Origin of the sequence: Aeribacillus sp. FSL K6-1305, from assembly GCF_038050115.1 — a bacterium.
Lineage (GTDB): Bacteria > Bacillota > Bacilli > Bacillales > Aeribacillaceae > Aeribacillus > Aeribacillus composti.
The window spans coordinates 1,513,871-1,571,541 of the sequence record NZ_JBBOQV010000002.1; the positions used below are offsets into that span (position 1 = coordinate 1,513,871).

Sequence of the window (57,671 nt, forward strand, 5' to 3'; positions counted from 1 at the left end):
TATAAGCAAAGCGAAGGCGCCACTTATTTTTATCATCGGGGCGAGTACAGACTGCTGCAAACAAATATGAAACAAATTCATGTGCAATCGTTGAAAAATGGAAAATCAATCATTAAAGAAAATAACGGGGCAAGCTTAATCGATATCGGCGATGATATCGCACTGCTCGAGTTTCATTCGAAAAACAATGCGATCGGCTATGATATTGTGCAAATGATCGATTTTGCCATCGACGAAGTTGATAAAAATTATAAAGGGCTAGTCATCGGCAATGAAGGAAAACACTTTTGTGTAGGCGCAAACCTTGCGTTTATGTTAATGGAGGCACAGGATGAAAATTATTTTGAAATTGAGCTGATGATAAGAAAGTTCCAGCAAGCGATGATGAAAATTAAATATAGTCCGAAGCCGGTTGTAGCGGCCCCTTTTCATATGACATTGGGAGGCGGCGCGGAAGTATGTTTGCCTGCCTCAAGCATTCAAGCAGCTATGGAAACTTACATTGGCCTAGTTGAAACAGGTGTTGGACTGATCCCGGGCGGGGGAGGAAACAAAGAACTGTATATAAAAATTCTTGACCAAATCGGCAATGATATTGAAATTGATTTGCAAAAGGTCGCAAATAAAACATTTGAAACGATCGCCATGGCTAAGGTGTCCAAATCCGCACAGGAAGCGCAGCAAAACGGGTTTCTTCAACCGACAGACGCCATAACCATCAATAAAGATCACCTGCTGTATGATGCGAAGCAAAAAGCGCTGTTTTTATATGAAAGCGGATACCGTCCTCCTGTCCGCAAAAAAATTCCGGTAGTTGGCGAGACCGGATATGCTGCCATGATATTAGGGGCACAAAATCTTTATTTATCGGGATACGCTTCGGAGCACGATGTAAAGATTGCTAAAAAATTAGCCTATGTGATTGCGGGAGGCAAGCTTCCATACAGGACAAAGGTAGATGAACAATATTTGCTCGATTTGGAACGGGAAGCATTTTTAAGTTTAATAGGTGAACCGAAAACACAAGCCAGGATGCAGCACATGCTGTTAAAAGGAAAACCGCTGCGCAACTGACAGAAAGGAGTTAGAAAAATGAGGGAAGCTGTCATTGTCGCTGGTGCTAGGACACCGGTTGGAAAAGCAAAAAAAGGGGCATTAGCCAACATACGACCGGATGATTTAGGAGCATTAGTAGTAAAGGAAACATTGAAGCGGGCCGGAAGCTATGACGGACATATTGATGATGTCATTATTGGTTGTGCTATGCCTGAGGCAGAACAAGGCTTAAACATTGCAAGAAATATCGCGGCGCTGGCAGGGCTCCCCTATACAGTGCCGGGAATAACCATTAACAGGTTTTGTTCTTCAGGGCTGCAGGCTATTGCTTATGCAGCTGAACGGATCATGCTTGGGCATGCGGAAGTCATTATCGCAGGAGGAACAGAATCAATGAGTCTTGTTCCAATGACTGGAAATGTATTGCGGCCAAATGCAAAGCTTGCCGAGGAAGCGCCTGAATATTACATGAGCATGGGACATACAGCCGAGCAGGTCGCACAAAAATACAATATCAGTCGAGAGGAACAAGATGAATTTGCTGCGCGGAGCCACCAAAAAGCAGCATTAGCAATTCAAAACGAAGCATTTGCTGAAGAAATCGTTCCTGTAGAAATCACGAACCGAACAGTTGATGCTAATAACAAGCTGCAGGAGAAAAAAACAATATTTCGCAAAGATGAAGGGGTTCGACCAGAAACAACAAAAGAGGTTCTTTCATTTTTAAAACCGGTATTTGCAGTAAACGGATCTGTAACGGCGGGAAATTCTTCGCAAATGAGCGACGGAGCGGCTGCCGTTATGGTAATGGATCGAAAAAAAGCGGAAGAGCTTCAGCTAAAGCCGCTGGCCAAATTCCGTTCTTTTGCTGTAGGAGGAGTGCCGCCTGAAGTGATGGGAATAGGCCCTGTCGTTGCGGTGCCAAAAGCGCTTGAATTAGCGGGTCTTGAACTTTCCGATATTGGACTCATTGAATTAAACGAAGCATTTGCTTCACAAGCGATTCAAGTAATTAGAGAACTCAAATTAGACGAAGAGAAAGTAAACGTAAACGGAGGTGCCATAGCTCTTGGACATCCTCTTGGATGTACAGGTGCAAAATTGACATTAACTCTTATCCACGAAATGAGAAGAAGAAATGAACAATTTGGATTGGTGACGATGTGTATCGGCGGAGGAATGGGTGCAGCGGGAGTTTTCGAGCTTCTATAAAAAACCAAAAGGTTAGGTTTTCTACACATGATGGAAAATGACATGGAGTCTTCGAACTTATTTATGAATCCAAAAGGGGGAATATTGGGTGGCAAACAAAACAGAGGCCTATATAAAGGGCGGAAGCTTCATCATGGAAGAAATTCCTTTTGATCGGATCTTCACGCCGGAAGACTGTACAGAAGAACATAAAATGATTGCGAAAACAGCTGAAGATTTTGTCCTGAACGAGGTTGTTCCTTTTATTGACCGTCTTGAAAACCATGAATTTGATATTTCGGTGAAATTGCTGAAGCAAGCTGGCGAACTTGGTCTGCTCGCAGCAGATATTCCAGAAGAATATTCCGGACTAGGTCTTGATAAAGTAAGCTCTGCTCTTATTGCAGAACAATTTTCCCGCGCAGGGGGCTTCTCAATTACATTTGGAGCCCATGTAGGCATCGGCTCGCTTCCAATTGTATTGTTTGGAAATGAAGAACAGAAGAAAAAATATTTGCCCAGCCTTGCAGTCGGTGAAAAAATCGCTGCATATGCATTAACGGAACCAGGATCAGGATCAGATGCTCTTGGTGCAAAAACTACAGCGAAGCTAAATGAGGCAGGAACACATTATATTTTAAACGGAGAAAAACAATGGATCACAAATTCAGCTTTTGCAGATGTTTTTATCGTGTATGCAAAGGTGGACGGCAAACATTTCACAGCATTTATTGTTGAAAGAGATTTTCCGGGTGTTTCAACAGGTCCTGAGGAAAAGAAAATGGGGATCAAAAGCTCTTCAACAAGGACATTGATCTTAGACAACGTTTTAGTGCCAAAAGAAAATGTTTTAGGGGAAATCGGCAAAGGGCATAAAATTGCCTTCAATATTTTAAATATCGGACGATACAAATTAGCCGTCGGGGCAATCGGAGCCTGCAAGCGCATCATCGAATTGTCGGTCAAATATGCGGTGCAAAGGAAACAATTTGGACGGCCGATAGCCCAATTTCCGTTAATCCAAGAAAAGTTGGCCAATATGGCGCTGAAGCTTTATGCAATGGAAAGCTCAGTCTATCGAACGGTTGGATTGTTTGATGACCGGATGAGTTATTTAACACCTGAAGAGCAAAAGGATGGAAATGCTGTTGCCCAATCGATTGCTGAATATGCGATCGAATGCTCATTAAACAAAGTATTCGGTTCTGAAACGCTTGATTATATAGCGGATGAAGGAGTTCAAATTCATGGCGGATACGGATACATGGCGGAATATGAAGTGGAAAGGGCCTATCGCGACTCCAGAATTAACCGCATTTTTGAAGGAACGAATGAAATCAACCGCTTGCTTGTTCCGGGAATGTTTTTGAAAAAAGCAATGAAAGGGGAGCTACCTCTTCTTCAAAAAGCACAAAGCCTTCAAAAAGAACTGTTGACATGGATGCCGGAAGAAATCGGCGATGGCGTATTGGAGCAAGAAAAATATTTGTTGAAACAAGCGAAAAGAGTGACGCTTTTGCTGGCAGGTGCTGCAGCTCAAAAATTTGGCCAATCCTTGCAGCAGGAACAAGAGATTCTTGCAAATATCGCGGATGCGGTAAATAACGTTTATGCGATGGAATCCGCTATTTTGCGCACAGAAAAGGCCATTGTGAACTCAGGAGAAGAAAAGAATAAACAGAAGCTTCTTTATACACAAGTGTTTGTGCAAGAAGCGTTTCAGGAATTAGAGGCGAATGCAAAAGAAACGATTGTTGCGATCGAGGAAGGAGACGACTTGCGGATTCTTCTCTCTGCTCTAAAAAAATTGATGCGACAAATCCCTGTAAATGTCATTAAGAAAAAACGCCAAATTGCAGCTAGAGTGATTGAAGAGGAAAAATATATAGTATAGCTGCGGGACTTAGGGGTGTCTAATAAGTCGTTTTTACGGCTAATTGACACCCCCTTTAATGTTTTAGAAACGTTGATATATTGGTGTTTATGATCTTTTGTTTTCAATGGGGATTTGACTTTCTGGACAGCTCCAAAAATTTATTGATCAAGTTATTATGTTTGTCCAATTCGGATATGATAAAATATTATTGGTGTTGTATGAAGGAGGTGAGAAGGAATGGCTTTAACAATGTACTGGTATCCGAAGTGCGGAACTTGCAGAAAAGCGAAAAAATGGCTGGAAGATCACGGAATTGATTTTCGTGAAATACATATCGTGGAAAATCCTCCTTCTAAAGAAGAGTTAAAATCCTTTTATGAAAAGAGCGGATTGGAGTTAAAAAAGTTTTTTAACACGAGCGGTCAAAAATATCGTCAATTAGGTTTAAAAAAAAAAGTAAAAACAGCAACAGATGAGGAGCTCTTTGATTTGCTCGCATCAGACGGTATGCTCATTAAGCGGCCGATTGTTACTGATGGGGAAAAGGTGACCGTTGGCTTTAAAGAAGAGGAATTTGAGAAGATTTGGGGAAATTAAATTTAGAAAAGATTCTATTTAAATAGAATTCTTATATAAAAATGATAATTGGAGGGAATGACATTGAATACACCAAAAGAATTGCGTTATTCTGAAGAGCATGAATGGGTAAAGGTGGAAGGTGACAAAGTAAGAATTGGGATCACTGATTTTGCGCAGTCTGAACTCGGTGACATCGTATTTGTTGAACTTCCAGAAGTTGGAGATGAAATAGTCGCTGACGAACCTTTCGGTAGCGTTGAATCAGTGAAAACAGTTTCTGAGCTTTATGCCCCTATCAGCGGAAAAGTTGTTGAAGTGAATGAGGAATTGGATGACAATCCTGAATATGTAAATGAATCTCCTTATGAAAAGGCTTGGATGATTGTTGTTGAACCAAATGACATTCAAGATGTTGAAAAATTAATGACAGCTGAAGAATATGAAGAAATGGTAAAAGAAGACTAATATGAAACCCCCGTCTCCCTTTGAGAAGGGGGTTTCCTTGTGCGCCCGGCATGGGTGTAATCTATAGGGTGAAAGTCCCGAGCTGCGAAGGCAGAAGTAGCAGTTAGCTTAACGCAAGGGTGTCCGTGGTGACGCGGAATCTGAAGGAAGCGAGCGGCAAACTTTGGGTCTCTCGGAACACGAACTTCATATGAGGCTAGGTATCACTGGGTGAGTTTGCAAGACAAAACAAAGCCCTTTCTGCCGAAGGTGATACAGAGTAAATGAAGCAGATGGATGGAAGGAAAGATTACACTCTTACCCGGGGAGGTCTGGCTGGCACGCCAAGTAACCTTGGTAACCTATCTAGTGATAGATAGCTGAACAGTCAGAAGTCAGCAGAGGTCATAGTATTAGTTGGTCTAGAACAACTAAGAAGGACCGAACAATTAAGAGAGAATAGCCCTTGGCATTCAGTGAGTCATGATGAACACAGAAAACGTAGTACCTCACTTGAGGGAGGAAGCGGTGAATCCCGTGGGAGATCTCTTGGAGGGTGGAGTGACCACTGGCATAAAGAGAACAGCTATTCACGGAAGTTATAAAGACTTGCGTCAATTATCTTAATTGAACCGCCGTATACGGAACCGTACGTACGGTGGTGTGAGAGGACGGGAGTTAATCGCTCCCTCCTACTCGATTTCTTTATTAATGGAAAAGTGCGGACAATCAAAGTATTTTGTGTGAAGGAATCAACCACTTCATTTAGAATAAGTATATATCAAAAAGCATCTATAAGCAGGTGATAACAATGGCACTGATAGAAATTGAGAAAGTTATCATTGTTGAAGGAAAGTCTGATAAGAAAAAAGTAGAGAAAATTATTAATGAACCTGCTGAGATTATTTGTACAAATGGCACGTTAAGCTTGTCCAAGCTCGATGAATTGGCGGAAAGCTTATTTTTCAAGGATGTTTATATTTTAGTCGATGCGGATGAAGCAGGAGAAAAATTGAGAAAACAAATTAAGCGGGAGCTTCCGGAAGCCAACCATCTATATATAGACAAAATGTACCGTCAAGTTGCATCCGCACCTGAACAGCATATTGCCGCCGTCTTGCTGAGAGCAAATATTGATGTACATGCAAGATATTTATCATAAATGTGGAGTGTGTTCAATGATTGAAATAACAAAAGAGCAATTAGATGCGATTAGCGATGAAGAGAAAACCATTATATTTTTATATACACCTTTTTGCGGGACGTGTAAATTAGCTAAAAGCATGCTGGAAATTGTAGAAAAAATCATTCCTTCCATAAACATATATACGAAAGATTTGAATTATATCCCTGAATTTGCCGAAAAATGGAAAATTGAAAGTGTTCCATGTTTATTGATCTTTGAAAAAGGACAAATTGCCGAAAAAATATATGCGTTTCATTCTATTGACTATTTATATCAAAAGTTAAAAAGTTTTTCTACCATATAATTATATTTCCTGAGAAATATGTCAGTTTTTTCTAGAAAGCGTCGACAACTCCCAGCAGGAAGAAGGAAAGCTAGAAAGAATGAGTAAAATAAAATATTTGCTGGGGGGTTGTCAATGTTTGATTTTTTATTAGAAAAGGCAAATGATCATCATTTTTTAAAGCCTTTATTTCCGGCACATCCTATGTTTATTGCTTTTGAGTATGGCCAAAGCATTTATTGTTATCAATTGGATTTGGAAGGATTAAGACGAGTTGATGGAAATATCGAATCCATTGATGTAAAAATTATAGGAAATGAAGAGCAAATGGAAGAGCTCATTACAGGCCAGCTAAAGCTCCAACAACTAATGAAATTGAAAGCAGTAAAAGTTGAGGGGAGATTTCGGGATATTTTAAGATTAGAATCTGTCTTGTCTTTATTGGCCTAACAGGTTAAAATAGAGTAAAGATATCGGAAAAGAATATATTGACACAATGTTTGTTGAATGGTACAATCTCTCCCAGTTAGTTTGTATTGTTTAAAATAATGTTTTAATAGAAAAATAGCGGGTGCACATGTACAATAAAGCTTTGTCTACAATTGCGTTGAAAAAAAGGAAGGTCAATTGAATGTAATCGTGCCTTTCTGCATCTGTGCAGGAAGGCTTTTAGTATTAAACCGAAGCTGCTGCATGTGTGAAAGAAGGTGTAAACTTGATTTCTCTCAACGGTGTTACAAAAATTTATCATACGAATCATAGCCAAGTAAAAGCTGTCGATCAAGTTGATCTTCAAATCCAGAGCGGAGAAATTTTTGGGATCATCGGATACAGCGGTGCTGGGAAGAGTACATTAATACGCTTGTTAAATGGTCTTGAAAAGCCGACAAATGGGACAGTTGAAGTGGCGGGAAAAAGAATAGACCAAATTAAAGGAAAAGAACTGAGATCCGCCAGAAAAGAGATTAGTATGATCTTTCAGCATTTTAATCTATTGTGGTCAAGAACAGTGCGGGAGAACATCGCTTTTCCATTAGAAATTGCCGGCATGAAGAAAAGCGATCGGCTCAAAAGAGTTGATGAACTTATTAAACTAGTAGGTTTAGAAGGAAAAGAAGATGCATATCCCTCGCAATTGAGCGGAGGACAAAAACAAAGAGTCGGCATTGCAAGAGCTCTTGCGAACAATCCGAAAGTTCTTTTGTGCGATGAGGCGACTTCTGCTTTAGACCCTCAAACGACTGATTCCATCCTAGATTTGCTTGTAGATATTAACAAGCGATTAGGTTTAACGATTGTTTTGATCACCCATGAAATGCATGTAATTCGAAAAATTTGTCATAGAGTGGCTGTGATGGAAAACGGGAAGATTGTTGAACATGGTGATGTGTTGACGGTTTTCCGAAATCCGAAGGCTAACATTACAAAACGATTTGTTAAACAAGTTACAGAACCTGATGAAACAATGGAAACGATTGATTACCTGCTTGAAAAGTACAAGCATGGAAAGGTTGTCAAACTTACCTTTGTAGGAGACAGAGCGGAGCAGCCTATGATTTCAAAAATCATTAAAGAGTTCGATGTAGAGGTTAATATTTTGCAAGGGAAAATTTCACAAACTCAAAGTGGATCCTACGGGACGTTAATCATCCATTTTGATGGAGATGAAACTACAGTTGAACAAGCCATTGAATTTATTCGCAATCAACAAGTGGAGCTGGAGGTGATTGCGAATGTTTGAGACATTGTTGCCAAATGTAAAATGGGACAAAGTCATTGATGCAACTTATGAAACGGTTTATATGACAGCTGTTTCTGTATTTGCTACATTTTTTCTCGGAATTATTTTAGGTCTTTTATTGTTTTTAACGTCAAAGGGGAACATGTGGGAAAATCGGTTTATCCACTCGTTTGTTGCAGCAGTTGTCAATGTATTCCGTTCAATTCCCTTCATTATTTTGATCATTTTGCTGCTTCCTTTTACAAAAGCAATCGTTGGTACCATTTTAGGGGCTAATGCTGCACTTCCTGCACTCATCATTGGTGCTGCGCCTTTTTATGGAAGGATGGTGGAAATTGCACTGAGGGAAGTTGACAAGGGGGTGATTGAAGCTGCAAAATCGATGGGAGCTACAATGAGCACAATTATTTTCAAGGTACTGCTTCCAGAATCGATGCCTGCTTTAGTTTCAGGAATAACTGTCACAGCAATTGCGTTGGTAGGTTATACAGCCATGGCAGGCGCCATTGGTGCCGGTGGTCTTGGAAACCTTGCCTATTTAGAAGGATTTCAGCGTAATCATAGTGATGTAACATTTGTTGCAACTGTACTCATATTGATTATTGTATTTATCATCCAATTGATCGGCGATATGATTACAAGAGCAATTGATAAGCGTTAAACGAAGGAGGAGAATAATATGAAAAAATGGCTTTTAGCGACTGTTTTAGGTGCGACGATGATATTTGCTTCTGCTTGCGGAGGTGGAAGTAATCAGGGAGGCAGCTCCGGCGGCTCTGACAATGAGAAAAATGAAGTAATTAAAGTTGGCGCATCTCCTGTTCCACATGCAGAAATTTTAGAGGAAGCAAAACCGCTTCTTGAGAAAAAAGGATATAAATTGGAAATTGAAGAATTCACTGATTATGTATTGCCGAATAAAGCTTTAGCGGAAAAGGATATTGATGCAAACTACTTCCAGCATATCCCTTACCTTGAAGCACAGAAACAAGAACATGGATATGATTTTGTCAATGCCGGCGGAATTCATATTGAGCCAATTGGCGTATATTCAAAAAAATATAAATCTTTAGAGGAGCTTCCGAATGGAGCTACTATTATCATGAGTAACTCAGTTGCTGACCATGGACGCATGCTGTCAATGCTGGAGGAAAAAGGTTTAATTAAGCTGAAAGATGGCGTTGATAAAACGAAAGCGACAGTTGATGACATAGCAGAAAACAAAAAGAATTTGAAATTCAAAACAGACATCGAAGCGCCAATGTTGACGAAAGCTTATGAAAACAATGAAGGCGACGCTGTATTAATTAACGGGAACTTTGCTCTGGATGCAGGACTTGACCCATCAAAAGATGCCATTGCTCTTGAATCGCCAAAAGACAATCCGTATGTAAACGTCATTGCTGTCCGCAGTGAAGATAAAGACTCTGAAAAAATTAAAGCTCTTGTAGAAGTGTTACAATCAGATGAAATTAAAGAATTTATTCAAACAAATTATCAAGGCTCCGTTATTCCTGCTGAATAATCAATTGGGAAGCTGTGCATATTTACGCGCAGCTTCTTTTTTTGGACCAAGCTGAGCTGGTATTGTTTGGACAAAAATTCATTTGAGAAAAAACGTACGAACTTAGGTGAAATTTATGCCGCCAAAAAAGCAAATAGAAAGTGCTGTTCATTTCGATTAAGCGCTTCAGCAGAACATAAGAAAGGGAATGGGGCATTTACTCAACATAATTTTACAATTGCTTGTTTCAAAAAGGTTGAGCTATCAATAGCATGATCGATCAGTGTCAAATGCAAGATGAATATTGTATTTTTTTCTCTCCAGCGGGAATGCAGCCGAAAGGAAATATATGAAGCAGCAGGATTTGCACCAGCTTTCGAAGAAGGAATTGTGATGAGCTTAGCGGCCGCATTTAGAACGGAATGTTTTGCATGAAAAACAAATAAAGATGTAATTTTCAGTATTTTGGAGCATTTGTAAGATTGAACCTTTAATCCTTTCTCATTGGCTTAAAATGGGTTTTAAGCTGTTTTAATCAGCGATACAGCAGGTTGCTTGCAAGCTGTAATCATTGCTAACATTAAATTGTATAAAAAATGAAAGGATTGGTTCATTATTTATTTAAACCAAGAAATGATAGACATTAAATTTACGTCTGAAATGGAAAAAGCCATGCATCAATTTCACGGAATGGGATATAACGAATATAGGAGAACACATAAGAAGCGAATGAAGGTTGAAAGAAAAAGAGAACGAAATTACCGCAGCAGCCAAATTGTAACAGCTAATCTGAAAGGGAAATTGTTTTTGTCTACGCTAAACTAAATCAGCCAGTCGGCAAAGACTGGTTTTTCTTTTTATTGAATACATACAACAAGTTTGTTTGAATGATACTAAGATGACTATATACTTTGTTCCTAAAAATTTGGTAATATGAATAATGTTGTGAGATATTAAAAGGTTGTATTCACTTTTAATTTGTTATAAAATAATAATGAGAATAAATTGAGAATGATATTAATATTTGACCTATAGATTAATGGAGGTATTGGTTATGTCAGGATCTACATTAACGATTAAAGATTTGCATGTTTCCGTAGAAGGGAAAGAAATTTTAAAAGGTGTGAACCTTGAAATAAAAGGCGGAGAAATTCATGCGATCATGGGGCCGAACGGAACAGGAAAATCAACTCTTTCCTCCGCGATCATGGGACATCCAAAATATGAAGTGACACAAGGATCCATAACTCTCGACGGACAAGATGTGCTTGAGATGGAAGTAGATGAGCGTGCGCGTGCAGGACTTTTTCTTGCCATGCAATATCCAAGTGAGATCAGCGGAGTCACAAATGCTGATTTCTTGCGTTCAGCTATCAACGCCCGCCGAGGCGAAGGCAACGAAATTTCTTTAATGAAATTTATTCGCAAAATGGATGAAAAAATGGAATTTCTTGAAATGGATCAAGGGATGGCGCAGCGATATTTAAATGAAGGATTCTCGGGCGGTGAGAAAAAGCGGAATGAAATACTTCAATTAATGATGCTTGAGCCTAAGATTGCCATCTTGGACGAAATCGATTCAGGCTTAGATATTGATGCGTTGAAAATTGTTTCCAAAGGTATCAACGAAATGCGGAGCCCTGAGTTTGGCTGCTTGATTATTACACACTATCAACGTTTGTTAAACTATATTACACCGGATTTTGTTCATGTTATGATGCAAGGAAGAATCGTGAAATCCGGCGGAGCAGAACTAGCTCAGCGTCTTGAAGCAGAAGGATATGACTGGATTAAAAAGGAATTAGGCATCGAAGACGAAACAGTAGGGCAAGAAGCGTAAGTGTTAGGAGGATCAAAATGACTGTAGAAACGAAACTACCGTTTGACCAGAAATATATAGAAAATTTCTCCAAACAGTTAGGTGAACCGGACTGGCTGAAAGATCTTCGCTTGCTTGCTCTTGCAAAAGCTGAAGAGCTTCCATTGCCAAAGCCGGATAAAACAAAAATCGACAAATGGAATTTCTCTCAGTTTTCTAAACATGTCGTTTCCAGCAGCACTCTATCTTCTCTTGATGAGCTGCCGGAAGAAGTAAAAACGCTTATTGACGCAGATGAAGAACATAAAAATCTCTATATACAACGTGACAATACGCCTGCTTTTTTGACAGTCTCTGAAGATTTGAAAGAAAAAGGAGTTATTTTTACTGACATTCACACGGCTGCGAAGGAACACGGAGACTTGCTTCAGCAATATTTTATGAAAGATGGAGTAAAAATTGATGAACATCGGCTGACAGCTTTGCACGCAGCCTATTTAAACGGCGGGGTCTTTGTGTATGTGCCGAAAAATGTAGAAGTGGAAAAGCCTCTTCAGGCGGTTTTTATACATGAAAACCCTGAAGCCAATTTGTTTAATCATGTGATCATCGTTGCGGATGATAATAGTTCTGTTACGTATGTCGAAAACTACATCTCGACCACCGAAACAGAGGGTGCTGTGTTTAATTTAATTACCGAAGTTATCGCCAATACTAATGCGAAAGTTTCTTACGGTGCGGTTGACAATCTGACTGAAAACATCACAACATATGTGAACCGCCGCGGGGTTGCTGGACGCGATGCAAAAATTCTTTGGGCATTAGGATTAATGAATGACGGCAATACGATTTCTGAAAACACAACAAATCTTGTCGGAGACGGTTCTATAGGCGATACAAAAACAGTTGTTGTTGGGAGAGGAAGCCAGATTCAAAACTTTACGACGAAGGTCGTTCACTTTGGCAAACATACCGAAGGCAACATTTTAAAACATGGTGTTATGAAAGACAGTGCGACGTCCATTTTTAACGGCATCGGCAAAATTGAGCACGGTGCATCGAAATCAAATGCTGAGCAGGAATCCCGCGTTTTAATGTTAAGTGAAAAGGCAAGAGGAGACGCAAATCCGATTTTGCTCATTGATGAAGATGATGTTGTCGCCGGCCATGCCGCATCTGTGGGACGTGTTGACCCGATTCAGCTCTACTATTTAATGAGCAGAGGAATTTCAAAATCGGAGGCTGAGCGATTAATTATTCATGGATTTTTAGATCCTGTTGTAAGACAAATGCCGATTGAAAGTGTAAAAAACCAATTGACAGAGGTTATTGAAAGGAAAGTTCGGTAATGGATATTAAAGAAATTCGCAAACAGTTCCCGATCCTTAGTCAAAAGGTCAACGGCCGCGATTTAGTTTATTTGGATAATGCTGCAACATCGCAAAAGCCAAATGTCGTCATTGATGCAATCACAAAATACTACCGCGAGTACAATTCAAATGTGCATCGCGGTGTTCATACACTTGGTACAAAAGCTACAGATGCCTATGAAGGTTCACGGGAAAGAGTTCGTCAATTTATTAACGCAAAATCCGTCCAGGAAATTATTTTTACACGGGGAACAACAACAGGTCTAAATATGGTGGCACAGAGCTATGGAAGGGCCAATTTAAATGAAGGCGATGAAATTGTCATTACGTACATGGAGCATCATGCCAATTTAATTCCATGGCAGCAAGTTGCAAAAGAAACAGGAGCTACGTTAAAATATATACCACTAAAAGAAGACGGAACTATCTCGTTAAGTGATGTTCGAAATACGATTACAGCCAATACGAAAATTGTTTCGATTGCGCTCGTATCCAATGTTCTTGGCACGATCAATCCAGTAAAAGAAATAGGCGAAATTGCTCATCAAAACGGAGCTGTTCTTGTCGTAGATGCTGCTCAAGGAGCACCACATATGAAAATTGATGTTCAAGATTTAAATTGTGATTTTCTTGCTTTCTCGGGACATAAAATGTGTGCTCCGACAGGAATCGGTGTTCTATACGGAAAAAAAGAGCTGCTCGAAAATATGGAACCGGTTGAAACCGGCGGAGAGATGATTGATTTTGTCGGTTTATATGAATCTACATGGAAGGAGCTCCCATGGAAATTTGAAGCTGGTACACCAATTATTGCCGGAGCAGTTGGATTAGCCGCAGCAATTGACTTTTTAGAAGAAATTGGGCTTGAGAATATTTTCAATCATGAACATAGACTTGCCCAATATGCATTGGAGCAATGCTCAAATATTGAAGGCATGACAATTTACGGACCGAAAGAACGGGCTGGGCTCGTTACCTTCAACCTCGAAGGCATTCATCCTCACGACGTGGCAACTGTTCTGGATGCGGAAGGTATTGCGATCCGAGCCGGGCACCATTGCGCCCAGCCATTGATGAAATGCTTAGAAGTATCAGCGACAGCACGGGCGAGCTTTTATCTATATAATACTGAAGAAGAAATTGATTTATTCATTCGCGCAATTCAAAAAACAAAGGAGTATTTCGGCAATGTCATTTGATAATCTTGACACATTGTATCGTCAAGTCATTATGGATCACTATAAAAATCCTAGAAATAAAGGCTCTCTTCAAGACAGCGTTACGGTTGACATGAACAATCCAACCTGCGGTGATAGAATTCATTTGACAATGAAAATTGAAGATGGAAAAGTCATCGATGCGAAGTTTGAAGGGGAAGGCTGCTCCATTTCGATGTCATCGGCATCCATGATGACCGAAGCGATCAAAGGACAAACGATTGAAAATGCTCTTAAGCTTTCTAAAATCTTCTCCGATATGATGCAAGGCAAGGAATACGATGATGATATTGATTTAGGAGATATTGAAGCATTGCAAGGCGTTTCAAAATTTCCAGCTCGAATCAAATGTGCAACGCTTGCCTGGAAAGCGATGGAAAAAGGTGTGCGGTCTGAAGTCGAGTGATAAAATTTAAATGAGATTGGAGTGAGAAAGTATGGCGAAAAAAATGCCTGAAATAGGCGATTATAAGTATGGTTTTGTCGATAAAGACGTTTCTATATACCGAGCAGAACGCGGATTGACAAGAGAAATTGTTGAACAAATTTCGAAAATGAAAAATGAGCCTGAGTGGATGCTGCAATTCCGCTTGAAAGCTTTAGACCATTTTTATAAAATGCCAATGCCTCAATGGGGCGGCGATTTGTCTGCTTTAGATTTCGATGAAATTACTTATTACGTAAAACCTTCTGAACACTCAGGACGTTCTTGGGATGAAGTTCCAGAAGAAATTAAACGCACTTTTGATAAGCTCGGAATTCCTGAAGCGGAACAAAAATATTTAGCAGGTGTTTCTGCCCAATACGAATCAGAAGTTGTGTATCACAATATGAAAGAAGACCTTGAAAAAATGGGCATCATTTTTAAAGATACAGACAGCGCCTTAAAAGAAAACGAGGACATCTTTAAAAAATATTGGGCGACGGTCGTTCCACCGACTGATAACAAATTTGCCGCTTTAAACTCTGCAGTTTGGTCAGGGGGTTCCTTTATTTACGTTCCGCCTGGAGTAAAAGTTGATACGCCTTTGCAAGCATATTTCCGAATTAATTCAGAAAACATGGGACAATTTGAACGGACGTTAATTATAGTTGATGAAGGTGCCCACGTTCATTATGTTGAAGGATGTACGGCGCCTGTCTACACAACTAACTCGCTGCACAGTGCTGTTGTAGAAATCATTGTGAAAAAGGGAGCCTATTGCCGCTATACAACGATTCAAAACTGGGCAAACAATGTGTATAACTTAGTAACGAAACGTGCGGTTTGTGAAGAAAATGCAACAATGGAATGGATTGACGGAAACATCGGTTCGAAATTAACTATGAAATATCCTGCAGTCGTTTTGAAAGGTGAAGGTGCACGCGGCATGACATTGTCCATTGCCCTTGCCGGTAAAGGTCAACATCAAGATGCAGGAGCGAAAATGCTTCATTTAGCGCCGAATACTTCATCTACGATTGTTTCGAAATCGATCTCGAAACAAGGTGGAAAAGTAACGTACCGAGGTATTGTCCATTTTGGTCGGAAAGCAGATGGAGCACGTGCAAACATTGAATGCGACACATTAATCATGGATAACCAATCAACTTCCGACACGATTCCATATAATGAAATCCTAAACGATAATATATCTTTGGAACATGAAGCAAAAGTATCGAAAGTATCTGAAGAGCAGCTGTTTTATCTCATGAGCCGTGGCATTTCTGAAGAGGAAGCAACCGAAATGATCGTCATGGGATTCATTGAACCATTCACAAAAGAGCTGCCAATGGAATACGCCGTTGAAATGAACCGCCTCATCAAGTTTGAAATGGAAGGAAGTATTGGATAATCCTTATAATACTAAGGGGGTGTCTAATAAGTCGTTTTTACGGCTTATTGACGCCCCCATTAATGTTTTAGAAACGTTGATATATCGGTGTTTATAATTTTTTGTTTTCAATGGGGATTTGAGGACAGTCCCACAATTCACCCACAAAAATTAGATATTCATGTTTGTATACCGTTAATACAACTCCAGTGCCTCGTCCTCAATTTTATTGGTCACATGGAGATATGTGTCAGCGGTTATTTTTATGCTTTAGTATCTTAATCTTTCGCTCCAGCTAAAGGAGAGCATCATGTAAAGAAAAAACAGGGAGTTTGCATGTTTGCACACTTCTGTGGAGGTCACAAGCAGGAAACGTCACTCACCGGACTATTTCTAAAGTTTACATTGCATAACAGCTTTTCCCCAATGCCAATAGTGGCTGTGAGAAAGAAGAATCAGAAGGCTTTAAAATTTCGCTTGCCCCTCTCCTCTAGAACACCATAAATGATAGCTTACGTTTTTCTATGAGGCTTGAACATCTTCTCATACAAAATATAAAACCGAGCCGCAAATCATTGCAAGGAGAATAAAAGATAACAAGAAAAATAATGGATTGATAAAACCAAATGCTATATTATTTGCAGTAATTTCATCTCCTAATAAAAATTCATCATATTAGGAGTATAAGATGTTGGCCAAATATAACTGTTCCTAAAATATATAATTATGGAGTACAAGAGAAACAATCACGGCTTCTTTTACGATCTTCAACACAACCACCTCAATACATATGTATTGCGCGTCATTTTCTGAAGCCGCATCCTTTTTAATGAGATCCTTTCATAAAGAAGAAGCAAACTTATTTATACGATCAAAATATATTTAGCCCCTAAGCGATAATTTACCTATTAAAATCCCATATCCATTCCCAAAACTTACTACCTTGGGCTACTATAAAGTAATCAAACCATTTTTCAAAAGTCAGGTTTAGAAACCCAAACGGATCGTCCAAACTTCCGCCGTTGTCAAGCCAATAAAGATATCCTTTTCTTTCGGGAGCTAAAGCTATAATGAGCCGGCAGCCATCGTAGCCATATCCAATAGGAAACCAATCTGGAGGATAATCAATATATTGATAATCCTCTAGTATCTCTTCGACAGATAATAATTGCAGTCCACCTCCGTTTTCAGGATCATCAAATAATGTAGCACCATTACATATTTTCAGAAAGTCTTCATAGTCACTAGGAATATTAAAAGGCAGCTTCTTGATTTCTTCTTCTGTTGCAGGGGGATTGAAACGAAATTGTAGTTTTCCTAAAAATCCTTCTTCATTTTGAACAACCAGCATATTCTTTTCATCTAGTCTTTTATTCAAAGCATCTAAAGTCATTTTGATTCGTACTGACATGTTGTGGCTATCACTCTTTTATCATTCATCCAGCAAGGACTAACAATCTTTCTGTGGAAATCCTTTTACAGTTGTATGAGGTTACTAAAATTGTAGAATACGGTGTATTTTATCATTTGGCCAAACTGTGCTCTTATATGTTTATTATACCATTTTCTGTAATTTTTTTCTATCTGAAGTAGTCCAATTGGCAGCATCAGCTTTTTCAAGTTGTAAATGATGAATCTGTGAATTATTTCCTGATCATAGATCCTTATAACATCTTTACTTTACCTGTTTCTTCGATCAGCAACTGTACAGGATGAGATATTTGAACTTTTTTGTTGCAAAACTCTTTATTTTTATTGTTGTTATAAATACAATGTCCAAAAATACTGCCAGCCTTTTATAACAAAAAAGTGCTTAAATCGTGAATCTTTTTCGATGCTGTATTATGATGAGTATATAAAGACTACATTGATAGGAGTAAGAAATGATTTACATAGGCTTGACAGGTTGGGGAGATCATGATTCTCTCTATCCATCCGGGACATCATCGAATGATAAATTAACGATTTATGCAGGACATTTTCCTGTTGTTGAGGTCGATTCCACTTTTTATTCGATACAGCCTGAGAAAAACGTTCGAAAATGGGTGAACGAGACGCCCGAAAATTTTCAATTCATTGTAAAGGCGTATAAAGGAATGACTGGACACGAAACAGGCTTAGGATCTTTCGAAAGCCGCTCAGAAATGTTCGCTGCTTTTTATAAAATGATTCAGCCCTTTCAAGAAGCGAATAAATTGGCAATGGTTCTTTTTCAATTTCCCCCTTGGTTTCACTGCAAAAGAGAAAATGTTGATTTCTTGCGATGGTGCAAAGAGCAAATGAAGGATGCCCCTTGTGCACTAGAATTTCGCCACCGCTCCTGGTTCCTTCCTACATATTATGAAAAAACGCTTCAATTCATGGAGAAGGAAGGGTGGATTCACACCATTTGTGATGAGCCGCAGGCAGGGGAAAATTCAGTTCCGACCGTATTATATTGCACGAATAGAGAAAAGACCTTGGTAAGATTTCATGGACGAAATGTTCATGGATGGCTGAGGCCAAAAGAAGGGAATTGGCGTGAAGTACGATATTTATATAGATATAATGAACAAGAGCTTGATGAATGGAAAGGACACATAAAAATGCTGAAAAAGCAAACTAAAGATCTCTATCTCATTTTCAACAACAACTCGGGCGGAGACGCGGCGGACAATGGAAAAGAACTGATGAAAAAGTTAGGAATTACATATCATGATTTAGCGCCAAGGCAGCTTGATTTATTTGAGTGTTTTGAAAAGTATCCCACTGAAGGAGAGAGCGACTTTGATTGAGACGGTTCATATATATCATACGAATGATCTGCACAGTCATTTTGAAAATTGGCCGAAAATCGTTCATTATCTAAAAACAAAAAAACATATTCATAAAAGTAAAAACGAAACTGTTTTTTTATTCGATATCGGCGATCACGTCGATCGCTTTCATCCAATTACTGAAGCGACCGGGGGAGTCGCAAATGTTGAGCTGCTGAATCATTTAACTCCAGATGCAATAACGATTGGAAATAATGAAGGAATTACTCTTCCTTTTGAAGCATTGGATCGGCTGTATAATCATGCACAATTCCCGGTCATTGTGTCTAATTTATTTTACTTAGACGGTACTAGACCAAAATGGGCAAAGCCTTATGTGATTAAACATTTACAAAATGGAGTCCGAATCGGTATTTTAGGCGTAACGGTTTGCTTTGAGCAATTTTACCGTCAGTTAGGGTGGATGATAACAGAACCGATGGCAAATATAAAAGAAACATTGGAGGAAATCCGGGGCAAAGCAGATGTTATCATTCTTTTATCACACCTTGGAATATCCGATGATGAATGGATTGCTCAACAATTTCCTGATATCGATGTTATATTAGGAGCCCATACACATCATGTGCTTGATCGTGGAAAGCTTGTAGGCAATACGCTTTTGGCGGGAGCAGGAAAGTTTGGACAGTGGCTTGGACATATTGAACTTAAGATCGACTCTGCTCAAAAGAAGCTGGTAAATAAAAAAGCGGAGATTATTGAAACGAAAACGATTGAAAAAGAAGATGTTTTTACCATAAAGTGGCTTGATCAAAAAAAAGCTGAAAGTGCTCAAAAACTTAACGAAGTTGTTGTGGAATTAAAAGAAGAATTACGGATTGATTGGTTTTCAGATTCACCATTTGCAAAGCTGTTGGCTTCCGCTTTAAAAGAATGGTGCGATGGGGAAGTTTCCATGGTGAATGCCGGAGTATTGCTTGAATCGCTTCCGAAAGGACTCGTCACAAAAGGCGATTTGCACCGGATTTGTCCTCATCCGATTAATCCTTGTAAAATCATGGTTCAAGGCGATCAATTAAAAGAAGTTATTTTACAAGCACGGACAAAAGAAATGGAGCAATTGAAGCTTAAAGGATTAGGCTTCAGAGGCAAAGTAATGGGGCGTATGGTTTTTGACGGCATTGAAACGGTCATGGAAACGTTGGAAGATGGCAAGGAACATGTGAAAAAGATCTTTGTAAATGGAAAACATCTTGATCAAAATCATGTGTATGCAGTGGCAACTATTGATATGTTTACATTAGGTCCATTATATCCGCAATTAAGCCGTGTAAAGAATAAAATATACTTCATGCCTGAATTGCTAAGAGATGTACTTGCTTGGAAATTATCGAAACAGTTCCTGCAAATCCATCAATAAATTTTTGTCAACATCTCCTTTCCTTTCATAAAGTGAAGTAGGGAAGGAGGGTATTTTATGGTATCTGTATCGCCGGTTAAAATTGGTGATCATCAATTTACCGCCATTACCATTCAGCTGCCAAAAACGAATTTCATGGCTGTTACAGCCGAAAAAGGTTATATTATGTGCGGTGCGCTTGATGTAGCCTTATTGAATGAAAAATTAAAAGAGAGAAAAATTATTGCCGGCCGCGCTGTCGGAGTGAGGACAATTGAGCAGCTTCTTGAAGCCCCATTGGAATCAGTCACAACAGAAGCGGAGGCAATTGGCATTAAGGCAGGGATGACAGGCAAAGAAGCACTATTGAAAATGGTAGAAAAATAAAAAACAACCATTATCTTTTTATAAAAGAATGATTATTGCTCATCTATAGTATACAGATGAAAGAATTTTCCAAAACGTACCATCTATGAATTTAAATAAGATGTATTCATTAATGGATTTTTCAACAGACATGAAAAAGTATTTTCTATCATTTGATCAGCGATATAGTCGCAAGTAATTGCCATTCAGTCGAGTAAAAAACATAAAATTGATTCATAAAGAGCCCGTTCCTGAGTTGGTGCGGGCTCTTTATTTTTTTTCTTTTTGCCATTCAAGCCGTTCCCATAGTTTTAAATGCGGATAAGGGTCAAAAGACCACTCGGTTTTACCGTTGTCTTTATACATCCCGTAATGCAAGTGCGGCGGGAATTTGCCAGATGTTCCTGGAGGGCCGTAGCCGCTGCTTCCGACAGAACCGATGATTTGCCCCGGTTTTACGATTTGTCCAACGTGAATGTCTTTGGCAAAGCCGTTTAAATGTGCAAAATAATGGTACGTATTCTGAATGTCCCGAATACCGATTCTCCAACCCCCATAGCGATTCCAGCCTTTCATTTCGACAATTCCGTAGCAAGTGGAACGAACCGGTACGCCATAATGTGCAAATATATCTGTGCCTTCATGAATTCTCCGGCCGCCCCAGCCGCGCGCATCTCCCCATGTATCACGGTAGCTGTAATCAGTTCTGACGGGAAGAGGAAAAGCATGCTCGTTTAATTGCAGATGCCCGAAATGTTTGAACAATTTCATATGACCTAAAATAATTCCGACCGTTTTATCACGGTGATAATAAGACCATAAACCAATTTTTAAATTTTCTATATCATTACCATATTTTGATAAAAAATGTGCAAAACTATATAAGACATCTTCATCATGATCCATTTGCGCTTTGCCGTCGCCGTTTCCATCCATTCCGATTCCCCCGAATAGCTGAATGCTAACCGGATTTTGGTCGTTCAGATTCGGATTAGCTGTCCCAGCCCATTTATCAGGAGGAATGTAAATGCCAATAACTCCTTTTTGTTTTGGGATATCATTTTTTATTTTTCTGACGTTTCGTTCGTATTGGTCGCACGCAGCCAATACATACCAAGGAATCTGGGTGATGGCTTCCACCTTTTTATACAGGCTCATTCGCAAATGATTTATTTGTTGTTCAGTTAATTGACTGGACGCATTGGCATGGCTGGAAAATAAAGATAAAAGTGCAGCCAATAATAACATTTTTCTGAGAACCACAATTGATAAACTCCTTTCCATCATGTCATGTCTTAGTGTAAGAAAAAAGTAAAGTTTCAATGGCTGGAAATTGAAGGAATATAAAATTCCTTTTTCTTGTCCAATATCTTTCATTATGTTAAATTGACTATAGTGTATCATCTTTATTTTTTTAATGATTACATATTGGAGATGATGAAAAATGGCTCAAAAAGAAGAAAGTTTACGAAAACCTGAATGGCTTAAAATAAAATTAAATACAAACGAGAATTACACAGGGTTAAAAAAATTGATGCGCGAGCAAAAGCTTCATACGGTTTGTGAAGAAGCGAAATGCCCCAATATTCATGAATGCTGGGCAGTGAGAAGAACGGCAACATTTATGATTTTAGGAAGCGTTTGTACACGCGCATGCCGCTTCTGTGCAGTGAAAACAGGACTGCCAACCGAGCTTGATTGGCAAGAGCCGGAGCGTGTAGCGGATTCCGTCCGCATTATGAACTTAAAGCATGTTGTCATCACTGCAGTTGCCCGTGATGATTTGAAAGATGGCGGAGCAGCCGTTTTTGCTGAAACGGTTCGTGCTGTGCGCAAAAAAAATCCATTTACTACAATAGAAGTTCTTCCATCTGACATGGGCGGAGTGTACGAAAATTTAAAAACATTAATGGACGCTAAACCTGATATTTTAAACCATAATATTGAAACTGTTCGGCGCTTAACCCCAAGGGTTCGCGCTCGTGCAACCTATGAACGTTCTTTGGAGTTTTTGCGGAGAGCAAAAGAAATCAATCCGGATATTCCGACAAAATCAAGCATTATGATCGGGCTTGGGGAAACGAAAGAAGAAATTATCGAAGCGATGGATGACCTTCGTGCAAATCATGTTGACATCATCACAATCGGACAATATTTGCAGCCTACGAAAAAACATTTAAAAGTTCAAAAATTTTACCATCCAGATGAATTTGCAGAATTAAAAGAAATTGCTTTGTCAAAAGGATTCAGCCATTGCGAGGCAGGTCCGTTAGTCCGTTCGTCTTATCATGCTGATGAACAAGTAAATGAGGCAGCCAAACAGCGGCAGGCAAAAGCTTAAAGCCACAGAGCCGTCAAGAATTTCTTGACGGCCCGTTTTAATAAAAATAGGTAAATAACCTCTAAAAAATTCACCTATGCATCAACGTTTATTTCATTGATCTTTTATGTCGTGATCAATACTTTCGTTCATTTCTCCGAATCCTTCGCCATTTGCATTTTCACCAGCATTCAATTTTCTTCCTTGGGGAGACTTTAACATGCGCTGAATGGTCTGGTTTAAATTGCGGTTAATATTTGGAGACTCTCCATCAAGAGTGCTGTATGATTCGATTTCTTTAAACAGATTAGGATTATCGGTTACATAAATATGAAAATAACGCGGAACAATGGATGCAGCTGTCTTTTTCACTTGGTCAGCTGTTTCAAATTTGTTGTTTGAATCGGTTTTATACGCTATAAGAACTTCTTCATCTGTTACGAGCGTAGCAGCATCATGAACATTTGGAAGCTGGACGGCAAGCCTTCCGATTACGTCTGCTAATTGTTCCCGATTGATGACAGGAGTTTTTACTGTGGCTTTCTCTATTCCGGCTGTTGGACTTTTTTGATGCCGGACATATCCAAAGCTGTCTGAATCTTTATTGCTGTTATAATTATCATTTCTTTCTGCCACGTTTACCGTATTCCCGTTTTCATTATATAGACCTTTTCCTTCTTGATCATATTGGCACCCGCTGGCTGCAAGCGCAGCTATGATAAAAGGAGTAAAAAGCCTTTTTTTCATTTCAGCACCTCCTTATAATTTTAGGATTGCCGCTTTTAAAAAATTGTTGTCAGGCAATTGATGGAGGGAAATCATTTGTTTATGATAAACATATGGAAGAGGGTGAATTTGTAAATGATCACAATTTTTAATCAAACATACGAGCTTATAAAAGATTTTAAAAATGGTTTTAATGAAGAGGCTTTTAAAGCAAGGTACAGTGAAATTTTAAACAAATATGATTATATTGTCGGCGATTGGGGATATAGCCAATTGCGGCTGAGAGGATTTTTTGATGATCAAAACCAAAAAGCAACACATGATACGAAAATCAGCTCATTAGATGAATATTTGTATGAATATTGCAATTTCGGCTGTGCTTATTTTGTATTAAAGAAAATAAAAAAATAAACGCCAGATGCAAAAACATCTGGGTGTGAAAAAGTAATCAGGACGGCATACAGCCGTCCTGATTACTTTATTTCATACGGGTCTTCTTCATTTTTATCAGGTTCATCATGAGGAGGATGACTGCCCGGAAATTGTCTCGGCAAATTCTGATGCAAGGATTTGAATTCATAGTTAAAACTGCTATATGGACGCTGACCTTCTTCCCAAGGTGTGCTTTTATTCTCCACAGGTTCATCCTTTCCCCGCGGAGCTCCGTAGGCGCCTTCCGGCATATCCTCCGGGATAATATAGTTTCGCATTGTTTCCACTACTGAAAAATCAGTATATTCATTTTGTTTGTCCATTTTGTTCACCTGTCCATGATTTTACCATTATCGTTCCTCATGGAAGGTAATTTATACATTAGACGATCTCATATAAAAACTCCCGAAGCTCTTTTGCGTCTTCATCATTTAATTGATAAACATCTTCTAAATACCCCGGTTCTTTAAGATCATCTTCCCCAATGATCGCAAACCGGTTGCTTTGCAAATTTAGTACAAGATATTTTCCGTAATAGCGGTCCGATTGAATAATGGCTAAATCAAAGCGTTGATTTTCTCCCATAAAGCTAACAAATCTTGTTTTTGTCTCGACGGTTTCATCATACAAAAAAAAGCGTTCGGCCATGGTTCATTACCTCCGTTTCTTATAATTGCATTGTAGCATAAGATGATGCATTCACAACGATTTATCGCAAATTTGTGAGAAAACTTACCTCTGTTTCGATTCGCATAGCGATTTTTCTGTTGAAATAGAAGCAAAATAACACAATTTTTTTATCAGCCCGCACATCTGCTGCCAATCAGCCATGATTTCTGTATCGAATGGGAAGTTAATTGGAGAAACATATTATGAATCGGCACGAAAGTCATATTCAAAATCCTCATCTGCTTGTCATGAAAAATCGTCATCTGTAAAAGCAATTTTTTGTGCGCGTTTAGGAATTTCTTTACGAAATTGAAAAAATCTAAGCGGATCCCACCCGGCATGCAAGATGTATCAAACCGCGGAAAGCTTGCGCCTGCTCAATCACGAAATCCAAATTTTAGAAACATCAGCTCTGTTTTTGCCAAAATCGATCCGTCTAACGAGAGGATTTTAGTGCTCTGCTTTAAAAAACTCAAAAGTGTGTAAAGTAGTAGGTAGTTCAAATGGTCGAGTATGGTAAAATAAAAAACGGATACAAAAACCTTAAGAAAGGAAAGAAATCATATGTATTTTGTGGACAGAAAAAAGATTGAAGATACTGTAAAATTTGTAGAAGATCTTGTATCCATGTTTGAAGGACATCAACAGTGGGAGTCTGATGTTGAAAAAAAAGCGTTGGAGCGGATTGCCCAATTGTTGATTGAGGCGATTTTAGATATCGGAAACGGAATTATTGACGGTTTTATTATGCGGGACCCGGGCAGCTATGAAGACATTATTGACATTTTAGAAGATGAATCTGTCGTTGACAGCAGGGATGCGGAAGGATTAAAAAAATTAATTTCCTACAGAAAAATGCTCGTTCAAGATTATTTAAACATACGGCATGAAGAACTGTATGATTCAATATCAACCCATTTACAAGTTTTGAGAAATTTTTGCCATCGTGTTCGAACCTACTTGGAAGATGAACTTGGACCAGTTACAGCTTTTAAGCCGTAATGGATTGATTGAAGGAGTGAAAAAAAATTGAAGAAATATAAAGGATATTTCATCGATTTAGACGGCACCATGTATCGGGGTACAGAAAAAATTGAAGAAGCTGAAGAATTTGTTAAAAAACTGAAGGAAAAAGGAATTTCGTACTTATTTATGACAAACAATTCTTCTAAAACTCCGAAGCAAGTAGCTGAAAAACTAATCAGTCTCGGCATTCCGGCGGAAGAGCATCAAATTTTAACTTCAAGCATTGCCACAGCCAATTTTATTTGGGAAAGAAAACAAAATGCTTCTATATATGTAATCGGTGAAGAGGGGCTGCGAAAGGCCTTGGAGGAAAAAGGTTTTCGCTTCGTCGATGAAAATCCGGATTTTGTCGTTGTGGGTATTGACCGAAACATCAATTATGAAAAGCTTGCCAAGGCCTGTTTAGCGGTTCGCGCAGGTGCAACATTTATTTCAACAAACGGGGATACTGCTCTGCCGACTGAGCGAGGACTGCTTCCAGGCAATGGCGCCATTACATCGGTCATTTCAGTATCTACAAATGTTCAGCCGATTTTTATCGGAAAACCTGAAAAAATTATTGTAGAGCAAGGGCTGAAAATGCTGAAAACGAAAAAAGAAGAAACGCTTCTTGTCGGAGATAATTACGAGACGGATATTAAGGCAGGTATCCAATCAGGGATGGACACCCTTCTTGTGCATACAGGCGTAACAACGAAAGAACACTTAAAAGATAAAGAAATACAACCGACTTATACAGTGAATAACCTTTCGGAATGGCATGTGCTATGATGAAGCCTTTTTCTTTTCCAGCTGATTTCACAATAGGTGCTCCGCTGCCCCTACTGTGAATCAGTGGATCGATGGGCGAGCCGGCTTGAAGCTGCCGCTGCAATGGCTCCGACAATATCATCTAGAAAAGTATGACACTTACCTGTGCTTTTATCGTTTAAATGAGCAAGTATACCAGGCTTTTGTTTATCGATATAGCCATAGTTCGTAAACCCGATTGATCCGTAAATATTCACAATGGAAAATGCAAGAATTTCATCAATTCCATATAATCCTTCATCCGATTGGATGATCGATTGAAGAGGCTCCTGTAAACCCCCCTTTTCTGCTAGAACATCTAATTGAATTCCGGTTAAAATGGCATTTTGAACCTCTCTTTTCGAAAGAACTCTTTCCACGTTTTGCAAACAGTCTTCTTTTGTTAAGTTTGGATAATATTGCTGCTGTAAAAAATAGACGAGCTCTGCGATGTCATCCGGTGTAACTCCTCTATCTTTCAGCCATTTTCTTGCAGTTTGCTCTATTTTATCCATGTCGTTCACCCTATCTTTTACAAGTATATGAAAGTGCTGAAATCGGCTGTGACGCCGATTTCAATAAATTCTTGCTTAAATTTTCAAAAAGCATCAACATCTTTTTTATATTGTATACACAAAAGCTTTTCTACATGTTATAGTTTATGGCATTTTTTCATTATTTATATTATTGGGGTGTTTTTTTGAACAATGGATTTATAGGGGGAATTAGGAATGAAAGAGCTTTTAAAAAAGCATTATGGAATAGATGTACTCGACTTTTTTTCAATTGGGCAATGGCAGGGGTTTAAAACAAAAAGAAATATCGGTTTTATTGCAGCTGTTTCACATATTGACCATAAGGAGCTTTATGAACTGTATGAAATGAGTCGTTATCTCCTTATGACTAACGAGAGAAAAGCTGCTTCGTTTTTATTAACTGTAAATGGGGATCTTACGGCAGAACATAATGGAACGCGCTACGCTGTGTTTCAAATACCTCAACAAACAAAGCGGCTTAATATAACTTCTCTCGGAAAAGAGCTGTCATTTTTTCACGAAGTTGGCAGAAGGCTGCCTTTTACTCCCGTTCATTCGAATCGAATTGGGCAATGGAGAAATTTATGGGCAAGGCGGATCGATCAAATGGAGCAATTTTGGAGTATTCAAATTGCTTCAAAGCCTCATCACGCCTTTGACAAGCTATTTATTGAATCCTTTCCATATTATTTAGGCTTAGGCGAAAATGCCATCCAATATTTAGCGGATACTGAGCTTGATGATCGACCATTGCCGGTTGATTCCGGCACCATATGTCATCAACGTTTTACGAGAGAAACATGGGAAAACGCATTTTCATTGCCTGTTGATTTCGTTTTTGATCATGGAGGAAGAGATATTGCTGAATGTTTAAGGTATGATTTTCTGACAGGAAGGCAAACAATTGATGAGCTTTTTTTGGCAGAATACGACCGAGCGTCTCCGTTATCCTCTTTTTTTTGGCGGTTAGTTTTTAGCAGGCTTTTGTTTCCTGTTCATTATTTTGAATGTGTTGAAAACTATTATCTTGCAGAGGAAGAAGAAAGGGATTCTCTACAATTTCAAATGGAAAAAATTTTGCAAACATCTTCGCAATATGAGCAATTTTTATCTTCGTTTTCATCTATGATATATTTGAGGAAAAAGCAAATTGTATTGCCGGCTTTGACATGGTTATAAAAGGTTCATTTGCATTTTGTTGTGGTATCATAAAAAAGAAAGCAGCTAAAATCTTGCTGCTGTTTCGAACAAAGCATCGATTTTGTCATATCAATTCAAAACAATAGCCATTTATTAGAAGAAGGAGAAGATGAATCAGTGACCCAATATATTTTTGTAACAAGAAAGCTGCCAGAAAACCTATTGGATCCTCTTCGTTCCATCGGAGTTGTCGACATGTGGGAGCAGGATTCTCCATGTCCGAGGGCTGTATTATTGGAAAAGGCAAAAAAAGCTGATGCTCTGCTTACAATGCTGTCAGACCGGGTGGATGAAGAACTGCTTCAAAAAGCCAAAAAATTAAAAATCGTTGCTAATTTAGCAGTCGGGTATGACAATATCGATCTCGAAGCGTCGAAAAAGTACGGCGTGACTGTAACTAATACACCGGATGTACTAACAGATACGACTGCCGATTTAACCTTTGCTTTGTTAATGGCAGCGGCAAGAAGATTGGTTGAAGCTGCGGAGTATGTAAAAGAAGGAAAATGGACAGGGTGGTCTCCATTTTTGTTGGCAGGAAGCGATATCCATCATAAAACGATTGGGATCGTTGGGATGGGGAAAATTGGAGAAGCTGTTGCGAGACGGGCAAAAGGATTTGATATGGAAATTTTGTATCATAATCGTTCAAAGAAACCGGATGTGGAAAAAGAGCTTGGAGCGAAATACTGCACATTTGATGAATTGCTAGAGAAAGCCGATTTTGTCGTTAATTTAACACCATTAACAAATGAAACGAAAAACTTGTTTGACGAGGAAGCCTTTAAAAAAATGAAAACAAGTGCAATATTTGTTAATGCTGGCAGAGGAGCATCTGTTGATGAAAACGCTTTGTATAATGCTCTAAAAACTGGTGAAATCGCTGGTTGTGGATTGGATGTGTTTAAAGAAGAACCGATTGATTCCAATCATCCGCTTTTATCATTGAAACAAGTTGTAGCACTTCCGCATATCGGCAGCGCGAGTCGGGAAACCCGCATAAAAATGATCGAACTTTGCGTCGAAAATATTCAACGTGTGTTAACGGGTGAGAAACCGAAAACAGCCGTTGTTTAAACGCCCAAAAAGCGTTTACATATGCGGATGATGAAAATTTCTCTTGTAAAATCAGTCATTGAAATTTATAATGTCTTATAAAACAGTTAATGTCTTTTTACGGCAGACAATTGTCTATTATAAATAAACATAAGGGAGATGAATTGGTTGGAATCAATCTCAGTAGGACTGCTCGGTTTAGGCACCGTTGGTAGCGGAGTAGTAAAAATCATTGAAGACCACCAGGATAAGCTCATTCATTTAATCGGGTGCCCGGTGAAAGTAAAAAAAATTCTTGTTCAAAATACAAATAAAAAAAGAGACGTTCATGTAGAACCTTCCCAATTAACGACAAATGTTCATGAGGTAATAGAAGATCCGGATATTGACGTCATTATTGAGGTCATGGGGGGAATTGAGCAGACACGGGAATATTTACTTGAAGCATTAAATCGGAAGAAGCATGTTGTGACGGCAAATAAAGATTTGATGGCCGTGTACGGAACTGAGTTGCTCAAAAAAGCGACGGATAACGGCTGCGATCTTTTTTATGAAGCAAGTGTCGCAGGCGGCATCCCGATTCTGCGTACATTGGTAGATGGATTGGCGTCAGACCGGATTACAAAAATGATGGGGATTGTTAACGGAACGACAAACTTTATTTTAACGAAAATGTCAAAATACGGAACCCCTTATGAAGAAGTGCTGAAGGAAGCGCAAAGATTAGGATATGCAGAAGCTGATCCGACTTCTGATGTAGAAGGCTTGGATGCAGCGAGAAAGATGGCGATTTTGGCAAGACTTGGATTTTCTATGGAAGTAGATTTAGAAGATGTGGAAGTAAAAGGGATAACGGATATTACACAAGAGGATATTGATTACAGTAAACGGCTCGGCTATACGATGAAATTAATCGGCATCGCCCATCGAAGCGGTGATAAAATTGAAGTTAGTGTACAGCCTGCACTGCTGCCCGATCATCATCCGTTAGCTTCCGTCCAAGATGAATATAATGCGGTTTATGTGTACGGCGAAGCGGTAGGGGAAACAATGTTTTACGGTCCTGGCGCAGGAAGCTTGCCAACTGCAACCGCTGTTGTTTCGGATTTAGTAGGCGTATTGAAAAACATGCGTCTAGGTGTAAATGGAAGAAGCGCCGTAGCCCCGCAATATCAGAAACAATTGAAGGCACCTGAAGAAATTTTTGCCCAATACTTTTTACGAATTCACGTAGAAGATCAAGTTGGAGCTTTTTCAAAAATTACATCCCTCTTTTCAGACAGAGGTGTAAGCTTTGAGAAAATTCTCCAATTACCTCTGAAAAATAAAGATTTAGCGGAAATTGTCATCGTTACCCATAAAGCATCGAAAAAAGATTTTGAGGAAATTTTAATGGAGCTCCGAGATTTGCAGGTTGTTAAGGAAGTTAAAAGTACGTATCGAGTAGAAGGGAACGGCTTATTATGAAATGGAATGGACTAATTGCAAAATATAAAGAATTTTTGCCAGTAACGGACAAAACACCGATGCTGACATTGAACGAAGGTAATACTCCTCTCATTCATTTAGAAAAATTATCTGAAAAATTAGGCGTTGAGCTGTATGTGAAAACAGAAGGAGCGAATCCTACCGGTTCATTTAAAGACCGCGGTATGGTGATGGCAGTTGCAAAAGCGGTGGAAGAAGGAAGCACAACTATAATGTGCGCTTCAACTGGAAATACGTCTGCAGCTGCTTCCGCATATGCGGCACGTGCAGGATTGCGTTCCATTGTTGTTATACCGAACGGAAAAATCGCTTTTGGAAAGCTTGCCCAAGCAGTTATGTACGGCGCAGAAATTTTTGCAATTGAAGGAAACTTCGATGATGCCTTAAAAATGGTTCGTGAAATTTGTGAAGAGCTGCCAATTACTCTTGTCAATTCTGTAAATCCTTACCGAATTGAAGGGCAAAAAACAGCGGCGTTTGAAATTTGTGAACAGCTGGGAAAAGCTCCGGATTATTTGGCGATTCCGGTTGGAAATGCTGGAAACATTACAGCATATTGGAAAGGATTTAAAGAGTTTAATGAGCGGCACCAAACAGGGCTTCCAAAAATGCACGGTTTTGAAGCGGAAGGCGCCGCAGCCATTGTAAAAAATCAAGTGATTGAAAATCCGGAAACAGTGGCAACTGCCATTCGAATTGGAAACCCAGCAAGCTGGGAATTTGCTGTCAATGCTGCCAATGAATCAGGCGGAAAGATCGATATGGTAACAGATGAAGAAATTTTGGATGCTTATCAATTAATTGCAAGAACGGAAGGCGTTTTTGCTGAACCTGCTTCAAGTGCATCTATTGCAGGAGTGATGAAAGATGTAAATTCGGGGAAAATCCCGAAAGGAAGCACAGTTGTAGCAGTATTGACCGGCAACGGATTAAAAGATCCGAATACTGCGATCGATGTGTCATCCATCCAGCCGATCGTGCTGCCTAATGAAAAGAAAGCTGTGATGGACCATCTCAAGGGAGATGGGCATGTATGAAAGAAGGAGACATGTTAAAAATTCAAGTTCCCGGAAGTACAGCCAATCTTGGCCCCGGTTTTGATTCTGTAGGGCTCGCTTTAAACCGCTATTTAACACTAGCCGTTACATTTGCGGAAAATTGGACATTTAAGCCGGTAAGTGAAGAAGTAGCAAACGTACCGGAAGGGAAAGAGAATTTAATTTATAAAGTCGCTTCCAAGCTAGCAGAAAAACATAGTGTTAATCTTCCTGCATGTTATGTGGAAATTTCAAGTGATATTCCGATGACAAGAGGACTCGGAAGCAGCGCGGCCGCCATTGCAGCAGGGATTGAGCTTTGCGATCGTGTTTGTAAACTGAATTTGAGCGATGAAGAAAAAATTCATTTTGCCAGCAAGTTTGAGGGACATCCGGATAATGCCGGAGCTTCTATAGTAGGCGGTCTAGTGGTCGGCTATTTAACAGATGACCACACATATTTTGTAAAAGTGGATAATCTGGATGTGGATATTATCGCGGTTATTCCGCCATATTATTTATATACGAAGGATTCTAGAGGCGTTTTGCCGAAGACATTTAAATTTCAGCAGTCGGTGAAAGCCAGTGCGATCAGCAATGTGCTTGTTGGGAGCATCATGAATAATAATTGGGAATTGGCAGGCCAAATGATGGAAATGGACATATTCCATCAACCGTATAGGGAAAGTCTAGTTCCTGAACTGTCAGCTGTTCGAAAGATAGGAAAAGAGCACGGTGTGTACGGGACTGTATTGAGCGGTGCAGGTCCAACGATATTGTGTTTTGCTCCAAAAGGCATGAGACACTCATTGCGTCCTAAACTAAAAGAGGCTTTTCCTCATTGTGAAGTAACACAGCTAGAAATTGATTATGAAGGGACAAAGTCTTGGTTTACTCATATTGAAAGCTTGATATAAAGAAACAAACCGGCTTTTCGCCGGTTTGTTTCATTAAAATACTTGTTCTACTTCTACGATGCCTGGAACTTCTTCCAGCAGAGCCCGCTCAATACCTGCTTTCAAAGTAATGGTAGAACTTGGGCAGCTCCCGCACGCACCTAAAAGGCGCAATTTCACAATGCCCTCTTCAACATCAACTAATTCGCAGTCTCCGCCGTCACGAAGCAAAAACGGGCGCAGCTTATCTAAAACTTCCTGTACTTGTTCTTTTATTTGAACATCTGACATACTATCGACTCCTTTCTTATCCATCATTATATTCAAAATGAGCGATAAAATCTATTTGTAAGTTTCAAATTCATTGTATCACATTTTTTTTAAATCTAATATGGATAATCTAGGAGATCATCATTTTATTAAATAGGAGAGAACAAACATGAGAAAACCGGTAGAAATTTGCGTTTATGGTGCAGAAAACTTATGTCCAAGCTGTGTAAATTCGCCTTCAGCAAAAGATACATTTGAATGGCTGGAAGCAGCACTGACTAGAAAATATCCAGATCAGCCATTTGACATCACATATATTGATATATATTGTCCTCCGGAAGATGAAGAGAAAAAGAAAATAGCCGATCAAATCGTGAAGGAAGAATATTTTTATCCCCTTGTTGTCATAAATGGAGTGGTAGTAGGAGAAGGAAATCCAAAGATAAAAAGGATTTTTCAAGAGATGGAAAAACATGGTTACCAACCTGTGTAAGAAAGAGTTTACTCGTCATCCAGAACTGTGAAAGAAAAAGTGCATTGTCGATTTCTTCAAGCCAAAAGAACAGATCCGCTAAAAAAAACGCTGCTTCGTTTTTTTTGCATGCAAAATAATAGACAACTGTATTTCTCTTGATTTATATTTTCCAGTGAAAGAGTTCCGGAAAAAGAGAAGCCGGACGTACAAATGAACGCCCGGTTTTCTCATGCTCCACTATGATATTTATAAATCCAAAGAATTCCTGATTTTAAAAGACGTGGCACACGTCCAGTGAGTGCGCGATCTCCTACCATCCCAAAACCTGATTTTTTTCCGAGAGAACCGAGAACGCCTTTTAATTTGAACGGCGGCAGTTCCTCTGGAAGAGGTTCGTTGTTCCATTTTTTGAGCAATACTTGTACAATTTGTTCAGCCTGCGCTTCGGCAAGTTGAGCACTTGGTGCGTAAGGAAGGCTTGCACAGTCTCCAACAACATACACATGTTCATCTTGAGGAAGATGATGGTATTTTGTTAAAATAACCCGTCCTTGCCGGTCTTTTTCAACATTCAATTTCCTTACGACATAATTCGGTTGAATTCCTGCGGTCCAAACGACAACATCACAAGGAATCGGTTCATCATGGTTATAAACCATATTTGGCTCAACTTTTGTAATATTGGCGCTGTTGATTACTTCAACCCCGTGCTCTTCAAACCATGTTTGGACATATTTGCTTAATCGTTCCGGGAAGTTTGATAAGATCACTTTTCCGCGGTCAAACAGCTTGATTTTTAAATCGGATCTGCTTTCACGCAGTTCGCTTGCCAATTCAACGCCGCTCAATCCGGCTCCAACTATGCAGACTGTTGCACCTGCTCCTAAATTGTTCAGCTTTTGATACGTTTCACGTGATTGATCGATTGTTTGAATGCTGCAAGTGTATTTGTCAGCACCCGGAACATTATGATACTTGTCTTCGCATCCTAATCCGATGATAAGATCATCATACGTGATTGGAGATTGATCTTTTAAATGTACAAGCTTTTGTTCAAGGTCAATGTCCGTGACTTCACCGTAATGAACGTTCAATTTCGGGTGTTCTGGAAAGGCCACGCGCACGTGCTGATCTGAAATCGTTCCCGCAGCCAGCGCATAGTATTCCGTTTTTAAACAATGATAAGGGTTTTTATCCACTAATGTTATTTCGACACCATCCGGCAAGTTATTGGGAAGCAGCTTGTGAAGAATTCTCATGCCGCCATAGCCGCCTCCGAGGAGCAGTAACTTTCTCATCGCGATTCCCCTTTTCCCTGCAAATGTTTACCCCAAAACTGTGACAATCGTAACAAATGCCACTAAAAGTATAACGAATTTATGTATAAATCACAACATACTTAAGGAAAAATAGCACAATTGTTATGGCAAAATGTTAAATGAGCCTTGAAGTTCAATGCTTTGACAATGAAGAAAAAAAGCATTATGATAGGCTACTGAGTATAGAAGGAGGACAATTCACGTGAAACCAATTATAGAGTTTTGTGTCAGCAACTTAGCAAACGGTTCACAAAAAGCATTAGAACAATTAGAAAAAGATCCTAATTTAGATATAGTTGAATACAGCTGCCTAGGGTATTGCGGCCAATGCTACGAATCGCTTTTTGCCCTCGTAAACGGAGAAGCGGTAGAAGGGGAAACGGCAGAAGAGCTAGTGAAAAATATTTATCAATTTTTAGAAGAAAATCCAATGTTTTAATAGAAAATAAAAGTGAATGATAAAATTAAAAGGGAGACAAGCTTTTGATTCTCCTTATTTTGATCCTGTCTCTAAATATTTCATTCGAGGTATGAGAGCATATTATAAAATGTAAGTATGAATCTCAATATTGTTTCTCAGTACGACGCTTGCCTTTGCGGATGAGTCTTTTTTTTACGTATGAGCAAGGTGTTTGAAGCGGCAGGCTGATGATATAAAAAATAAAAGCCCCTCTTATATTTCCCGAGGAGCTTTTATTTATATATGAAAACGGGGGATATTTTTATTGTCAACAAATTTTGAACGTTTTATACTTATAAAAACAAATTTTTTGTTGTTTTGGAGGAAAAAATGGAAACTTTTCAATTTACAAAAATGCATGGATTAGGAAACAGTTATATTTATGTAAATGGATTCGAAGAAACGCTTCCGGAGCATCTCCTGCCAGATATTGCGCGAAAAGTTGCGAACGTTCATACCGGCATCGGTTCAGATGGGCTAATATTAATTCTTCCATCTGAACGTGCGAATGTGAAAATGAGAATTTTCAACAGTGACGGTTCAGAAGGAAAAAACTGCGGAAACGGTTTGCGCTGTGTCGCAAAATATGTTTATGAGCATAACATAGTAAAAGAGAAAAAGTTTTTGATCGAAACACTTTCTGGCTTGGTTGAAGCCGAAGTCCATGAAGAAAATGGACGAGTATCATGTGTCACAATTGATATGGGTCACCCTAAGCTGTTAAAAAAGGAAATACCGATGGCCGGAAACGGAGATGAAACAGCTATTGGTGAAATCATGGAATTTAACGGCTCGAAATATGAAGTCACAGCGGTTTCGATGGGAAATCCACACATCATCTTTTTTGTGGACGATATTGAGAAAGCTCCATTAACAACATTGGGTCCGGTTGTCGAAAAAGATGCAAGATTTCCAGAAGGGGTAAATGTAGAATTTGTCGAAATCGTCAATGACCATGAGCTTCATTTTCGAGTATGGGAAAGAGGTTCAGGTGTCACACAAGCTTGCGGCACCGGAGCATGTGCGGCAGTGGTCGCATCCGTATTAAACGAGCAAACAACAAGAGGCAAAGAAACAGTTGTCCATCTTGCCGGCGGCGATTTATTTATTAAATGGACTGACGAGGGGAACATTTTGATGAAAGGACCTGCTGAAACGGTTTGCACGGGGACCTATTATTATGAAGCCGATTCAGAAATTTGAGAGTTTTTTTCTGAAAAGGTATACTAAAAGTGACTCAAAAATTAATGAAAAGGAGGATGGGTCATGTCTGAAATTGTTATGCTTACCGAAGCGGCAGCTTTTCAAATAAAAGATATGATGAGAGAAAATGAGGAAGAAGGCGCCTATTTGCGTATTGGTGTGAAAGGCGGCGGCTGCACTGGACTTTCATACGGCATCGGGTTTGAACAAGAAAAACAAGAAGATGATCACGAATTTGAACAATTCGGCATTCGAATTTTAGTGGATAAAGACAGCGCCCCTATATTAAAGGGAACAAAGATTGATTATAAACAATCGATGCTTGGTGGAGGATTCACAATAGACAACCCTAATGCGATTGCGTCTTGCGGCTGCGGCGCCTCCTTTAGAACTGCAACACACGCTGGAACACCGGAAGAGTGCTAAAAAAGATTCTTTCCTGAAGCCAAGCATAATGATCGCTTTATTCCTTAACTTTTTCTATACTCACAATAAAATATATCCTAATAAAGTGGAATCCAAAAAGAAAAAGTCTGCTTTATTAGGATATTTTTATGGGAAAAACGGCTAAATGCAACTTATTAAAAGTGATAGAGAATTAAATGAGGATATTTGCAGATCACAGATTTTCATCATGGAAGACCGTGCGAAAGACTATATGAATCACCGATGAAAGTTGAAAAAAGATAGGGCTGTCCGTTGAGTTCCTAAAATGAAGGATTTTGGAGCTACTGTGAAGGATAAAAATAAAGGAATAAAATTTGTAAATGTCCTTCATAGAGGCAATGAAGTCCAACAAGAAGCAATTGTATGTGTTGAATATCCGTCATAAAACTTTTGAAGAACTTAATGAAGAAAGAGAGCATAAGAAAAGTCATTTATAAAACTTCTGAAGGATATAAACAAAGGAAAAATGGTCTGTCCGATAAGCCCCTTCTTCTTGATGCAGTCTGGTTTCTTTAGAAAAGTACTTGACAAAAAGGCTGTCTCAAAAGGTCATAAAAAATGACCTTTTACGAGACAGCCTTTATTCTTTCCAATAAAATTTACTTTTGCTTATTATTCCCGCTGTAAGGGAGCTGTTCAGAAAGTCAAATCCCCATTGAAAAACAAAAAATCATAAGCACCGATATATCAACGTTTCTAAAACATTAAAGAGGGGGTCAATAAGCCGAAAAAATGACTTATTAGACACCCACATCTTTTTTCATCAATTAAACATACTTGTGCTGTGCATTGGCTGAACTTTTGCGCTTGGGTCAATATAAGCTTTGGCATTGTTTACAGCTGTTGGACCTTCGCCAAACCCAGTCGCAATTAATTTTATTTTTCCTTCATAAGTACAGATGTCTCCGGCAGCATAAATTCCCGGAATATTTGTTTCCATTTTTGAGTTAACAACAATCGAATTTTTCTCAATTTCCAGCCCCCAGTTTTTGATAGGGCCTAAAGAGGAAACGAAGCCAAAATTGACAATTACTTCATCTACATCAATAATCTCTTTCCGATCTCCTTTTGCTTCTTCGACTACGACTTGTTCAATTCGATCCTTGCCGATAAGCTCAACAGGAACAAAAGGTGTTAATATATTTGCTTTAGAATTTTTTAATTGATTTACGCTATGCTCGTGCGCGCGAAATTTATCTCTTCGATGGACAACCGTTACTTTTTCTGCAATAGGCTCAAGCATTAACGCCCAGTCAACAGCTGAGTCGCCGCCTCCAAACAGGACGACCTTTTTGCCTGCAAAATAGTTTAAATCTTCTACAAAATAGTGCAGGTTTTTCCCTTCAAATTGCTCAGCATTTTCCAGCTGAAGTTTACGTGGTTGAAATGCGCCGTTTCCGGCAGTGATGATAATCGTTTTTGAATAATGTATTTCTGAATTTGTCGTTAACTTAAATGTCCCGTCACTTTGTTTTTCAACTTCCTGAACTTCCTGTTCAAGGCAGACGGTTGGATTGAATAAGGCAATTTGTTCTTTTAAATTATTGACTAATTCTTGAGCTCTAATTTTTGGAAACCCCGCTACATCATATATGTATTTTTCAGGATAAAGCGCTGTCAATTGCCCTCCTAATTGTGGAAGGCTTTCAATAATTTTAACGGAAGCCTGCCTCATTCCTCCGTAAAAAGCTGTGAACATCCCGACAGGTCCCCCGCCAATAATCGTTATATCGTAGACTTTGCTGTCCTCTTTCACAGACGATTCCCCCTCTTGTTAATCTTTATTAATCATATCATAAAAAAAAGATTGTAAAAATACAAAGATTCTGTCATTTAAAGATTTATAAAGTTGATCATTTAGCTTAAAAATAAACTTGAAAAGTTGGACACAAACGGATATCATGACTATAGGTAAAAAGATGTTAAATTTTATTGACAATTTTGCCCTTATAATTTTTTGTCCAATAACGTGAATATTTTCACAAATTATGTGAAAAGTGAGTCTAGAATTGACCGCTTTAAAAATTACGGAAAAGGTTGGTGTGTCTTGTGAGAAATCCTAAAGTTGTTATTTTAGGTGCCGGTTATGGAGGATTAATGACCGTAACACGTCTACAAAAAATGGTGAGTGTGAACGAGGCTGATATTACACTTGTCAATAAGCATGATTATCATTATGAAACAACATGGCTGCATGAAGCATCTGCAGGCACCCTTCATCATGACCGATGCCGCTATCCAATTAAAGATGTAATTGATACAAACAAAGTAAACTTTGTGCAAGATTCTGTAAAATTAATTAAAACAGATGAGAAAAAAGTCATTCTTGAAAATGGCGAGCTTAACTATGATTACTTAGTAGTCGCTCTTGGGGCTCATCCGGAAACGTTTGGAATCCAAGGGTTAAAAGAATACGCTTTCACAATTTCCAACATTAATTCTGCTAGACAAATTAGAGAGCATATTGAATATCAATTTGCTACATACAATACAGAAGAAGAAAAAGATGATACACGTCTAACCATTGTAGTCGGAGGTGCAGGATTCACTGGAATTGAGTTTTTAGGCGAACTTGCCAACCGTGTTCCTGAGCTTTGCCGAGAGTATGATATTGACCCTAAAAAAGTCCGTATTATTTGTGTGGAAGCAGCACCGACAGCACTTCCAGGTTTCGATCCTGAACTTGTGGAGTACGCAGTCAATCAACTGCAGCGCAAAGGTGTTGAGTTTAGAATCGGCACAGCGATAAAAGAATGTACTGAACAAGGAATTATTGTTGGGAAAGACGATCAAACGGAAGAAATAAAAGCAGGCACTGTTATTTGGGCGGCTGGTGTGCGCGGAAACAGTGTAATTGAAGAATCTGGTTTTGAGGCAATGCGGGGCCGCGTAAAAGTAGAGAAAGACTTGCGCGCACCAGGATATGATGATGTGTTTATTATTGGAGACTGTTCATTAATTATTAATGAGGAAATCAATCGTCCATATCCGCCGACAGCGCAAATTGCAATGCAGCAGGGAGAAGTTTGCGCGAGAAATTTAGCTGCATTAATTCGCGGTAAAAAAGAACTCGAACCATTTAAGCCAGATATTAAAGGAACTGTTGCTTCTCTAGGAGAAGATGATGCAGTAGGTATTGCGTTAGGCAAAAAAATGGTCGGTACAAAAGCATCCTTCATGAAGAAAATGATTGATAACCGCGCGCTATATATGGTTGGCGGAGCAGGTCTCGTGTTGAAAAAAGGAAAATTCAAATTTTTTTAAGCTGAAGAAAAGAGCAAAGGCTTAAGGGCTTTTGCTCTTTTAAAATAATGTTTTATAAACATGAACAGCTTTTGTAATTTCTTTTAAAGCAGGAAAGTAAAATGTTTTGGAGAAGGAGCCGCTCTGTATTTATTGAATTTTCGTAGTAATAAGCTTTTAAACAAATTAAATTAAAGAGCTCGCTATGCTGATTGCGATTAGAGGGTTCGATTCAGCATAAAATCGCCATGCTGATCTGCAATTATATAGTAGCCTGATGTATTTGGTCTGTCGGACAGCTATACCCGATATTTCCTTCAAAGTTCTTCGTTTTATTCTCAAGTTCTTGTGCTTCTTTTGTTTGTTTACACCGTCTTTTTTGTGCTTGAAGGAATGAAAGTTCTCTCTTAAATGTTGAAGCCAAATCCCTCCTTTTATGGTACAAGCACAAAAGCATCTCACATGAGTAAAAAACAGACAAAGCACTGTACATTAGGACAATCTTTCTTATAGGTAATTTTTGTCACTTTAAAACATTTGGGGAAACTTCCAGTTTTTTTGTATAAATTTTGAACTGCTCAAAGGTTGGAGAGCCTACTGAGAACCTTTTTGTGTGCATGTCAAACTTGCTTTGCTGATTTATGCCGATTAAATTAAATCTTGTACTTGATATATTGGAATAAATAGGTTAATAATTAAGGTAACAATTTATCGATTTGCTGCTTTAAAGATTTGGCACATGTAAGAAGATCTGGCAAATTAACAAAGGCTGGTCAAGTTTTTTCCTTATTTAAACCACATAAAAACTTTTAATAATAATACGACAGTTTTCTGAGGGTGAGGACACGATGATGAACATACCGGTGCTGTTGATTTCCATGCTGCTGTTCTTAGTTTTATTTTTTGGAATCGGTTTTTTATTAAATATGCTTTTAAGAATGTCATGGATAATGGCGATACTTTATCCGTTAGTATGTATTTTTTTAATTGATGAAGTGAATTTTTTTGATTATTTCAAATCACCTAGCCGCTCATTTTCTCTGTTGGGTGAAAAAATCGCCTCTCTTGCCGTAGCAGACATTCTCATTTTAGGAAGCGGGATGGTAGGTGCGATTCTATCAGGGATTGTCATTCGAATGCTTCGAGCAAGAGGATATCAAATGTTTTAAGCTTTTCCGTATAATCGGAAGGCTTTTTTTTATGTAAAAAAAAAAACGCTTTTTTGTTAAAACAATGTTATTTGAGTGCCTACATTTTATTTTTAATTTATTGGAAAATTTATACATGTCGGAATGTATTGAAAAATACACTCCTTTCAAAAGCTCCTCCAACGTATATTTTGTTTACGATTTGGAAACAAATAGACGGTGAGAGGAGTGAAATTAGAAAAAATGAAGAGTATAAAAATGTGGACTAGAAGAATTATGATGAGTCTGTTGTTTATTGGGGCGTTTTTAACAACTTTTGAAACCATTTCAGGTGTGAAAGCAGATGAACTGACAAAATGGGTGATCAAACAATATAATCAAAGAGAAAATTCTCAACAAGCCGTTGCAAAAAATATTAATCATGCAAATCAAGGACAGACGATGGAAAAATCCATTGATTTATCAAAGTATCCAAAAAAAACAGTTGTGGCTACCGGATATACAGCCGGATATGAGTCGACAGGAAAACATCCTGGCCACCCTGAATATGGAATTACTTATTCAGGTGTTAAAGTAAAAAGGGATCATTTTTCCACTATAGCAGCAGATTTAAACGTTTTTCCGATCGGAACGATACTTTATGTACCCGGATATGGCTACGGAGTTGTTGCAGATAAAGGTGCTGCGATTAAAGGCAATCGGCTTGATTTGTATTATGAAACAGTAGAAGATGTTTACAATCAGTGGGGAAAGAAAAAAGTGGATGTTTATTTAGTTAAAAAAGGAAACGGAACGTTAACAGAAGAGGAATTAAAAAAATTAAACGAAAATAAAACGATGGAAGTTTTTAGACAACGGTAGCTTATCCCACAGGGATGGGCTTTATTTTTTGGTTTGAAAATAAAGCAAAGTTCTATTCGACCTCGTATAATAATTGAAGGAGGTGGAAAAATGTTTAAAGTACTAGACGGTTTAGAAGGGGAAAGTTTAATTGTTGGCCTTTTTAAGCAAAACGGAAATTTATCAAAAGCTTTGCAGGAGCTGGATAAAAAATTGAACAATCAACTCACCAAGCTTATAAAATCAGGTGAAATTTCTTCTGCGAAAAACAGTGTCGCAAAACTATATACATTTGATGCCGAAAACGTAAAACGAATTTATTTTGTCGGGCTTGGGAAAGAAAAAGAATTCACGTTCCAAAAGGCAATGGAAGCTTTTGGGCATGCGTTTCAAGCTGTTCAACAAGATCAGAAGAAAATCGTAAGCGTACAGCTTTCTACCTTTATTGGAGGAGATGTGGAAGAGATAGATGCAGCTCATGCACTAGCGGAAGCGTTTGCCCTTTCTACATACAAAATAAAAAACTATAAACAACGATCAAACAGCAGCGAATCAAGCATTGAAGCTGTTCATGTTTTGACAGATGCAGATAAAGCGAAAATAAACGCAGCCTTAACTGCCGGTTATGTTTATGGAAGAGGAACAAATTCGGCAAGAACTCTTGTGAACATGCCTTCAAATTTATTAACTGCGACAGAACTCGCGAATTATTCCATCGAACTGGCCAAAAAATATTCTTTTGAGATCGAAATCCTTGAAAAAAAGGATATGGAGGAAATGGGTATGGGGGGGATATTGGCGGTAAATAAAGGCTCCAGTGAACCCCCTAAAATGATTGTGTTGAAATACCAAGGAAAAAAGATTTGGGACGATGCGATTGGTTTAGTCGGCAAGGGAATTACTTACGATACTGGGGGCTACTCGTTAAAACCTAGAGATGGGTTAGTAAACATGAAGACTGATATGGCAGGAGCAGCAGCCGTTTTAGGAGCGATGGAAATTATCGGTGAAATAAAACCGAAACAAAATGTTGTAGCCGTTATTCCGGCTACTGACAACATGATTGGCAGCAGAGCGATGAAACCGGATGATGTCATCGTGTCATTAAGCGGAAAAACAATTGAAATTTTAAATACAGATGCTGAAGGGCGTTTAGCTCTTGCAGATGGCATCACTTATGCAAAGCAGCATGGAGCGAAATACATTATCGATGTTGCCACTTTAACCGGTGGAGTTATTGTTGCTCTCGGAAAGCACACAACAGGTGCGATGACGAACAACGAAAAACTGTATGATCAGCTTTTGAAAGCGTCTGTTGAATGTAATGAAAGAATATGGAGATTGCCAATTTTTGAAGATGACCGCGAGCGGGTAAAAAACAGTAAAATGGCGGATTTGAATAATTCCCCTGGCCGGGAAGGACATGCGATAATGGGCGGTGCTTTTTTAGCAGAATTTGCTGAAGATACGCCGTGGGTTCATTTAGACATTGCCGGGACATCCACTACTGCTAAGAAAGGCCCTCTAGGACCTGAAGGAGCAACTGGTGTGATGACTCGAACATTGGCGGCCTTTGTGGAAAAATTCGTGCCGATTAAATCATGATGGAGTCATCCATCATTCGGTTGAACTATTGCAGATTAGGCTTTATGTCAGAAATGTTATTGCTGTTTCAGTTTTTCGGCAGGAGCCGCAATTCAATATAGGAGAGAGACGGAATCTATTTTGTAAAAAAGATGACCGCCATTCAGTATGCTTGAAAATCGTGGATTGATTTCTTTCTGACATGTATGTTGTCGGAAGCAACACCAAATTAGGATAATGTGTCGGCACATTCTGACTTAACAAATTGCTGCACATTTATCCTGATTTGGTCTGTATTGTGCACGATTAGCCCAGTACTTAACATGTCTATAAGTGCGCATTTTTTATTGCTTTTCAAAAGAGAGCGAAGGCTTTTTTTGCATTTTTGATAATAGATTCGCGGAGAACTGTTTTCCTTCTTTTAAGGTAAGTCGAAAATATATGTGTATTATGTGGCAGAATTCATATTTGCGAACTCTTTTTCAAAAACTTTTTCTACAGGAACATAATTGTACCCAAGATCGCGGGCGACTGCCTCATACGTTATTTCTTTGTTGGCAACGTTGACACCTAATTTGATCGCTTCGTTTTTGGCGATTACTTCTACTAACCCTTTGTTGGCTATTTGCAATGCATATGGAATGGTCGAATTAGTAAGGGCGAACGTAGATGTTCTCGGAACTGCTCCCGGCATATTCGCAACTGCGTAATGAAGGACCCCGTGCTTTACATATGTCGGATTGTCATGAGTGGTGACATGATCGCTCGTTTCAAAAATCCCGCCCTGGTCAATGGCAACATCAACGATGACTGATCCAGGTTTCATCGATTTTACCATTTCTTCAGTCACAAGCTTTGGCGCTTTTGCACCGGGGATTAAGACAGCACCGATGACTAGATCCGCTTCTTTTACTGCCTCGAAAATATTATAGGAGTTAGACATGAGCGTTTGAATGTCGTTGCCAAAAAGATCATCTAATTCCCGAAGACGCTTAGGACTTACGTCAAGGATCGTTACATGAGCTCCTAAACCGATAGCCATTTTTGCAGCATTTGTACCGACTACCCCGCCGCCGATGATGACGACCTTGCCGCGTTCAACGCCTGGAACACCGGATAATAGAATACCTTTTCCGCCGTACGGTTTTTGTAAAAATTGCGTTCCAACCAGTGTTGCCATACGACCGGCCACTTCGCTCATCGGTGTTAACAGGGGTAACGAATGACCGTCAGAAACTGTTTCGTAAGCGACCGCAATCACACCGGATTCCTTCAACTCTTTTGTCAGTTCAGGATTAGCTGCAAGGTGCAAGTAAGTAAACAGAATAAGACCATCACGGAAATATTTATATTCTTCTTGAAGCGGCTCCTTGACCTTCAACACCATATCTGCTTCCCAAACCTTGCTTGTATCATGAAGAATTTCGGCTCCTGCTTGAATATATTCTTCATCATGAATTCCGCTTCCAAGACCTGCACTTTCTTCTACGAGTACACGGTGACCTGCCTTGACTAATGAAACAACTCCAGCTGGTGTAATGGCTACACGATTTTCGTTATTTTTAATTTCCCGCGGTACACCAATTATCATTGCAATCCCTCCTGTATAGTATAATTTCGTTTTAATATTCCATATGTACCAACAATGAGTCGGAATTTTCATGTACCTGTCCATTTTATTGTTTCTTTTCCTGCTGGCAATCATTCATTGAATTTTTTGTTTTTATATCATATGCAAATCGGTGTATGTTTGTCTGCAGCTTTCAGCGAAACCGCCAGTATATTTGCATAAATTTATAAAATCCACTTCCGTTGCGAAAATTTCGAACATATGGTATCTTATACAGAAATATTTAGGAGGGATGAGCTGTGAAAAGGGTCACTTTAATGGAAGTCTTCACTCATCCAATTACACAAAAATATTTAAAACGATCTGGCATCGCTCACGCGATTAAAACGGCTGATCACGCTTTTCGTCTTGCGATAGCATTCAATGTAAATCCCGATCTTGCGACAAAGGCGGCGCTGTTGCATGATATTGGCCATTATGAATGGTACACGGACGGTAAATGGGATTATGAAAAATATCAAAAAAATGATATTCATGCAATAAAAGGAGCGAACAGAGCGCATAAACTGCTGATAAGGCTTGGGGAAAAGCCTGAAGCAGCCAAGCAAATTGCTTTAGCTATTCTCCTTCATACGGATTCGTATTTGCCTGATGGTAATTTAAAGCAAAATCCTCTTCAGCGTATAGTTCGGCTTGCTGATGAATTGGATGAAGAACCAGGCGGAATGCATCATTACCGTCAAATTGACGAAAAGCTGGCTTTAAAGAAAATTAGGACTCTAGATAAAAAAGTTGAAAAGTACTATTCTCAGTTAAAATCCATTGTATAAGCGAACAATTTAGGCGTTTGATCATACAATACTATAAACAAACAATGGAAGTGGTGGTTTCGTTTGCCTTCTTTTGTAGGTCCAATTGAGATTAATAAAGTCGACTCAGGAATCATAAAAGTGGGTGACAGCTTTTCTATTTCTCCTAAAGCGAGTTTAAAATCTGCGCTTGGTTCAGGAGCTTTAAATGTTGGAGACTATGTAAAAACATTTGACGTTCGCAGCAAAACGAATGAACATTCGAAAAGTTTCTTTGATCAACCGATAATAGGGAATAGGTAAAATATTTTGCAAAACCTGAGATTGATTTTTCTTTCAACTCAGGTATTTTTTTATATAGAGGGAAAAAAGGAGTGAAACAATGAAAGTACGAAAGGCAAATATAATACATAACGGTGAAGAGATCAGAAACGTCTATATTTATGAAAACAAAAAAGAGGAGTATATATTAGTTGCTGTACCGCAGCTTGAATGGTCCAAGATCATTAAATATGAAGAAATCAATGACAAAACAAGAGAACATTTACAAAATTCTATTGCAAAAAGATCGAATGAGAACATTGCCATTTCACTTTCTTCGAAAATTACTCAATGGATACAAGAAATGTAAATTTTCAAGAGGATTTGAGAAACATGTAACCTCTGCTGTCAGACGGAGGTTACATTAGATTGCTTTCTTTTCTCTCTACTAATTCTATGACATCATGTATGTCGACTTGTAATACGGAGCAAATTTTTGCAAGCTTATCTAGAGGAAGGCGCTTCGTTTTGTTGTGGCACATTTCCCATACAAGCGTATGGCGAATATCAGCTTGACGGGCAAGTTCTCGTTTGGTCATTCTTTTTTGTTTCAATAAATTGTCCAATTTAATATGTATAACATATTCTTTTTTTTCCACTATGTTCACCCTTATTTGTCATATCTTCTCGGGATTTAGAAAATATTCTATCAATGTTCTTTCGTTCATTCAACCCTCTTTTATCAAAATTTTCCTTCTTTTTTATATGAATTTAACAAATGGGGGAAAGAAGGAGTCCTTCTGTTATAAAAATCATGATCATGCAATCTTTATAACAAGTTTGCCATACATCGCAAAAAGACACATACAATCACATTGCGTGTTTTTCGGTATCACGCATAAAACTTCAAATTAGTTTTTCGGTGAAAAATGATCGAAAATTCTATAAAATAAATATGAAAGATCGAAAAAAGGATCTTTTCAAGGGAGTGTGATACTTTGAATCATCAAGAAATCGAAAAAATCAACAAGATCTTCTTAATGCTTGAAAGGGAGTTAGACGAAACGAAAAAGGCGCTTGATAATATCAATAAGAGCATTGACAAATACGATAAATATCAATATACGAAAATTGTATAATGAGGCGACGACCAAATTTGGTCGCCTTTTTTATGATAATATATATAATTTATAGTATAATAATTGTAAAACATCCATAGATTTCAAGCTGAATATAAATCAGATCAAAAGGAGGGGATGGCATTAAAAAGTGAGTTATTATTAAACAAAGTTCAAGTGGCAATGTTTATGAAGGATGCGGTCGAAAGGTCTGTAGACTGGCTTTATTTGCGGAATCTTTTGCATCGTTTTATCGAATCTAAACAAACATTTCCTTTTGCAGAGCTTTGTTATTTGCATGCGAACGTATTCAACAGCGAAAATGATGAAGAAGAATTGTACAAGCTTATGGCAGCTGTTGAATTGCTCGTCCTAGCTTTTGATATGTTTGATGATTTGGAGGATCTGGACAACTTTACAGAACCGTGGATGGATATTGATAGAGGGGAAGCGATTAACAGCTCATCCTTTCTTTATACGTTAAGTTTATCGCATATCCATTCGCTGTCATCACCTTATCGTTCTGAGATCCTTGGTCTGTTTCTTGAATATGCTTTGCAGGCTATGAAAGGCCAGCATATTGATTTGGCAAATGCCGTGAAGACAGAAAAAGAATGTTTGCAAATGATGAGATGGAAATCAGGTTCCCTTACAGCTCTTGCAGCTGAAGCGGGTGTCATGTTTGCATGCGGGAAAAGATACGAGGAAGTTAAGGAATACGGGCACCAAGTAGGGATTGCCGGCCAGATTGAGAATGATTATAAAGGATTGTTTACTCCGCATAAACAGGACAGGAAGTTTTTGAAGCCGTCACTGGCATTACTTTATTTGCAAAGGAAATTTAATCAAACAAGCGTGGATATTTTACAATATGTGCACAGCGGAAAAGACTTCGACGAATACTTTGGAAGCATTGTAGCTTTTAAAGAAAAGCTGTTGGAAGCGGGAGTCACCCAATATTTAAATGTGATGAAACACATCGCGCTTAAGAAGGCTGAAACTTATATAAAAAAACTTCCGCTGCCTGCTGAGAAATTGGATGAACTATTAACAAATTTAATCAAAAAATAAAAAAGGAGAGATCAATATGCAAGAAATCGTAAATTTCTTAATCGAAAACCCTGATGTTTTGGAGAAAGTCGTGAATGGACAAGCTAGTTTGATTGGAGTTAAAGATTCTGATGAACTTTTAGGCATTATTACTGGACTTACAGACGGTTTAAAATTGTTGCCGCCTGCTGGATTTTGGAAATAGTTTAAAGGGTGAAAATATTTGGTTTTTAATAAGGTAAAAATCGTTGATTATGGATATAAACTTGCAGTATTTATAAGCTCGCTGTTTTTTATTGTTTATATTTTTCAAATCAACCTCTCGTATCCTTATTTAGGAACAAACATTGAAAAAACATCAAAGGGTCAATATTATATTAGAAATATTGACCCGAAAGCTTGGGCTGATCGAGCAGGACTAAAAATTGGGGATCAAGTATTAGAATTAAATGGAGTGCCTACTGAAAAGTTTTTTAGAGAGAGCAGTTTTTTTGTTTATCAAGAAGTAAAGAATTTAACAATCAAACGGGCAGATGGCAGTATATTTAAAATAAACGTTGAGGAAACATCATTAGATTTTCAAACATTTTTCATGATGATAATACCAATTATTCTTTTTCTTCTATCTATGTATTGCAGTTTTTTTGTCTATAGATCAAGTAAAAAATTAAAAATTTTATCCCCATATTTATTGAAATTTTTTCTATTATGTGTATCTCTTGCCTATTTATTTGCGACCAGTTCTGCCCGGGGAGATATTTTTTCCCAATATATGGTTGTTTTATTTTTTACTTTGACTCCAGTTATATATCTGCATTTTTTGTATCACTATTTTTATGAACATGGACAAGAATTATTTAATAAAAAAGTAATTATTTTTGGGTATTTTCTTGTAATTGTAAATTTTTTAATTGAATACATAAATAAACAACCGATAGATTTAGATATTAATTATAATTCGAAAGTGTTGAATCTAATCACCTTTCTCTTTTTATTGTTAATATCGTTTATAGTGAAAGTAAAAGGAATGAGAAAACTTAAACTTTCCGAGATATCTTTTACGATTAGAAATTTAATTATTACAAATGTACTTGCTTTTGCACCTTTTGTCCTATTATATGTCATTCCGTATATCATTTTAAAAGATGCTTTGTTCTCACCAGTGTTCCTGTCTTCATTTATGTTGTTAATACCTTTCGCCCTTGTGTATCAGTTTCTATCATCAAAGATATATGATATTGAGTTTATTCTAGGCAGAGTCAAATATTATGCTCTCCTTTCCATTTTGCCGACTATCTTTTTAGTGGCTTTTATCATACTGCTGAAAGAACATAATCCCAAAATTTACCCTATTCAACTTTCAATTATTATATATATATTAATGATATGTGTTTTTTATTTTAAAGAAATTGTTGACTTCCGCTTCCGGTTTAAGCGGTTTTCGGAAAAATATAATTATCAGGACAGCATTTTGAAGTATACGTCAAGGATCCGGAAAGCAGGCAGTTTAAAACAGATGATGGCTGAGTTAAAATCGACCATTTTAGAGGTTTTGAAGGTCAGCCGTGCATACTGCCTTGTTGTTCATGAGAGTGGACGGATCGAAATGGTTGATGATGATGGGGATGGCGGTCTTTTAGAAATTGCCCCATACGAAAAAGATATTTTAAATGCTGTAACAGAAATAGGGAAAATTGTAGAATTTGATAAAGGGTTTGTGTTAACTGTCGGTGAAACGAATAGAAGGAAATATGTTATTATTTGCCTTTCTGTCATTAAAACGCCTAAACTGACTCGTGATGAAATTTCTTGGCTGAATTCCCTTGCTTTTTATACGAATGTAACTGTAGAAAACTTTTTGAAAATAGAAGAATTGATGGAAAGGCTTGAAAAAGCGGAAGAGGGAAACAGCAATCCTGCATGGCTCAAAAAACTGCTGTTTGCAATTGAAGAAAAGCAGCGCTCCAATTTGGCGAAAGATTTGCATGATTCTGTGCTGCAAGATTTGATTTCGTTAAAAAGGCAATGCGAATTGGTTCTGGAGGAATCTGGACAATATCCTGCTGCTACGATCGAAAAAATTCAGAGCATGAATCAAAACATTCTTGATATCATTCATATGACGAGGGAAACGTGTCAAGAGCTGCGTCCGCAAATTTTATATGACTTGGGACTCGTCAAGGCGGTATCAAAGCTAGTAGCGCAATACGAAGAACAGTGTAATTTTCAAATCCGCTTTAATACGGGGAATTTTAACAAGCAGCTTGATATAAACATGCAGCTTAATTTGTACCGGATCATTCAGGAGCTTTTATCAAATGCGCGCAAGCATTCGAATGCGAAGCAAATATTAATTATGCTCGTCAATATAAGAGAAAAAATTGTATTGCACTATGAAGATGATGGCGTAGGCATCGATGAAGAACTGTTGTATGCGAAAACAGAAAGCATGGGATTGTCCGGAATTAGAGAGAGGGTAAAAGCTTTGGATGGTGAAATGAAGATTGAGACTTCTCCGGGAAATGGATTTCGGGTCTTAATTGAAATTTAATCACATTCTTGACTTGGCTTTTGCCAAGTCATTTTACTGTAGATTTTGTCTAAAGAGGTGGAAAACATGATTCGTATTTTAGTGATTGACGATCATCCTGCTGTGAGAGAAGGGACAAAAGCGATATTGGAGACGGATTCTGAAGTTGAAGTGGATTGTCTGGAGCCTCCTTATACGGCTGAACTTATGAAGAAAATCGATTTTTTGCAATATGATGCAGTTCTTATGGATATGAATTTAGGTGACGTCAACGGGATTGAACTGGCAAAACAAATAACATCTCAAGAACACCAATGCAAAGTCCTTCTTTATACTGGATATGATGTCAATGATTATATGGAAGAAGCGATTTCCTTAGGCATTCATGGAGTAATCAGCAAGACGGAGTCAAAAGAGAAAATATTATCTCACATTCGCCATGCGTTGCTTGGTGAGATTATTCTATCATTTGATTACGTAAAAAAATTGATTGAACGACAGACATTAAAGTCGCCATCTATGAAAGAAGCAAATGAGCCTTTAACAGATAGGGAAAAAATGATTTTAATGGAAGTCGAAAGAGGGTTAACAAATCAAGAAATAGCAGATAAGCTGCATTTAAGCAAAAGATCGATTGAATATAGTCTGACTTCCATTTTTAATAAGCTGCACGTCAGCTCTCGGACAGAAGCCGTATTAATTGCGAAGTCAGAAGGCATTCTTTAAATAAGGAGTCCCGTCCAATTTGATTGCTAAAAAAGATAAGGCTCATGAATGAACCTTATCCTTTGCTTTCTTTTTTTCTTTTAACTCATCAATTTTGCTGTTTTCCCATAGTTTCACTTTTGTATGGTAAGCTGCGCGGCTGATTAAATGTCCTGCTACAGGCGATGTTAAAAATATAAACAGGATTCCCAGCAAAACTCTTCCATTCATATGGTCTTCAAGTACCCAAAAATATAAGAACACCCCTAGTAAAATAGAGAGCACACCTAATGTCGCGCTTTTGGAAGCCGCATGGTTTCTCGTATATACATCTGGTAGCCTCAACACACCAATGGCGGAAATTAGGCTGAAAAAGGCTCCTTGGAGAATGAGATATCCGATCACAAACTTACTGATTGTTTCGATCATTTTCGATAATTTCTCCTTTCTCCAAGAATTTAGCAATCGATACTGTGCCGATAAAAGCTAAAATTCCAATTAATAAAATAATGTCCAAAAAAGCGCTTGTAACTAAAACAATCGACATGATCGCTGTGATCCCGACTAAGTTAATGCCGATCGCATCTAATGATATGGCGCGGTCTGGAACGGATGGGCCTTTGATGAGCCGAATCATCAATAAGAGAGAGGAAGCAGCGATAAGAGCCAAAGAAATCCAAATAATAAATTCAAACATTAACGGCTCACCTCCTTAATAGCTTTCTCAAAACTGCTTTTTATATCTTTTCTTGCTTGTTCGACATTCGCTATATCCACAGAATGGATATAAAGCGTTTTATTATCATCGGAAATATCAATAACAAATGTTCCTGGTGTTAAAGTAATGAGATTGGATAGAATCGTAATTTCCCAATCTTTTTCCAATTCTGTTTCAAAGGCAAAAATTCCAGGCTCCATTTTCAATTTTGGCGACAAAACGATTTTTAAAACAGCAATATTTGCAAGGACAAGCTCCTTCAAAAAGATGAACATGAGCTTTATGACGGCGGCAATATTGTACAGATAAAATCGTCTTGGAAAAAAACGGCGCAGCGCGAAAAGAATGATAATACCTAAAAGATATCCGATAAAAAATGTGATGAATGAGTAGTCATCCTGCAAAAGCATCCATGTAATGGCAATCATAAAATTTAACAGTATTTGAAAGGCCATGTGATCTACTCCTTTAATACGGCTTCAATATAAAGATCAGGAGAAAGAAGAACCTGTTCCGCCTGTTTGATGTATGAAGAGATAAATTCTGTGCCAAGCCCGTAAAATAATGAGAGAGCAAGCAAGAAAGCAGCCGGAACGTAAAGACTTTTTACTTGACTGGTTTCCCGAACTTGCGGAATTTTTTCCTCTCCCCAAAAACCGTTAATAAATATTTTCATCACAGAATATAGGACTAAAAGGCTTGAAAGCAAGACTGCGAAAGCTAATACAAATTCACCTTGCTCAAATCCCCCTTGGACTATTTTCAGTTTCCCGATAAAACCGCTTAATGGTGGAATGCCGGCTAAAGCTAATGCGGCGATAAAAAACATCCACCCAAGTGTTGGGTATTTTTTTATTAGTCCACTGAATTTATCAAGGTTTGTTGTTCCAGTGATCGAAAAGACGATTCCGACCAAAAGGAACAGCAACCCTTTAATAATCATATCGTGGATCATGTAATAAACTGATCCCTCTAAACCTGATTCGGTCATTGTGGACACTCCGAATAAAATGACACCAACGCCTGTCAAAATGTTGTATATCACGATCTGTTTAATATCCGAGAAGCTAATGGCGCCAATAACGCCAAATATGATCGTAAGCACCGCCAGCCATGCGATAAACGTATGAGTAAATGCAATGTCCTGCAAAAAAATAAGCGTAAACACTCTTGTGATCGAATAGACGCCAACTTTTGTCAAAAGAGCACCAAATAGAGCCGTAACAGCTGCTGGCGGAGCCTGATAGGAGCCGGGCATCCAGAAAAAAAGCGGGAAAATGGCTCCTTTTAATCCGAATACAATTAAATACATGATGGAGATGGCCGCGATGATGCCGGATGAGCCTAATTCTGCGACTCGCAGGCTCAAGTCAGCCATGTTTAATGTACCTGTTACAGCATATAGAAATGCAACGGATATGACAAATAAAGCGGATGAAATAACATTTACTAAAATGTATTTAATAGTTTCTCTTAATTGCGGCTTTGAATTTCCGTGAACAATTAAAAAATAAGAAGACATGAGCATAACTTCATAGAACACAAACAGATTGAAAAGATCTCCTGTCAGAAAAGCACCGGACACTCCGGTCAATAAAAACATGACGCCGGAATAGTAGAAAAATTTGCTTCGATTATAATCTACTATTTTGTAGGAAAATAGCAAACAGGCAAAAACAATAATGTTTGCCGTTAAAACAAGCAGAATCGCGTACATATCGGCTACAAGAACAATCCCAAACGGCGCTTTCCAATCCCCGACTTCAAGGGAAATGATTCCGTTTGTATGAACATAGTGAACAAGGAAAACGGAAATGCCGATATTTATAACGGAAGAAACAGCGCTTAAATATTTTTGCACTTTTTCTTGTTTATTGAAAAAAATAAGCAATACTGCAGTTATCATAGGAATAATAATCGGTAAAATAATGATATTGTTATTCATTTCTGATCATTTCCCCTCAATTGATCCATATCGTCTGTTCCAAGTTCTTGATAAGATCTGTAGGCTAACACTAAAAAGAAGGCTGTTACTCCAAAGCTAATGACAATTGCAGTTAATATAAGTGCTTGCGGCAAAGGGTCTACATAAGAAGCTGCGTGTTCATCTAGCAGCGGAACAGTTCCTTTTTTCAGTCCCCCCATCGTTAAAATGAGGAGATGAGCTCCGTGACTCAAAAGACCTGTTCCAATAATGATCCGCAATAAACTTTTTGAAAGCATTAAATATGTAGCTGTCATAAACAAAATTCCTGCAACAATGGAAGTTACAATCTCCATTATTCCGTCTCTCCAATCGTTTGAATAATCGTCATTGTCACGCCAACAACAACAAAATATACACCGAGATCAAAAATGACAGCAGTCGCAAGATGTGTATCGCCTAAAACCGGGATGTGAACGTGGCCATGTGTATGAGAAAGGAATGGAACTCCGAAAAGAAAGGAGCCGATCCCCGATAAAATCGCAATCAATAATCCGAACGCCGCCACTTTAACATAATTAATGGGCAAAATCGCTTTCACGGTTTTGACATCAAAAGCGATCAATAATAAAACGATTGCTCCTGATGTGATGAGCCCGCCGATAAACCCGCCTCCAGGGGCATTATGGCCAGCGAAAAATAAATGGAACGAAAAAATGATCACGATAAAAAGCACGATTTTTGTAATTGTTTGCAAAATAAGATCATTCGTTTTTAAACCCGTTTTCTTCAACGTCTTTCCCTCCTGTGCGAAGGCGAATCATACTGTAGACAGCAAGCGCTGCGATTGCCAAAACAGTTATTTCAAACAGCGTGTCAAAGCCGCGGAAATCGACTAGTATAACGTTGACGACATTGTATCCGCCGCCCAAGCTATAGCTCGTTTCCAGAAAGTATTCCGCGATCGTTTTTCCAGTGCGTTCGCTGCTTGCGGAAATGGCCAGCAGCGTTACAATCCCCCCGACGCCTGCTGAAATTATAAAATTCACCAGGCGGAATCCTCGAGTTTTATCTTTTTTCTGCAGCTCAGGTAAGAAATAAAAAGCAAGCAAAAACAAGGCAGTGGATACCGTTTCAATAACTAGCTGCGTTAAAGCTAAATCCGGCGCTCTAAATAAAACGAAAAACAGTGCGAGTGAATACCCGACGGAGCTAAGTGCAATAATGGCTGTCAATCTGGATCTTGCCAAAACAGCTGTGATTGAACCGGCTATCATAACAATCGACAGGATCAATTCATAAATTCCGACAGGTGCAGCATCATCAGCAGCAAAAGAGATTGATTGCTTGATGATCATTGTCGCTCCAACTGCCATGATCATAAATGCAAAAATATAGACAAGATAGTCGCGTATAAATCCAGTCATATAAAAGCTTGTCAGCCGGTTGGAAGTTTTGCCTGCCGTTTTTAAAGAATGATCATATAATTGATTGAGCGTCATCCTTTTCGGCTGCAGATCGTAAACTCTTTTCCATTTTGACGCTGTCAAGTATAGGAATATTCCAAGTATCACTACGCCAACTGTCATCCAAAATTCCGCAGTAAAGCCGTGCCAATGTGAAATATGAATGTGAAAATGTTCTCCATCCTTCAACAAGCTAGGCATGACAGATTTCATTGCCGGTTCGATTAAGCTGTAAGCAAGCAAGTTTGGAAAAAATCCAAAAATAACAACAAGGGATGCCAGCACAATAGGCGGAATCAGCATTCCGATCGGCGCCTCGTGGGGTTTTTTAGGCAGATTTTCCAGCTGCAATTTTCCAGCAAATGTTTTAAAAACAAACATCATGCTGTAAATAAATGTAAAAACACTGCCGATCCATGCGAGCACTGGAAGTAAAAACCCCCATGTTTCTGTTTGAAATACATCCATGTTCAATACTCGAATCATACCGGTAAAAAACATTTCCTTGCTTAAAAATCCATTAAATGGTGGAAGACCTGCCATAGAAAACGCGCCGATTAAACCGATCGTAAAGGTAATGGGCATAAGGGACATGAGTCCGCCAAGCTTTCTAATATCTCGAGTACCTGTCTCATGATCAACAATGCCTGCAACCATAAATAGGCTGCCTTTAAATGTCGCATGGTTAATCAAATGGAAAATCGCTGCTAAAATCGCAACTGAATAAAATTCAAAATGATCAAACAAGAGGGCGGCGGAGCCGACACCTAAAAGGGACATAATCATGCCGAGCTGGCTGACAGTTGAAAAGGCTAACATCGCTTTTAAATCTGTTTGTTTCACCGCATGGAAGGATCCCCAGAATAAGGTGAAAATTCCGAAAAGTGAAACGATCCAAAACCATTCGGCACTTCCTGCAAATACAGGTGTGAATCGAGCAACTAAATAAATGCCTGCTTTCACCATCGTTGCTGAGTGGAGATACGCACTGACTGGCGTTGGCGCTTCCATCGCATCAGGCAGCCAAATGTAAAAAGGAAATTGGGCAGATTTAGTAAATGCTCCCAATAAGAGCAGAATAAGGGCTGGGATAAATAATCCATTGTCGGCGATACTGCTGCTTTGGACAATTGTTTCACGAATGCTGAATGTTCCAGTCATGATGTAGAGCAAGATAAATCCGCCAAGCATGGAAAGTCCGCCAAAAACAGTAATAAGCATCGATTTTAGCGCCCCGTAACGTGATCTTTCCCGATAATGCCAATAGCCAATTAATAGAAAAGAAGAAAAGCTGGTAATTTCCCAAAAAGTATATAAAACAATAGTATTATCAGTTAAGACTACTCCAAGCATTGACCCCATAAACATCAACAAATAAACGTAAAACGCATTCAGCTGTTCTTTTTCCTTCGACAAATAGTAGATCGAATAAAGAACAACGAGAGAGCCGATACCGGTAATGAGCAAAGCAAACAGAAGGCTGAGTCCGTCCACATAAACAGCAAAATCAATTCCTAATGATGGAATCCATTTAACAGTTTGTACGATACCTTCTTTATACTTAACTCCCGGCAAAAATTGAAGAAAAAATATGAATAAACATATAGGAAGGGGAAGCACAAACCATCCAGTATGTATTTTCCGAAATGTCTTATATAGGAATGGTACCATGAAAGCAAATAGAAATGGAAATAATATAGCCCAATGCAGAAATGTCATGTAAACCCTCCTTATCCAATGTTTTGGACTAGCTGT

62 protein-coding genes (1 of these 62 cut by a window edge) are annotated in these 57,671 nt (G+C 38.6%); 44 read left to right on the top strand and 18 right to left on the bottom strand.

The window, feature by feature from the left end:
* The 16 genes from NST97_RS17085 to sufB form a co-directional block, all read left to right on the top strand.
* On the top strand, positions 1-1,074 hold the 3' end of the coding sequence (locus NST97_RS17085; RefSeq protein WP_205419943.1) for a 3-hydroxyacyl-CoA dehydrogenase/enoyl-CoA hydratase family protein. It extends 1,308 nt beyond the left edge of the window; only the last 1,074 of its 2,382 coding nucleotides appear in the window; the start codon falls outside the window, past its left edge; the stop codon is at positions 1,072-1,074.
* Between the two features lie 18 nt (positions 1,075-1,092).
* A complete protein-coding gene (locus NST97_RS17090; protein ID WP_341343508.1) occupies positions 1,093-2,268 on the top strand; it encodes an acetyl-CoA C-acetyltransferase in 1,176 nt (391 codons plus the stop codon).
* Positions 2,269-2,401: 133 nt separating this feature from the next.
* A complete protein-coding gene (locus NST97_RS17095; protein ID WP_063386989.1) occupies positions 2,402-4,141 on the top strand; it encodes an acyl-CoA dehydrogenase family protein in 1,740 nt (579 codons plus the stop codon).
* Positions 4,142-4,360: 219 nt separating this feature from the next.
* Positions 4,361-4,720 carry an arsenate reductase family protein gene (locus NST97_RS17100; RefSeq protein ID WP_341343509.1) on the top strand — a complete coding sequence of 120 codons (360 nt, stop codon included), beginning with the start codon at positions 4,361-4,363 and terminating at the stop codon, positions 4,718-4,720.
* Between the two features lie 63 nt (positions 4,721-4,783).
* Positions 4,784-5,167, top strand: coding sequence for a glycine cleavage system protein GcvH (gene gcvH / locus NST97_RS17105; RefSeq protein WP_063386938.1), 384 nt, complete (start codon positions 4,784-4,786; stop codon positions 5,165-5,167).
* 790 nt (positions 5,168-5,957) lie between these two features.
* Positions 5,958-6,308, top strand: coding sequence for a toprim domain-containing protein (locus tag NST97_RS17110; RefSeq protein ID WP_063386937.1), 351 nt, complete (start codon positions 5,958-5,960; stop codon positions 6,306-6,308).
* A 16-nt stretch (positions 6,309-6,324) separates the two neighbouring features.
* Positions 6,325-6,636, top strand: a complete 312-nt coding sequence (locus NST97_RS17115; RefSeq protein WP_327862665.1) for a thioredoxin family protein — start codon at positions 6,325-6,327, stop codon at positions 6,634-6,636.
* Between the two features lie 114 nt (positions 6,637-6,750).
* Positions 6,751-7,065, top strand: a complete 315-nt coding sequence (locus NST97_RS17120; RefSeq protein ID WP_339194480.1) for an SCP2 sterol-binding domain-containing protein — start codon at positions 6,751-6,753, stop codon at positions 7,063-7,065.
* A 265-nt stretch (positions 7,066-7,330) separates the two neighbouring features.
* Positions 7,331-8,356, top strand: a complete 1,026-nt coding sequence (locus tag NST97_RS17125; protein ID WP_063386934.1) for a methionine ABC transporter ATP-binding protein — start codon at positions 7,331-7,333, stop codon at positions 8,354-8,356.
* Positions 8,349-9,017, top strand: a complete 669-nt coding sequence (locus NST97_RS17130; RefSeq protein WP_066249196.1) for a methionine ABC transporter permease — start codon at positions 8,349-8,351, stop codon at positions 9,015-9,017. The genes NST97_RS17125 and NST97_RS17130 overlap by 8 nt, the downstream gene beginning before the upstream one ends.
* Before the next feature lie 18 nt (positions 9,018-9,035).
* On the top strand, positions 9,036-9,881 hold the full coding sequence (locus NST97_RS17135; protein WP_094245247.1) for a MetQ/NlpA family ABC transporter substrate-binding protein: 846 nt from the start codon (positions 9,036-9,038) through the stop codon (positions 9,879-9,881).
* Between the two features lie 1,033 nt (positions 9,882-10,914).
* Positions 10,915-11,700 (top strand): Fe-S cluster assembly ATPase SufC, encoded by a 786-nt coding sequence (sufC, locus tag NST97_RS17140; RefSeq protein WP_063386930.1) that lies wholly within the window; start codon positions 10,915-10,917, stop codon positions 11,698-11,700.
* A gap of 17 nt (positions 11,701-11,717) precedes the next feature.
* Positions 11,718-13,028 (top strand): Fe-S cluster assembly protein SufD, encoded by a 1,311-nt coding sequence (gene sufD, locus NST97_RS17145; protein ID WP_311066986.1) that lies wholly within the window; start codon positions 11,718-11,720, stop codon positions 13,026-13,028.
* Positions 13,028-14,248, top strand: coding sequence for a cysteine desulfurase (locus NST97_RS17150; RefSeq protein ID WP_063386928.1), 1,221 nt, complete (start codon positions 13,028-13,030; stop codon positions 14,246-14,248). The genes sufD and NST97_RS17150 overlap by 1 nt, the downstream gene beginning before the upstream one ends.
* Entirely contained in the window at positions 14,238-14,672 is a 435-nt protein-coding gene (gene sufU, locus NST97_RS17155) for a Fe-S cluster assembly sulfur transfer protein SufU (protein ID WP_063386927.1), read from the top strand. The genes NST97_RS17150 and sufU overlap by 11 nt, the downstream gene beginning before the upstream one ends.
* A 31-nt stretch (positions 14,673-14,703) precedes the next feature.
* Positions 14,704-16,101 (top strand): Fe-S cluster assembly protein SufB, encoded by a 1,398-nt coding sequence (gene sufB / locus NST97_RS17160; RefSeq protein ID WP_063386926.1) that lies wholly within the window; start codon positions 14,704-14,706, stop codon positions 16,099-16,101.
* An 880-nt stretch (positions 16,102-16,981) separates the two neighbouring features.
* Here sufB and NST97_RS17165 read toward each other — a convergent pair.
* Positions 16,982-17,491: an SMI1/KNR4 family protein gene (locus tag NST97_RS17165; RefSeq protein ID WP_339211060.1), complete on the bottom strand. Its 510-nt coding sequence runs from the start codon at positions 17,489-17,491 to the stop codon at positions 16,982-16,984.
* Between the two features lie 472 nt (positions 17,492-17,963).
* On the opposite strand from NST97_RS17165, the gene NST97_RS17170 reads away from it, so the two are divergent.
* The 3 genes from NST97_RS17170 to NST97_RS17180 are packed head-to-tail and all read left to right on the top strand — an operon-like array spanning position 17,964 to position 20,622.
* The gene (locus tag NST97_RS17170; RefSeq protein ID WP_341343510.1) at positions 17,964-18,854 is read left to right on the top strand and encodes a DUF72 domain-containing protein; all 891 of its coding nucleotides are present in this window, start codon (positions 17,964-17,966) and stop codon (positions 18,852-18,854) included.
* A complete protein-coding gene (locus NST97_RS17175) occupies positions 18,847-20,256 on the top strand; it encodes a bifunctional metallophosphatase/5'-nucleotidase (protein WP_339211061.1) in 1,410 nt (469 codons plus the stop codon). Before NST97_RS17170 ends, NST97_RS17175 begins: the two co-directional genes overlap by 8 nt.
* Positions 20,257-20,313: 57 nt before the next feature.
* The gene (locus NST97_RS17180; protein WP_063387095.1) at positions 20,314-20,622 is read left to right on the top strand and encodes a YunC family protein; all 309 of its coding nucleotides are present in this window, start codon (positions 20,314-20,316) and stop codon (positions 20,620-20,622) included.
* 249 nt (positions 20,623-20,871) lie between these two features.
* On the opposite strand, the gene NST97_RS17185 is transcribed toward NST97_RS17180, so the two are convergent.
* On the bottom strand, positions 20,872-21,849 hold the full coding sequence (locus tag NST97_RS17185; RefSeq protein WP_130157080.1) for a M23 family metallopeptidase: 978 nt from the start codon (positions 21,847-21,849) through the stop codon (positions 20,872-20,874).
* Between the two features lie 196 nt (positions 21,850-22,045).
* Between NST97_RS17185 and lipA the strand changes: the two genes are divergently transcribed.
* Entirely contained in the window at positions 22,046-22,942 is an 897-nt protein-coding gene (gene lipA / locus NST97_RS17190; RefSeq protein WP_063387093.1) for a lipoyl synthase, read from the top strand.
* 93 nt (positions 22,943-23,035) lie between these two features.
* Here the strand turns inward: lipA and NST97_RS17195 are convergent, their stop codons facing one another.
* On the bottom strand, positions 23,036-23,668 hold the full coding sequence (locus NST97_RS17195; RefSeq protein ID WP_094245251.1) for a YhcN/YlaJ family sporulation lipoprotein: 633 nt from the start codon (positions 23,666-23,668) through the stop codon (positions 23,036-23,038).
* A 114-nt stretch (positions 23,669-23,782) separates the two neighbouring features.
* Here NST97_RS17195 and NST97_RS17200 point away from each other — a divergent pair, with 114 nt between their 5' ends.
* Positions 23,783-24,058 carry a YutD family protein gene (locus tag NST97_RS17200; protein WP_063387091.1) on the top strand — a complete coding sequence of 92 codons (276 nt, stop codon included), beginning with the start codon at positions 23,783-23,785 and terminating at the stop codon, positions 24,056-24,058.
* A gap of 62 nt (positions 24,059-24,120) precedes the next feature.
* Here the strand turns inward: NST97_RS17200 and NST97_RS17205 are convergent, their stop codons facing one another.
* Positions 24,121-24,402 carry a hypothetical protein gene (locus tag NST97_RS17205; protein ID WP_063387090.1) on the bottom strand — a complete coding sequence of 94 codons (282 nt, stop codon included), beginning with the start codon at positions 24,400-24,402 and terminating at the stop codon, positions 24,121-24,123.
* Positions 24,403-24,460: 58 nt separating this feature from the next.
* Entirely contained in the window at positions 24,461-24,727 is a 267-nt protein-coding gene (locus NST97_RS17210; protein WP_063387089.1) for a DUF3055 domain-containing protein, read from the bottom strand.
* A 585-nt stretch (positions 24,728-25,312) separates the two neighbouring features.
* On the opposite strand from NST97_RS17210, the gene hepT reads away from it, so the two are divergent.
* Both hepT and NST97_RS17220 read left to right on the top strand, forming a co-directional pair.
* Positions 25,313-25,750 (top strand): type VII toxin-antitoxin system HepT family RNase toxin, encoded by a 438-nt coding sequence (gene hepT, locus NST97_RS17215; protein WP_094245252.1) that lies wholly within the window; start codon positions 25,313-25,315, stop codon positions 25,748-25,750.
* A gap of 27 nt (positions 25,751-25,777) precedes the next feature.
* Positions 25,778-26,545 (top strand): TIGR01457 family HAD-type hydrolase, encoded by a 768-nt coding sequence (locus tag NST97_RS17220; RefSeq protein ID WP_094245253.1) that lies wholly within the window; start codon positions 25,778-25,780, stop codon positions 26,543-26,545.
* Positions 26,546-26,595: 50 nt separating this feature from the next.
* Here NST97_RS17220 and NST97_RS17225 read toward each other — a convergent pair whose 3' ends face one another.
* Complete coding sequence (locus NST97_RS17225; RefSeq protein ID WP_063387086.1) at positions 26,596-27,078, bottom strand: phosphatidylglycerophosphatase A family protein; 483 nt, start codon at positions 27,076-27,078, stop codon at positions 26,596-26,598.
* Between the two features lie 216 nt (positions 27,079-27,294).
* Here NST97_RS17225 and yutH point away from each other — a divergent pair, with 216 nt between their 5' ends.
* The 5 genes from yutH (at position 27,295) to thrB (ending at position 32,797) form a co-directional block, all read left to right on the top strand.
* Entirely contained in the window at positions 27,295-28,278 is a 984-nt protein-coding gene (gene yutH, locus NST97_RS17230; protein ID WP_066249218.1) for a spore coat putative kinase YutH, read from the top strand.
* Positions 28,279-28,416: 138 nt separating this feature from the next.
* Complete coding sequence (locus tag NST97_RS17235; RefSeq protein WP_339211065.1) at positions 28,417-29,376, top strand: 2-hydroxyacid dehydrogenase; 960 nt, start codon at positions 28,417-28,419, stop codon at positions 29,374-29,376.
* Between the two features lie 147 nt (positions 29,377-29,523).
* Entirely contained in the window at positions 29,524-30,822 is a 1,299-nt protein-coding gene (locus NST97_RS17240) for a homoserine dehydrogenase (protein WP_186439305.1), read from the top strand.
* Positions 30,819-31,880, top strand: a complete 1,062-nt coding sequence (gene thrC, locus NST97_RS17245; RefSeq protein ID WP_063387082.1) for a threonine synthase — start codon at positions 30,819-30,821, stop codon at positions 31,878-31,880. Before NST97_RS17240 ends, thrC begins: the two co-directional genes overlap by 4 nt.
* Positions 31,877-32,797, top strand: a complete 921-nt coding sequence (thrB, locus tag NST97_RS17250) for a homoserine kinase (RefSeq protein WP_063387081.1) — start codon at positions 31,877-31,879, stop codon at positions 32,795-32,797. The genes thrC and thrB overlap by 4 nt, the downstream gene beginning before the upstream one ends.
* Positions 32,798-32,830: 33 nt before the next feature.
* Here thrB and NST97_RS17255 read toward each other — a convergent pair whose 3' ends face one another.
* Entirely contained in the window at positions 32,831-33,094 is a 264-nt protein-coding gene (locus NST97_RS17255) for a NifU family protein (protein WP_375338782.1), read from the bottom strand.
* Positions 33,095-33,215: 121 nt separating this feature from the next.
* Between NST97_RS17255 and NST97_RS17260 the strand changes: the two genes are divergently transcribed.
* Complete coding sequence (locus NST97_RS17260; protein ID WP_066249224.1) at positions 33,216-33,539, top strand: YuzD family protein; 324 nt, start codon at positions 33,216-33,218, stop codon at positions 33,537-33,539.
* A 209-nt stretch (positions 33,540-33,748) separates the two neighbouring features.
* Here NST97_RS17260 and NST97_RS17265 read toward each other — a convergent pair whose 3' ends face one another.
* On the bottom strand, positions 33,749-34,819 hold the full coding sequence (locus tag NST97_RS17265) for an NAD(P)/FAD-dependent oxidoreductase (RefSeq protein ID WP_063387078.1): 1,071 nt from the start codon (positions 34,817-34,819) through the stop codon (positions 33,749-33,751).
* 223 nt (positions 34,820-35,042) lie between these two features.
* On the opposite strand from NST97_RS17265, the gene NST97_RS17270 reads away from it, so the two are divergent.
* From NST97_RS17270 to NST97_RS17280, 3 genes are all read left to right on the top strand, one after another.
* On the top strand, positions 35,043-35,279 hold the full coding sequence (locus NST97_RS17270; RefSeq protein WP_094245256.1) for a YuzB family protein: 237 nt from the start codon (positions 35,043-35,045) through the stop codon (positions 35,277-35,279).
* A 351-nt stretch (positions 35,280-35,630) separates the two neighbouring features.
* Complete coding sequence (dapF, locus tag NST97_RS17275) at positions 35,631-36,503, top strand: diaminopimelate epimerase (RefSeq protein WP_341343511.1); 873 nt, start codon at positions 35,631-35,633, stop codon at positions 36,501-36,503.
* 63 nt (positions 36,504-36,566) lie between these two features.
* A complete protein-coding gene (locus tag NST97_RS17280) occupies positions 36,567-36,929 on the top strand; it encodes a HesB/IscA family protein (RefSeq protein WP_063387075.1) in 363 nt (120 codons plus the stop codon).
* A gap of 784 nt (positions 36,930-37,713) precedes the next feature.
* Here NST97_RS17280 and NST97_RS17285 read toward each other — a convergent pair.
* Positions 37,714-38,706 carry an NAD(P)/FAD-dependent oxidoreductase gene (locus tag NST97_RS17285; protein WP_063387074.1) on the bottom strand — a complete coding sequence of 331 codons (993 nt, stop codon included), beginning with the start codon at positions 38,704-38,706 and terminating at the stop codon, positions 37,714-37,716.
* 284 nt (positions 38,707-38,990) lie between these two features.
* Between NST97_RS17285 and NST97_RS17290 the strand changes: the two genes are divergently transcribed.
* From NST97_RS17290 to NST97_RS17305, 4 genes are all read left to right on the top strand, one after another.
* Entirely contained in the window at positions 38,991-40,214 is a 1,224-nt protein-coding gene (locus NST97_RS17290; protein WP_327856005.1) for an NAD(P)/FAD-dependent oxidoreductase, read from the top strand.
* Between the two features lie 830 nt (positions 40,215-41,044).
* Positions 41,045-41,362, top strand: a complete 318-nt coding sequence (locus NST97_RS17295) for a YuiB family protein (RefSeq protein ID WP_063387105.1) — start codon at positions 41,045-41,047, stop codon at positions 41,360-41,362.
* A 222-nt stretch (positions 41,363-41,584) separates the two neighbouring features.
* The gene (locus tag NST97_RS17300; RefSeq protein ID WP_063387072.1) at positions 41,585-42,202 is read left to right on the top strand and encodes a 3D domain-containing protein; all 618 of its coding nucleotides are present in this window, start codon (positions 41,585-41,587) and stop codon (positions 42,200-42,202) included.
* A gap of 90 nt (positions 42,203-42,292) precedes the next feature.
* Positions 42,293-43,786 (top strand): leucyl aminopeptidase, encoded by a 1,494-nt coding sequence (locus NST97_RS17305; protein ID WP_340733096.1) that lies wholly within the window; start codon positions 42,293-42,295, stop codon positions 43,784-43,786.
* Between the two features lie 427 nt (positions 43,787-44,213).
* Here NST97_RS17305 and ald read toward each other — a convergent pair whose 3' ends face one another.
* Positions 44,214-45,356 (bottom strand): alanine dehydrogenase, encoded by a 1,143-nt coding sequence (ald, locus tag NST97_RS17310; RefSeq protein WP_063387070.1) that lies wholly within the window; start codon positions 45,354-45,356, stop codon positions 44,214-44,216.
* A gap of 278 nt (positions 45,357-45,634) precedes the next feature.
* Here ald and NST97_RS17315 point away from each other — a divergent pair, with 278 nt between their 5' ends.
* The 3 genes from NST97_RS17315 (at position 45,635) to NST97_RS17325 (ending at position 46,775) form a co-directional block, all read left to right on the top strand.
* The gene (locus NST97_RS17315; protein ID WP_117016970.1) at positions 45,635-46,165 is read left to right on the top strand and encodes an HD domain-containing protein; all 531 of its coding nucleotides are present in this window, start codon (positions 45,635-45,637) and stop codon (positions 46,163-46,165) included.
* 63 nt (positions 46,166-46,228) lie between these two features.
* On the top strand, positions 46,229-46,447 hold the full coding sequence (locus NST97_RS17320; protein WP_066249233.1) for a spore germination protein: 219 nt from the start codon (positions 46,229-46,231) through the stop codon (positions 46,445-46,447).
* Between the two features lie 79 nt (positions 46,448-46,526).
* Positions 46,527-46,775: a YueH family protein gene (locus NST97_RS17325; RefSeq protein ID WP_066249236.1), complete on the top strand. Its 249-nt coding sequence runs from the start codon at positions 46,527-46,529 to the stop codon at positions 46,773-46,775.
* A 49-nt stretch (positions 46,776-46,824) separates the two neighbouring features.
* On the opposite strand, the gene NST97_RS17330 is transcribed toward NST97_RS17325, so the two are convergent.
* The gene (locus NST97_RS17330; protein ID WP_232515690.1) at positions 46,825-47,064 is read right to left on the bottom strand and encodes a helix-turn-helix domain-containing protein; all 240 of its coding nucleotides are present in this window, start codon (positions 47,062-47,064) and stop codon (positions 46,825-46,827) included.
* A gap of 339 nt (positions 47,065-47,403) precedes the next feature.
* Here NST97_RS17330 and NST97_RS17335 point away from each other — a divergent pair, with 339 nt between their 5' ends.
* The 5 genes from NST97_RS17335 to NST97_RS17355 all read left to right on the top strand — a co-directional run bounded on the left by NST97_RS17335 (position 47,404) and on the right by NST97_RS17355 (position 51,829).
* Entirely contained in the window at positions 47,404-47,544 is a 141-nt protein-coding gene (locus NST97_RS17335) for a DegQ family regulator (protein ID WP_063387066.1), read from the top strand.
* A 117-nt stretch (positions 47,545-47,661) separates the two neighbouring features.
* Entirely contained in the window at positions 47,662-48,594 is a 933-nt protein-coding gene (locus NST97_RS17340) for a polyprenyl synthetase family protein (protein WP_082830254.1), read from the top strand.
* Between the two features lie 16 nt (positions 48,595-48,610).
* Entirely contained in the window at positions 48,611-48,778 is a 168-nt protein-coding gene (gene comX, locus NST97_RS17345) for a competence pheromone ComX (RefSeq protein WP_082829505.1), read from the top strand.
* A gap of 18 nt (positions 48,779-48,796) precedes the next feature.
* Positions 48,797-51,124: an ATP-binding protein gene (locus NST97_RS17350; RefSeq protein ID WP_311066994.1), complete on the top strand. Its 2,328-nt coding sequence runs from the start codon at positions 48,797-48,799 to the stop codon at positions 51,122-51,124.
* 66 nt (positions 51,125-51,190) lie between these two features.
* A complete protein-coding gene (locus tag NST97_RS17355) occupies positions 51,191-51,829 on the top strand; it encodes a response regulator transcription factor (RefSeq protein WP_066249242.1) in 639 nt (212 codons plus the stop codon).
* A gap of 42 nt (positions 51,830-51,871) precedes the next feature.
* Here NST97_RS17355 and mnhG read toward each other — a convergent pair whose 3' ends face one another.
* From mnhG to NST97_RS17390, 7 genes are read right to left on the bottom strand one after another with little or no spacing between them, the layout of a single operon-like run.
* Positions 51,872-52,237, bottom strand: a complete 366-nt coding sequence (gene mnhG, locus NST97_RS17360) for a monovalent cation/H(+) antiporter subunit G (RefSeq protein ID WP_063387064.1) — start codon at positions 52,235-52,237, stop codon at positions 51,872-51,874.
* The gene (locus tag NST97_RS17365; protein ID WP_341343512.1) at positions 52,218-52,505 is read right to left on the bottom strand and encodes a Na(+)/H(+) antiporter subunit F1; all 288 of its coding nucleotides are present in this window, start codon (positions 52,503-52,505) and stop codon (positions 52,218-52,220) included. The genes mnhG and NST97_RS17365 overlap by 20 nt, the downstream gene beginning before the upstream one ends.
* Complete coding sequence (locus tag NST97_RS17370; RefSeq protein WP_066249246.1) at positions 52,505-52,981, bottom strand: Na+/H+ antiporter subunit E; 477 nt, start codon at positions 52,979-52,981, stop codon at positions 52,505-52,507. Before NST97_RS17370 ends, NST97_RS17365 begins: the two co-directional genes overlap by 1 nt.
* A 5-nt stretch (positions 52,982-52,986) precedes the next feature.
* Complete coding sequence (locus NST97_RS17375) at positions 52,987-54,471, bottom strand: Na+/H+ antiporter subunit D (RefSeq protein WP_066249250.1); 1,485 nt, start codon at positions 54,469-54,471, stop codon at positions 52,987-52,989.
* Positions 54,468-54,806 (bottom strand): Na(+)/H(+) antiporter subunit C, encoded by a 339-nt coding sequence (locus NST97_RS17380; protein WP_066249252.1) that lies wholly within the window; start codon positions 54,804-54,806, stop codon positions 54,468-54,470. The genes NST97_RS17375 and NST97_RS17380 overlap by 4 nt, the downstream gene beginning before the upstream one ends.
* Complete coding sequence (locus NST97_RS17385) at positions 54,806-55,243, bottom strand: Na(+)/H(+) antiporter subunit B (protein WP_130157063.1); 438 nt, start codon at positions 55,241-55,243, stop codon at positions 54,806-54,808. The genes NST97_RS17380 and NST97_RS17385 overlap by 1 nt, the downstream gene beginning before the upstream one ends.
* Entirely contained in the window at positions 55,215-57,635 is a 2,421-nt protein-coding gene (locus tag NST97_RS17390) for a Na+/H+ antiporter subunit A (protein ID WP_339194520.1), read from the bottom strand. The genes NST97_RS17385 and NST97_RS17390 overlap by 29 nt, the downstream gene beginning before the upstream one ends.
* Between the last annotated feature and the right edge of the window lie 36 nt (positions 57,636-57,671).

Excerpts from the sequence above, each read along its gene's own strand:
- NST97_RS17090 (WP_341343508.1), top strand. The coding sequence starts at position 1,093 with ATGAGGGAAGCTGTCATTGTCGCTGGTGCTAGGACACCGGTTGGAAAA.
- NST97_RS17095 (WP_063386989.1), top strand. The coding sequence starts at position 2,402 with ATGGAAGAAATTCCTTTTGATCGGATCTTCACGCCGGAAGACTGTACA.
- NST97_RS17100 (WP_341343509.1), top strand. The coding sequence starts at position 4,361 with ATGGCTTTAACAATGTACTGGTATCCGAAGTGCGGAACTTGCAGAAAA.
- NST97_RS17110 (WP_063386937.1), top strand. The coding sequence starts at position 5,958 with ATGGCACTGATAGAAATTGAGAAAGTTATCATTGTTGAAGGAAAGTCT.
- NST97_RS17115 (WP_327862665.1), top strand. The coding sequence starts at position 6,325 with ATGATTGAAATAACAAAAGAGCAATTAGATGCGATTAGCGATGAAGAG.
- NST97_RS17120 (WP_339194480.1), top strand. The coding sequence starts at position 6,751 with ATGTTTGATTTTTTATTAGAAAAGGCAAATGATCATCATTTTTTAAAG.
- NST97_RS17130 (WP_066249196.1), top strand. The coding sequence starts at position 8,349 with ATGTTTGAGACATTGTTGCCAAATGTAAAATGGGACAAAGTCATTGAT.
- NST97_RS17135 (WP_094245247.1), top strand. The coding sequence starts at position 9,036 with ATGAAAAAATGGCTTTTAGCGACTGTTTTAGGTGCGACGATGATATTT.
- sufC (WP_063386930.1), top strand. The coding sequence starts at position 10,915 with ATGTCAGGATCTACATTAACGATTAAAGATTTGCATGTTTCCGTAGAA.
- sufD (WP_311066986.1), top strand. The coding sequence starts at position 11,718 with ATGACTGTAGAAACGAAACTACCGTTTGACCAGAAATATATAGAAAAT.
- NST97_RS17150 (WP_063386928.1), top strand. The coding sequence starts at position 13,028 with ATGGATATTAAAGAAATTCGCAAACAGTTCCCGATCCTTAGTCAAAAG.
- sufU (WP_063386927.1), top strand. The coding sequence starts at position 14,238 with ATGTCATTTGATAATCTTGACACATTGTATCGTCAAGTCATTATGGAT.
- sufB (WP_063386926.1), top strand. The coding sequence starts at position 14,704 with ATGGCGAAAAAAATGCCTGAAATAGGCGATTATAAGTATGGTTTTGTC.
- NST97_RS17165 (WP_339211060.1), bottom strand. The coding sequence starts at position 17,491 with ATGTCAGTACGAATCAAAATGACTTTAGATGCTTTGAATAAAAGACTA.
- NST97_RS17170 (WP_341343510.1), top strand. The coding sequence starts at position 17,964 with ATGATTTACATAGGCTTGACAGGTTGGGGAGATCATGATTCTCTCTAT.
- NST97_RS17180 (WP_063387095.1), top strand. The coding sequence starts at position 20,314 with ATGGTATCTGTATCGCCGGTTAAAATTGGTGATCATCAATTTACCGCC.
- NST97_RS17185 (WP_130157080.1), bottom strand. The coding sequence starts at position 21,849 with ATGTTATTATTGGCTGCACTTTTATCTTTATTTTCCAGCCATGCCAAT.
- lipA (WP_063387093.1), top strand. The coding sequence starts at position 22,046 with ATGGCTCAAAAAGAAGAAAGTTTACGAAAACCTGAATGGCTTAAAATA.
- NST97_RS17195 (WP_094245251.1), bottom strand. The coding sequence starts at position 23,668 with ATGAAAAAAAGGCTTTTTACTCCTTTTATCATAGCTGCGCTTGCAGCC.
- NST97_RS17200 (WP_063387091.1), top strand. The coding sequence starts at position 23,783 with ATGATCACAATTTTTAATCAAACATACGAGCTTATAAAAGATTTTAAA.
- NST97_RS17205 (WP_063387090.1), bottom strand. The coding sequence starts at position 24,402 with ATGGACAAACAAAATGAATATACTGATTTTTCAGTAGTGGAAACAATG.
- NST97_RS17210 (WP_063387089.1), bottom strand. The coding sequence starts at position 24,727 with ATGGCCGAACGCTTTTTTTTGTATGATGAAACCGTCGAGACAAAAACA.
- hepT (WP_094245252.1), top strand. The coding sequence starts at position 25,313 with ATGTATTTTGTGGACAGAAAAAAGATTGAAGATACTGTAAAATTTGTA.
- NST97_RS17225 (WP_063387086.1), bottom strand. The coding sequence starts at position 27,078 with ATGGATAAAATAGAGCAAACTGCAAGAAAATGGCTGAAAGATAGAGGA.
- yutH (WP_066249218.1), top strand. The coding sequence starts at position 27,295 with ATGAAAGAGCTTTTAAAAAAGCATTATGGAATAGATGTACTCGACTTT.
- thrC (WP_063387082.1), top strand. The coding sequence starts at position 30,819 with ATGAAATGGAATGGACTAATTGCAAAATATAAAGAATTTTTGCCAGTA.
- thrB (WP_063387081.1), top strand. The coding sequence starts at position 31,877 with ATGAAAGAAGGAGACATGTTAAAAATTCAAGTTCCCGGAAGTACAGCC.
- NST97_RS17255 (WP_375338782.1), bottom strand. The coding sequence starts at position 33,094 with ATGATGGATAAGAAAGGAGTCGATAGTATGTCAGATGTTCAAATAAAA.
- NST97_RS17260 (WP_066249224.1), top strand. The coding sequence starts at position 33,216 with ATGAGAAAACCGGTAGAAATTTGCGTTTATGGTGCAGAAAACTTATGT.
- NST97_RS17265 (WP_063387078.1), bottom strand. The coding sequence starts at position 34,819 with ATGAGAAAGTTACTGCTCCTCGGAGGCGGCTATGGCGGCATGAGAATT.
- dapF (WP_341343511.1), top strand. The coding sequence starts at position 35,631 with ATGGAAACTTTTCAATTTACAAAAATGCATGGATTAGGAAACAGTTAT.
- NST97_RS17280 (WP_063387075.1), top strand. The coding sequence starts at position 36,567 with ATGTCTGAAATTGTTATGCTTACCGAAGCGGCAGCTTTTCAAATAAAA.
- NST97_RS17295 (WP_063387105.1), top strand. The coding sequence starts at position 41,045 with ATGAACATACCGGTGCTGTTGATTTCCATGCTGCTGTTCTTAGTTTTA.
- NST97_RS17300 (WP_063387072.1), top strand. The coding sequence starts at position 41,585 with ATGAAGAGTATAAAAATGTGGACTAGAAGAATTATGATGAGTCTGTTG.
- NST97_RS17305 (WP_340733096.1), top strand. The coding sequence starts at position 42,293 with ATGTTTAAAGTACTAGACGGTTTAGAAGGGGAAAGTTTAATTGTTGGC.
- ald (WP_063387070.1), bottom strand. The coding sequence starts at position 45,356 with ATGATAATTGGTGTACCGCGGGAAATTAAAAATAACGAAAATCGTGTA.
- NST97_RS17325 (WP_066249236.1), top strand. The coding sequence starts at position 46,527 with ATGAAAGTACGAAAGGCAAATATAATACATAACGGTGAAGAGATCAGA.
- NST97_RS17340 (WP_082830254.1), top strand. The coding sequence starts at position 47,662 with ATGGCATTAAAAAGTGAGTTATTATTAAACAAAGTTCAAGTGGCAATG.
- comX (WP_082829505.1), top strand. The coding sequence starts at position 48,611 with ATGCAAGAAATCGTAAATTTCTTAATCGAAAACCCTGATGTTTTGGAG.
- NST97_RS17355 (WP_066249242.1), top strand. The coding sequence starts at position 51,191 with ATGATTCGTATTTTAGTGATTGACGATCATCCTGCTGTGAGAGAAGGG.
- mnhG (WP_063387064.1), bottom strand. The coding sequence starts at position 52,237 with ATGATCGAAACAATCAGTAAGTTTGTGATCGGATATCTCATTCTCCAA.
- NST97_RS17365 (WP_341343512.1), bottom strand. The coding sequence starts at position 52,505 with ATGTTTGAATTTATTATTTGGATTTCTTTGGCTCTTATCGCTGCTTCC.
- NST97_RS17370 (WP_066249246.1), bottom strand. The coding sequence starts at position 52,981 with ATGGCCTTTCAAATACTGTTAAATTTTATGATTGCCATTACATGGATG.
- NST97_RS17375 (WP_066249250.1), bottom strand. The coding sequence starts at position 54,471 with ATGAATAACAATATCATTATTTTACCGATTATTATTCCTATGATAACT.
- NST97_RS17380 (WP_066249252.1), bottom strand. The coding sequence starts at position 54,806 with ATGGAGATTGTAACTTCCATTGTTGCAGGAATTTTGTTTATGACAGCT.
- NST97_RS17390 (WP_339194520.1), bottom strand. The coding sequence starts at position 57,635 with ATGACATTTCTGCATTGGGCTATATTATTTCCATTTCTATTTGCTTTC.